Source organism: Rhodococcoides kyotonense, assembly GCF_900188125.1.
Classification (GTDB): Bacteria; Actinomycetota; Actinomycetes; order Mycobacteriales; family Mycobacteriaceae; genus Rhodococcoides; species Rhodococcoides kyotonense.
Genome location: NZ_FZOW01000007.1, coordinates 115,343 through 173,013 on the forward strand (window position 1 = coordinate 115,343; position 57,671 = coordinate 173,013).

A 57,671-nucleotide genomic window follows, 5' to 3' on the forward strand; every position below is an offset into this window, starting at 1 on the left:
ACCGGAGCGAGGGCGGCATTCAGTCACTCAGAGTGACCGAATGTGACATTCGCTCACCCGGGGACCCACCCAGCCCCCACCCGACGCCCGACGGCCGACCCCACCCCCGCGACCACGAAGAACTGGAGAACCGCCAACCCGGCGATGGTGGCGCCCGCAGCTGTGTTCGCGTGCCACGACACCAGCAGCCCTGTGACCACAGCCGACCACCCGAACAGCGTGGCGAGCACCATCGACGGCACGATCGAACGCCCGAACAGGTAGGCCGTCGCCGAGGGCGCGACCAGAAGCCCGAACACCAGCAACGTCCCGACTATCCGGAACGACGCCACCACCGCCAGCACCACCAGCGCCAACAGCACTACATGCGCAAGCCGAGGCCGGAAGCCGAACGTCTGCGCCTTCCGTTCGTCGAACACCAGCGCGACGAACGGCCGGTACGCGACGACGGACACCACCAGCGCCACCACTGCTGCAACCGCAAGAAACACCAGGTCCGCATACGTCGCCGACAGCACGTCACCGAAGAGGAACGACGTCAGATCCACCGCGAACGACCGCGCACGCGAGACGATCACGACCCCCAGCGCCAGCATGCCGACGAACAGCAATCCGATCCCGGTGTCCTCGGACAGCCGAGAGTTCCGCGACACCCACGCCACTCCCCCGATCATGACGACCGCACTGATGGCAGCGCCGATCAAGAGGTTCGCGCTCATCAAGTACGCGATCGCGACGCCGGGCAACATCCCGTGCGATACCGCATCGCTCAGAAATGCCATGCCGCGCAACACGACCCACGTTCCTACCAAGGCGCACAGAATCGACACGAGCATGCCAGCCCACAGGGCGCGCTGCACGAACGAGACAGCGAAAGGGTCGAGTAGCCAGTCCACGACCGAGAACCATATGCGACAATGGTTGTCATGAACGAATCGGTGTCCGTACGCGACCTGTCCGTCCGGTACGGCAACACCACCGCACTGGCGGGCGTCAGCGCCACCTTCCGGCCCGGCACCGTCACCGCACTCGTCGGACACAACGGCTCGGGCAAATCGACTCTGCTGCAATCACTTGCGGGCATCGTCAAGCCCACCGCGGGAACCGTCGAGACTCGCCGCATGCAGGTCACCTACGTCCCCCAGCGCTCCGACGTCAACGATCGCATGGCCATCACCGTCGGCGAGGTTGTTTCCATGGGAACTTGGCCGCGCCGCGGCATCCTCGGTCGCGCGAGCAGAAAAGACAGACAAGCGGTCGACGACGCCATCGCGCGCCTGAGGCTCACCGAGCTCCGGTCACGCAGGCTGTCGGCGTTGTCCGGCGGGCAGCGTCAGCGCGCTCTTCTCGCGCAGGCACTCGTCGAGCACGGCGGTCTCGTCCTCCTCGACGAACCGACGACCGGCCTCGACGCGGAAGCCCGCGAGATCATCAACAGTGTGGTCGACGACGAGGCTGCGCGCGGGGCCGTCGTCGTCATGGCGACTCACGACTCCGACGACGCCCAACGGGCCGATGCGGCGATCACTCTTGCACGAGGAGAGATACTTTCGGTGCGGTAGCCCGCGCTTCGACGCTTTCGATGGCCGCGACGAGTGTCTCGACGGTCACGACCGCGGCCGTGTTGCGAATGTGCGGCGCCGACATCGCCGCCACCGCCAGCTCGCGAATCTCGTCGGCCGACGCGTCGGGCATACCCATGTCAGCAAGTGACGTCGGGAGATGCACTGCGGTCAACAAATCCGTCACGTCCCGAACCACGTCCTCGTGATGATTCTCCAGCGCGAGCTGAACGAGCAGCCCGTACGCGACGTGGTACCCGTGCAGCATCGACTTGGTACCACGCCCAGCCATGAGACCCCTGGTCATACAGTGCGCGATGGAAAGTCCGCCGTTCTCGTACCCGATGCCCGATGACAGCACTACGGCCTCCACCACCGATTCGACCGCTGGGCTCAGTTCACCGTTCTCGACGGATTTCACGGCATCGACCGCGTGTCGGGCGAGAACGTCGTAGCACCCAGCCGCGACGATTCCACCGATGTCGAACGGCCGTGTTCCCTGCATGGTTACGCCAGTTCCAAGTCGGCATCCCTCGGCTTCGAATTTCTTGGCCAGTGCGTCGCCGATGCCGGAGATCAGGAACTGCACGGGAGCCCGAGAGATCAACTCAGTGTCGACGACGACGCAACTCGGATTGAAATCCAGGTGCTCCACCTCGCACAGCACGTGATTGTCGTTGTAGATGGCCAGGATTCGAGCCGTGGGGCCGTCGTTCGACGCGATGGTCGGGCAGGTGACCATCGCGGCGCCCAGATCGATGGCGATACCTTTGGCAAGGTCGAGCGCCTTTCCTCCACCGATTCCCACCACCACGTCATGCGTGCGATCTCGCACTCGCGCAGCATGTTCGGCGATGTTCGCTCGGGTCACATCGCCGGAACACGAAAGAACCTCGTACTCGAGGTCGGACGATGCGAATGACCCGGTGACCTCGGAACCGAGGGTACTGAGCACGAACTCGTCCACTACCACCAGCGGACGATGTCCGTGTTCGGCAACCACCCTCGCCAAGCTACCGATCACACCCGGACCTTGGATGTACCGACGAGGTGCGCCGAATTGCCGGTATTCTGCCGTCACGAGAAGGCCCAGTTGCCGGTCACAACGGCGTCGGTGATCGCGTCCTGATCCAGTCCGAAGACCTTCTCGTTGTATGCCTGTGAGCCGCATGGGTGGAACCTGTCGTGCAATCCGATGCGGGTAACGGGCACCGATAGTCCACGATCGTGGACTACCTCGACGACAGCCGTTCCCAATCCACCCGAACGCAATCCGTTTTCGACGACAATGACACGCCCGACCGACGAGGCGACATCCACAATTGCCTCCTCGTCCAACGGCTTGATCGTCGGCACGTGCAACACCGCGGCCGAAATGCCTAGGTCACGAGCGGTATCCGACGCCTTCATCGCTCGTTCCGTCATGAACCCGGTGCTGATGACCGCGACATCCGTTCCTTCGCGAACCAGCCGCGCCTTGCCGACGACGAACTCGAAGTCGGTCTCGTCGAACACGACTGGCACCTTGCCACGGAGGTTTCGAATGTAGAACGTGCCCGGGGTTGCTGCCGCAGCACGCACTGCGTGTCGAAGCTCGACGGCGTCGCACGGGTCGATGACCGTCAAGTCCGGAACACTGCGCATCACGACGAGGTCCTCCAGCGACTGATGAGTGGCCCCGTACGGATTGACCAGTCCCGGTGACCCCGCAACGATCTTGACGTTCGCCTTGCTGTGAGCGCAGGCAATCGCAATGAAGTCCAGTGCTCGCCTCGACAGAAACGCAGCGTACGTCGCGCAGAAGGCGGTCTTACCCACCTTCGCGAGTCCGGCGGCCATCATCACCGCACTCTGTTCTGCGACACCGGCATTGAAATACCGCTCTGGGTACGCGTTCATGAAGGGCACGATGTCGGAGTACTTGGACATGTCGGCGCTGAGGCCCACGATCGACGAATCGGTTTCGGCCAATCTCACCAGCTCGTTGCCGAACGGGGCAGACTCGTACGGCCCCTTGACCTCGGCGATCTCGCCCATACCTCCGGCACGGTTCAGCAGTTCAGGCATGGTTGTTCTCCAATTCTTCGATGAGCGAGGCCCATTCACCAGGTTCGACGCGTACGAAGTGCGCCCGTTCGCGAGCCACCAGCGTCGGCACTCCGTGACCGGGTGTGGTCCGCGCGATGATCGCTTTCGGTCTGTCGGTCACGGATTCGAGCCGGTCGAACGCGGCGCACAATGCATCGACGTCGTTGCCGTCCACTTCTTCCACGGCCCACCCGAACGATGCCCACTTGTCGGCGATCGACTCCATGTCCAACACCATCGGACCGTCCGCCTGAATACCGTTGCAGTCGACCACCGCGGTGAGGTTTCCGCACCGAAAGCTCGACGCGGACATCGCGGCTTCCCACGTGGAGCCCTCCTGGAGTTCACCGTCGGACAGTTCGACGATTACCTTGGACTCGCGTCCGTCCAGCCGCAGCCCCAGCGCCATCCCGACACCCTGGCCGAGGCCATGACCCAGCGATCCGCCGGTGATCTCGACGCCGGGCGTCTCGTCGAACGTGCTCATCGGTAAGTCGCTGCCATTGAGTCCGTATGTCGCGATGTCGTCCTCGTCGAGAATTCCCAACTCGGCCAGCACTGCATAGAGGGCGACGGAGTAGTGCCCAGTCGAGAGGACGAAACGGTCGCGGTCGACCCAATCGGGATCGGCCGGGTCGAACCGTAGCTGACGGAAGTAGACGACAGCCAGAACGTCGGCGATGCCGAGGCCCTGCGCGATGTATCCCTCGCCCTTGTCGGCTGCCATGTGCATCATTCGCCGCCGTAAAGCAAAGCTAGTGCGCCGCAATATCTCCGGCGAGTCGGTCGTCGTAAGTACGGACATATCAGTGAACCTCACTCTTGTAACTGTCATCGGCATGAAAAGTTCCGTCGATGGTGATTCCGCCGTCCACCTCGAGCACCACGCCGGTCACGAACGACGCATCGGCAGACACCAGAAAGGAGATCGCCGACGCCACCTCCTCGGGCCGGCCGAAGCGCATCAACGGCGTGCGCATCAGAATCCGGTCGCGGTCGAGCGTGCCGCTGACAATGCCCGACTGCATCATTCCGGTGTCCATGTATCCGGGGGCTACGGCGTTGACACGGATGCCTCGTCTGCCCCATTCCGCCGCGAGAGTCCGCGTCATCCCGACCACACCGGTCTTCGCCGTGCTGTATGCCAACCGGTGTGGCAGTCCGAACGTCGACCCTACCGACGCAAGGTTGACGATGGCCGGCGACGATGACTTCACCAATTGCCCGAAAGCCGCCCTACTGCAGCGCATTGCGCCGCCGAGATGAACCGAAAGCTCCCGTTCCCAACGGCCGGACTCGGTGTCCTCGGCGTTGGATCGCGAGATGATTCCCGCATTGTTGACCAGCACGTCGAGACCACCGGTCACGGAGTCGACGAGTTCCAGACACTCCTCGACCGAGGCGTCGTCCGTGACGTCGACGGTCGCCGCAGTCGCGGTGATCCCCTCCGCCGTGAGCTTGTCGACGGCGTCCCCGGCAAGCCCCGGAACGATATCTGCGACCACGACATGAAACCCGTCTTCTCCCAATCTCTTCGCCGTCGACAGCCCAAGTCCCTGCGCTCCTCCGGTGATCAGTGCTGTGCGTGTCATGAGGAACTCCTGTCGTCTGTGGTGTCGATCAGAAGCGATCGATCGTGGGCTTGCCGGACACCGATGTCGTGCAACTCGCGATCCGATTTGTCGCTCAGCGGTTCCCATTTGATGATCACGCACGCCAGCAGTCCGACGAGTGGCGCAGCCATCAGGATCAACAGTGTCGTCGGGGTACCGAATGCTTCACGCATGACAGGGAAGCAGAACAGTCCGACGACGCCCGCCGCGCTGCGCGAGATGGTAACCAACTGTGATCCTCTGGCGCGTAGTTCACTTCGGTATGCCAGCGGTCCCATGGTCAGACCCGCGGTGCCGGGTGCAGCCGCGTGGCAGAAGATGAAGAACGACGGCACGAGGAATCCGGCCAACAGCGGCATGTCCGACCACGTCGCGAGTACGAAGATGGCCAACGCCACGCCTGCGAATCCCCATGCCGAGCTGATACGCACACCGAACCTGCGGGCGAAATAGACGGCGAGCACACCGCCGACGATGCCGAACAGGTTGAACACCACCGATCCGGTGATCGCCATCGCGAATCCGGATCCGAACAGGTCCATCGAGATGATCGGCAGGTAGAACCCGATGGCGAAATACTGCAGCGCTTCGGTGAACCCGACGATGTTCGCGAGCACGGTGCGCGGCCGATATTCTCTGGCCCACAGCGCCGCCCACTTCACCTTGATTGCCGGTGCCGGCATTACTTCGGCCATCCGAGCGTGGTCGACGGTGACCTCGCGGCCGAGTATCCGGGTCAGTGACCGAGCGGCGCCATCGAGATCGCCACGTGCGGCCAGCCATTTCGGGCTCTCTGGCATGAACCAGATCCGGGCGAGCAGCAGAACGAATGCGATGGCACCTGCAACGGCGAGGCTCCATCGCCAGACGTCCAGTCCTGCACCCAACTCGTAAGCGGCGAGAGTCACAAGTAGGGCGAGGCTCGTCGAGACGTACCACTGTGCCTGCGAGAAACTCAGCCAACTTCGCTTGTTCTTGGGAAGCAGTTCTGCCAGATAAGCGAGAGCGATCCCGAGGTCGATGCCGTACGCGATTCCGCCGATCAGCCTGCCACTCAGCAACATTCCGTAGGACTGCGCCGACATCATCGTCAGCGCACCGACGACGGCCAACGCCTTTGCGATGACAAGAAAGCGCACGCGGCCGATCCGATCGCCCAGCTTGGCGCATGTCAGGGCCGCGAGAACACTTGCACTGTAGCCGACTGCACTGAGCGTCCCGACGTCATTCCCGCTCAATCCGAGCTGTTCGCTGATGGCGCTCATACCACCGCTGAGTGCTCCGGTGTAGAACGCTTCGAACCCCAACCCCGCCAAAGCGAGACAGAGAATGATCCAGTGCATCTTGCCCTTGACGCCACCCTCGTCGATGATGCGTTCGACGTCCTCAGTCGAGCAGATGACCGTAGCCACCTGCTGGCCGGTGATCGGCTGTGCACTCATGCGGACTGCCCTTCGAGCGGCTTACCGATCTTGGCGTCGGCTTCCAGCGCGACGGCGTCGCCCGCGTCGAACGGTTCCCACATGATCGCGCGACAGATGGCGGCACCGACGAGTGGGACGATCGCGAAGATCGTGATGGTGGTGGACAACCCGTAGGCGTCGACCATGTTCGGGAAAGCGTAGAGACCGACGATGCCTCCGAGACTCTGTGACACCGTGGCGATTTGACCACCCCGGCCGCGGAGATTGCTCGGGTATGCCATCGCTGCCATCGTCAGTCCCGATACGCCGGGGCCAGCGGAGTGGAAGAAGATGAACATGGCGGGCACCAGGAACATCAGGACCGTCGGCAGCGAGTCGAAAAAGATTCCGAGCACGAGGATCATGGCGGCCACTGCCAGAAATCCGTACATGGCCGCGCCGTGCGCCCCGAGTTTGCGTGCCACCCAGATGGACGCAATGCCACCGATGATGCCGAAGACGTTGAACACGACGGACCCGAAGATGGCTTCACCGAATCCGCCTCCGAACAGCGTCAGCGCGATGACCGGGAGGTAGAAGGCGACTGCGTAGTACTGGAGGGCCTGCATGGCGGTGACACCGTTCGCCAGGATCGTCCGCTTACGGTACGTCTTGCTGAACAAATCCGACCACTTGCCGGTGTCCGGTCGGTCCACGTCGGGCGCAAGCACTCCCGAGGCGGGGAACACCGGCTGGATCTCGTACACCTGGTTCAGGGATTTCTCCAGGCGACCGAGGTCGTTCTTCTCGGCAAGCCAGCGTGGGCTCTCGGGCATGAAGAACATCTGCCCCACCGTGACAATGACTGCGAATACCGCGGCGGCGGCCAATGACCATCGCCAGATGTTCAACCCCAGATCGAAGTTGTAGAGGCCCAGAACAACCAGCAGCGCGAACGAGCTCGAGATGTACCACTGGGCCTGCCAGAAGTTGAGCAGGTGGCGTCGTAGCTTCGGTAGGAATTCCGCCAGGTATGCCATGGCCACGCCGAGGTCGATGCCGTACGCGGCGCCGGCCAAGCAGCGGCCGAGGACCAAGATCAGAAAGTCCGGCGCCGCTGCCATGATGATCAACGCGATGACGGCGACAATCTTCGCTGCCACCATCAATTTGACGCGACCGAACCGGTCTGCCAGGAAGCCGCAGGTCAATGCTGCGATCAGTGTCGCGATGTAACCGTAGGAGCTGACCAGGCCCACTTCGTTGGCGCTGAGGCCGAGCTGTTCGGTCATGGGGCTGGTACCGGCACTGAGGACCGCGAGATAGAAGGCCTCGAACGCGATACCGCCCAGGCCCAGGATCAGGAGGAGTTTGTGGCGGCGAGTTCGAATGTCTTCGAGGTCGATCAGATCGTTGATGTCCCGAACCGAATTGATCGTCAAAGATCGCATATCGGATTCCGTTCTGTCACAACCTCATCGGTTGTGTCTGACTAGGAGTGAGGAAGGGATGAGGCGAGAATGCCCAGAGCTTCGAGAGGCGTGTCGAGCGAGCGATCAGGCCCGTGCGGAGACAGGAGTTCCGCGCCGTAATATCCGTAGTTCGCACCAGCAGTACCGAGGCCGGCGGCTCTTCCGGCCAGAATGTCCTGCGGGCCGTCGCCGACATACCAGGACCCCGCGGGATCGATGCCAGAGCGTTCGATCCCGATGTAGATCGGGGTGGGGTCGGGCTTGCGTTGGACCGAATCGTCCGCGGTAACGAGGCAACTGAGCAAAGCCGGGTCGATGCCCACCCAATCGAGATCGAGGAGCAATCGCTTCCGCGACTTGTTGGTTACTATACCGAATTTTGTTCCGCTGGAGGTCAATTCGGAGATCAGCTCGAAAGTCCCGTCGTACGGCCGGACATTCTCGTACGCACCACCGATGTAGTGACGCCCGTAAGCCTGGACCAGTTCGGCAGGATCTCCGTCCGACCATGTCGCGAACACCTCGATGGGACGCGGCGCCATGAGAACGTGAACATCCTCGAGTTCGGCGGGTAGAGGTACGCCGAGCTCCTCTTCGAACGTTCGCCGATAGGCCGCGAGAATCGCACCGCCGGAGTCGACCAACGTGCCGTCGAAGTCGAACAGGATGCCGCTGTCGTGAGCCATCAGTGAGCCTCGACCGGGTCGAATGCGAAGAACTGTGCAGGGTTGACGACGAACAACTGGTGGATCAGTTTGTCGTTCATTCGCGTCTGAACCCGACGAGTCAATCCCGCAAAACCCGGTGTGCCGCCGTAGCTCGGTTGGTAGCTGGGACGTCCCAGGTCGCCGGACACCATGATTTTCGTGAATCCGTCGTCGAAAAGCCTCTCCACGAACGCCATTCGAATATCGTCAGAAGGATACTTCGGCTTCGTCCAGTGATCGAATCCTATCCATACGCCCGTCGATGCCAATTCGCGAATGTAGTCGTAGTCGAGGTTACGATCGACATGGCCGATCAGGACGCGGTTCGGGTCGACACCGTGCTCCTCGAAGCCGGCAACCTGCACGGTGCCGAGCTTGCCTGCCTGACAGTGCGTCGAGATCGGCGCACCTGTCGCGAGATGTGCTCGCGCGACTGCGATCTGGACCTTCTTCTCATCGTCGCGAATGTGGTCGGTGCGGCACGTGCCGTATTTGATGACGCCTGCGCGCAATTGCGTACCGTCGACACCGACGGTGACGTCGTCGACGAAGCGTCGGGTCAGGTCGTCGATACTGTCGGCCTCGACCGAGTCGGGGTAGTAGATCCCCTTCTGGTAGCCGGACGCGGACACCACATGCACGCCACTACGGGAAGCAGCGGCGAGCATCTTGGCGGCGTTCCGTCCGTAGTCGGCGGTGGTCATCTCGATCAGTGCGCAACCACCGACCGCAAGAAAATCGTCGAGTTCCGACACCGCGTTGTCCACGTTGTCCAGCACCATGTCCGGGTCATCGTTCGTCGCCCACGCCGGCGGATTCGTGAACAGGTGTTCGTGACACAGTGTGACGCCGAGTTCGGCGGGATCGATATCTCCCAGAACAGTTCTGACGATCATTGGTTCTCCTTGCCGGAATGCGAGAAAGCGAACTGTCGGGCCCATGCAGGTGCAAGCGGTCCCAGCAGCGCGCGGTAGGTGGCGAACATGTCTTCGTACGTGGTTGAAGTCGTCGGATCCGGGTCATAGACAGCCCCGTCACGGACGAGTGTCGTCGTTGCGTGCGCAAGATCTCGATAGTGGTCGACGGCGACGCCTGCCAGCATCGCGGCACCGAGTGCGCCCGATTCGGCGACGTCGGGCACGACCATCTGCTTCTGCATCACGTTGGCGATCACCTGGCACCACGCTGCGCTGCGTGCGCCTCCACCGGTCAGCCGGATCTCGGTGATGTCCGTCGGCATCGCCTCGTAGCAATCGCGGATCGCCAGTGCAGTGCCTTCGAGCACCGCCCGGATCAGCTGATCACCGCTTGTGTCGGGGCCGAATCCCACGAAGCTCCCGCGCGCCTGCACGTTCACGAACGGGGCTGTCGCGCCTGCGGTGTTGAGATAGGGATGAAAAATCAGGCCGCTATTTCCCGGCTGCGTCGTCGCGGCCGCATGCTCGACGACCGAACCGAAAGTCGTTCGGCCGTCGGCTATGTCGGATGCGGTGTCACCACAGAAGGTCTGCACCACCCAGTCCAGACACAGGGTTCCCCCACCAGAATTGGTGATCTGCCGCTGCCAGCGGCCGTCCGGCATGAGGAAGCTGAACCCGACGCCAGGCGGGTCGAACAGTGGTTCTGCGCTCGACGTGCCGTTCATCAGACTGGTACCGAGCGTCGTCGTCGCCTGTCCGTCGCCCTGCGCACCGATTCCGATCATGTTCGCCGTCGCGTCCCCACACCCCGCAGCTACGACGGTCCCGACCGGCAGTCCAGTCAGCTCTGAAGCCTCGGCGGTCACCTGACCCAGCACGGCTGCACTGGAACGGACGGGAGGAACGAAGCGGACAGCCTCGGGAATTCCGAAAGCGTCGAAGATGGTGTCCGATGTTGTGCGCGCTGCAAGATCACACGGCCAGAAGGACAGGTCGGATTCCTCGGTGGCGATCACTCCAGTGAGGCGGTAATTGACGTAATCCTTCGCCATGAACACGGTGGAGATGCGCGCGTACCGTTCCGGATCGTGCACTTTCGTCCACGCGAGCAGCGGGTATGGCATGCCGGGGATCATCGCGTTACCGCCGAGGGAGTAGAGCGTGCCTTCGGCGTCGCGGCCGATCACGTCGTCGAGCACGTCCGTTGCCCGCGCATCCGGCCAACAGATGGCGTTGCCGACCGGCAATCCGTCGTCGTCGAGGGCCCAGAGTCCGCCCATATGCCCGGTGACTCCGAGCGCTAGATAGGCCGTACCTGCCGGTAATTGTGCGACGACGTCGGAAATCGTGCGAGCTGTTGTCTTCCAGGTCTTTTCGCAGTCCTCCTCGTGACGGTCACTGCCGGTTCGGATTGACGGCGTCGGGCATCCCGATTCGGCGAGAAGCTCGCCGGTGAACGCGTCGACCGCGATCGTCTTGATCGAACTGGTTCCTTTGTCGACTCCGATGAGCACCGTGCGTCCGGACAGCTCACCCACGACGCACGACCTGTGCGACATCGTCGAGTGCGGGACGCATAGATTCCACGAAAAGCTTCCTTTCGCCTGCGCCGAAGAACTGCTCAACCGATTCGGCCGTCACGTGATTGCAGTGCACGACGAACTGGTCGATCTCCGCTCGCATCGCTTCACGAATCACTGCACTGCAGCATGCTTCCCACACCGCGCCGAGCACCTCGTCGATCGTCGTCTTGTACGACGCTCCGACGAGGATCCCAAGATTCGCGCGGTCCGGAACTCGGTAAGACAGAGGCGACCTTCCACCAAGGTGGTCCGCGATCAGGCTGCGGATCGCCGCATCGTCATAACTGGACGGCGCGAACCGGTGGACAAAGGAATCGAACTCCGCCAGCCCGGGTCCAGTGATGGACCGGATCGTCGATCCGTTTTCGACACGGTCGAAACGGGCGTTCTCGCCCAGGCTCACGTGCCAGCCATCGACCTGGTCGGTCATGGAGCGCGGCACTTCTGAAACGGCTGTCATGGTGCTCCTCGGTGAGCGTCGACCACCGGAGTGGGCGAAGGACCTTGCATGTTGTCCGGATTCCGGATAGCCTGTCCGGAATCCGAGAGAACAGTCTCACAGGGTCGTCACAGTGTCAACGGTCACACCGAGGAAAGCTGATGCCTGCTATCACCGAGCTTGAAATCGATCCGAAGAACCACATCGCTTCGGTCGTCAAAGCAACACGCATACTCGAGGCATTCGATCGCGAGTCACCCGAGCTTTCCATTGGCGAGCTGGTGAAGCGGTGCGGTTACACGCGGACGACGACCCATCGAATCCTCGCGACACTGGAGTTGGCGGGCTGGCTCGAACGGACGTCGACCGGTGACTACAAGATGACTCTGCGCGTCTTCGAGCTCGCATCGAGCGTTCTCGGCAGCTTCGACCTACGTACCGAAGCAAGTCACGTCATGTCCGACTTGGCTGCGCGGTTCGATGAGAACGTGTACCTCGTCGTTCCCGACGGTACGAGAGCGGTGTGCCTCGACCTGATCGAGAGCAGCCGTCCCGTCCGCGTCATGTCGTTGTCCGTCGGCAGGTCTCTCCCGTTGTTCATTGGCGGCGCACCCCTGGCACTGCTCGCCGAGCTCGAAGACACGTTCCTTCCCCGACTACTTTCAGCAGGCCCGCTGACAACCCCGCTGGGCCATGACGTCGACGAGTCGACGCTTCGAGAGATGCTCGCCGACACACGTGCTCGCGGCTATGCCATCAGTCTCGAAGATGTCACCCCGGGCGTGGCCGCTCTGGGCGCCTGCATCTTCGATCGTGCGCGACGGCCGGTCGCAGCGTTGAGCTTCGGCGGGTTCCTCGCCAATTTCGAGCAGCCTCGCAGGACCGAGTTGGCCGAAGCCTTGGTCGACGGAGCACTGACAATTTCCCGGCGGCTCGGATTTCAAGACCGCGCGTAACCCCCGCGATCTAGCTCACTGCACTACTCAACGAGTTGTCCGGTTCCGATACCACCGCAGGCTCCCGACCCGACAGAAGGTCGAGCGCAACCTTGGGGCGCGCCAACAGCTCTCGCGCGTAGTTGCGCCACTTCGGCAACCATCCGCATTCGCAGCCGGCGGTGACTCCGTCGGCATCGATGCCGACGTCCCGGCACAGCGCGACGGCCCGCGACACGTGCAGTGGCTGGCTGACGACCAATGCTTTGGTGACACCGAACGTCGTCGCGGCCCGGACGCACGAGTCGTACGTGTCGATTCCGTAGTCGTCTTGGGCGATCGCGTCGCGGTCGATCCCGGCGTCGACGAGATACTCGGTCATCGCGTCGATTTCGTTGCCCGACGTGCCGTCGGCGTTCCCGCTCACCAAAATAGCCTCGGCCTTGCCCGACTCCACCAACGCGATCGCCGCGTCGAGCCGTCCGGACAGAAATCCGCCGGGTTTGCCGCCATGAACCACCGCTCCGAGCACGATGACGACGGGAGCCTCGGGTGCGTCGTCGACGTCGTGCACGTGACCGGATGCCGCGTGCGCTACCCATGCCGTCGAGGCCGCGATGATGGCGATCACAGCCATGACGGCCGCTGCCAGGACTCGAACCACCGTGCGCCGAAAGCTCTTCACTTCGTCAGAGTACCGACTCCTGCTTCGTGACAGCCAAGGCCAGTGTCGATTCGATCCCCTCGATGTCGTCGGCGCGGGTGACGGTTGCGATGTATCCGTCGGGTCGGATGAGAACGATTCCGTTCATGCCGTAACGCTTCGCGATCTCGTCGTCCCAGACCGATATGGCCGTCGTCCCCGGTATCGAAATCGGTTGTGCATCAGCCTGTACGACGAGCAGAACATGGTCCGACGGATGTATCCGGCGCGCGTTGATCAGATACGACCACAGTTCGGTCCCTTCCACCGCCCGCGCGGATTCGCCTGCCGTCACGTGCGCGTGGAGGCCCTTCCGCACGATCGGACTGTCGGAGTAGGAAACCGAGTACTCCTCCATCTCGTCGGCGATGCGGTGTTGCACCAACTCCCGACCCCCGACGACGTGAAGAATCCGATTCCGCACGCCGCGAGCAACTTTCGACTCGATCGTCGCTGCACGCGTCAACGCGGTCGTTTCCGTGATGACGTGCGCGGCGACCGGATGGCGTTCGAGATGGTAACTGTCGAGCAGTGTTTCCGATGCTGTCCCCGCTACCGCCGACCCCAGCTTCCAGCCGAGATTGAACGCATCCTGCATTCCGGTGTTCATGCCCTGCCCACCGGCCGGGCTGTGGACGTGCGCGGCGTCGCCGGCGAGGAACACTCGTCCCGTCCTGTACCGGGGTACCTGTGCGTGGTGGATTTCGAACGTCGTCAGCCAACGCGGCGAACGGATCTGCGCGCCGAGTCCCCGCTCGTTGCACACCTGTTGGAGCCACTCCATCGAGGCAGGACGATCCGACTCGTCCTCACTGATTTCTGCGATCACACGAACCCGTTCGCCGACCATCGGAAAGATCAGCGCAGGCCCACCTCCTGTCGACGCGAAGATGTGCATGGCTCGTCGGTCCAGGTCGTAAGTGGCGTCGACGTCGCCCATCAGGAAGCGTTCACCCTTGAACGAGCCTTCGAGCTTCTGGCCCAGGTGATGACGAACGGTGCTCGACGCGCCGTCGGTGCCCGCCAGGTAGCGGCAGGTGATCGTGCCTGTGGAAGTGAATGCCTGCACCGACGCACCGTCCTGCGCCAAGTCGATCAGCTCGACTCCGCGTTCGATCTCGACGCCGAGGGTGCGCAGCCGGTCGGTGAGAATGCGCTCGGTTTCGGTCTGAGCCGTCGTCACCGAGAACGGGTAGGGGCTGTCGACGGTGTCGAGCGGGATGTTCGCGAGCACCTTCCCGTCGGCGTGGAACTGGACTCCGATCGTCGTGCGCCCGGAATCGATGATCCGTTCGACGACTCCGAGTGCGTCCAGCATCTCGAGGCTGCGCGCATGTACGACGACCGCGCGCGACTCGTCGGTGGGCTCGGTGCGGCGATCGATGATCCTGGTCGCGACCCCTCGACGCGCCAGGTCGACCGCGAGCACCAATCCCACCGGGCCTGCGCCCACCACCAGCACATCCGTGTCGAATGACCTCATGTTCGGATGGTGGCCGACGCGCGTGCGACCAGCCAGGGATGCGCCGAAAAATCACCCTCCGGTGATGGACAGAATCACCCTCTCGGTCCGTCCGCCGGAAATTACCCGCCACCTCACCGCGAGTACGTAGTGTGCGTTATGTGATGCGCACCACACGGCACTGAGCACGGAGGAACACGAAGTACATGAAGAGCACCATGCAGGACACACCGCTCTCGATCGGCCAGTTGGTCCGGTTCGGGACCTCGATTCACGCCAAGGCAGAAGTCACCACGTGGGGCGACGACGGCCCGACCACGGTCACGTTCGGCGAATTGGGCCGACGCGCAGCGCAACTCGCGCACGGGCTTCGGTCCATCGGCATCGACGACGACCAACGTGTCGCCACGTTCATGTGGAACAACGCAGCGCACATGGAGACCTACATGGCCGTGCCTGCGATGGGCGCGGTGCTGCACACCCTCAACATTCGACTGTTCCCCGAGCAGCTCACCTACATCGCAGAGCACGCAGAAGACAGAGTAATCATCGCCGACGCCAGTCTCCTTCCCCTCCTGACGCCGTTGCTTCCGAAGATGCCGACGGTGCGGCATCTGGTCGTCGTCGGGGCCGACCCGTCGGACGTGCAGGCGCCGCCCGGCATCGAGGTACTGAACTACGAGAACCTGCTCGCCGGACAGCCCGAGGAGTTCGACTGGCCCGAACTCGACGAGCGATCCGCCGCCGCAATGTGTTACACGTCCGGCACCACCGGCGACCCGAAAGGCGTCGTCTATTCGCATCGCTCGATCTGGCTGCATTCGATGCAGGCGTGCATGTCGGACACGATGGCATTGGCGCAATCGGACAAGGTTCTCGCGATCGTTCCCATGTTTCACGCGATGTCGTGGGGCCTGCCGTATGCAGCATTGATGGTCGGCGCGTCGCTCATCATGCCCGACAAATTCCTGCAGCCCGCACCTCTCGCCGAGATGATCGCGACGCTGCGTCCGACGGCGGCCGCGGCGGTCCCGACCATCTGGCAGGCCCTGTACGCGCATCTGGTCGAGCACCCGGTGGACATGTCGTGTCTGCGCGACGTCCTCGTCGGCGGCAGCGCATGTCCGCCGTCGTTGATGCGGGCGTTTCACGAGGAACACGGAGTGCACATCACCCAGGCCTGGGGCATGACCGAGACGTCGCCCGTCGGCACCTCGGGTAAGCCGGATGCCGGACTGTCTCCGGAAGAAGAATTCGACTTGCGGTGCACGCAAGGGCGATTCATCGCCGCCGTTCGAGCACGACTCGTCGACGACGCGGGCACTGTGTTGCCTTGGGACGGAACGAGCGTCGGCGAGCTCGAGGTCCGAGGCCCGTGGATCACCGGCAGTTACTACCGGAACGACGCGTCGGACAAATTCGACGACGGGTGGCTCCGGACCGGTGACGTCGGCGCCATCTCCCCCGGCGGCTACTTGACGCTCACCGACCGCGCCAAGGACATCATCAAGTCCGGCGGCGAATGGATCTCGTCGGTCGAGCTCGAGAACCATGTCATGGAGCACCCGGCAGTGCGGGAGGCGGCAGTCATCGGCGTTCCCGACGAGAAGTGGGACGAACGTCCTTTGGTAACAGTCGTTCTCAGAGATGGCGCCACGGTGACGGCCGACGAGCTGAAGACGTTCCTCGACGGTCGCGTCGCACATTGGCAGTTGCCCGAGCGATGGGCGTTCATCGACGAGGTCCCGAAGACGAGTGTCGGGAAATACGACAAGAAGCGGCTGCGCAGTACGCATTCCGAGGGAGGGCTCGCCGTCGTCGAAGTTTGATGCGCCTGCGGCACCCGTGCGTGCAAAGTTGGTCCCCGGCCCAACTTTCCACGCACGGGGCCGTCAGGCCAACCCCGGCGTCGACGTGCCCAAACGGTCTCGCAATGTCGTGAAGGTCTCGTCACCTTCTTCCCGGAAGATCCCCCGCTCCCGCAGCAACGGAACGAGGTCGCGACTGATCCGTTCGAAACTCGAACCGCCCAAGAGAATGAAGCCGTCCGACGCCTCCTCCTCGATCCACGTCTCGATGATGCGCGCCGCGTACTCGGCGGTCCCGACGATCTGGAAATGCCCGTACGACGTCGCATATCGCAGCAGGAAGTCACGGACCGTCGCGTATTCACCGGAGGTGACCCACTCGCGGTAGATCAACGCGCGGCTGACGCGTCGGCCGGTTTTCTCGATGTCGGCTTGGGTCGGGAAGCGGCTCGGCGGAATACGGTCGTCGAGGCCGAGATCCGACAGATCCAGGTCGGGCACCTCATAGCGAATTGCCTCGCGGGCACGATCCAGGTCCAGATCGGTCAGCTCGTTGCGGTACTCCTGCCACGCGTGTTCGTCGGTGTGACCGAGGTAAATACGAATGCCAGGAAGCACTTTGAGGTCCTCGGCCCGACGGCCATTTGCGACGACGGCTGCTTTCAGCTGCTTGTAATAGGAACGTCCCGCATCGATGTCGGGGGTGGCAACGAACACGACCTCAGCCGCTTTCGCGGCAAAAGCAATACCGATGTCCGACGCGCCGGCCTGCGCCAGGACCGGGAACGTCTGCGGCGCGGGCGGTAGATCGAGAGCTTGCTGCACCGAGAAGAATTCGCCGTGCCAGTCGATGTCCACGACCTTGTCGATGTCGACATGCACTTCGACTTCGCGATCCCGGACGACGGCATTCGGTTTCCACGAATGCCAGAGTGCCCGAGTGACATTCAAGAACTCACGCGCACGACGGTAGCGATCCTCGGGGCTAGGGATGGTCTCGTAGCCGTAGTTGGTCTCCCCGTTGAACGACGTCACGACGTTCCATCCCGCCCGGCCGTCGGAGATGCGGTCCAGCGACGTCAGTTCCCTTGCCACCGTGTAGGGTTCGCTGAACTGCGTCGACAGCGTGATGACGAGGCCGATCCGGTCGGTGTGCGCAGCCAAGTACGCAGCGTGGGTCAGCGGCTCGAACGAGCGTGCACCCCGGTACTTGATCTGGGTCCGGTTCAGTCCGGCGAAGTCGGCGATGAAAATGGCGTCGAATCCGATGTCTTCGAGCTCGCGCGCGAATGCGGCCTTGGCTCTGCGCTGTTCCGCGGTGTCGGAGGTGTAGCCGTCCTGCTTCCAGCGCGGGAAACGATCCGCGAAGTAGAACTCGGAGGACACGAAAAAGACGGACGGGTTGCGGCGGGCCATTCGTCACACGGTAGAACGCCGCCGCACCAACGCGAAGATTTGCGATCAGCGTGATGCGAACGCAGTCCTAACGCTTCTGCGCTTTCCAGAACGATGAGCCGTCGTCCAACCCCAGTGCCGCACGAAGCCGGCTGGGACTCATCGTGCCGGGCTGCCCGGTGTCGGGGAACGAGGCGAGCAGACGAATCAGATCGTCGCGACGCGTCGGATCCGCGGCGGCTTGCGTGGGCGTGTAGCCGTCGAGCGCGGGTATCGACTCGTGAATCCAACTCGCTTCGTGCTGCCGGATCCGCTCGTCGAGAATCGCCAGAATCTCGGGGTCGGGCTCGACAGGTTTCGACGGTTCGCGAGGTTCTGCGAGCTTGTCGGCAGCATCGGTGCGCGACTCGCTGAGGATCTTCGCCTGCGGGGCCATCTCGCGGACGGCGTCGACCATCTCGTCGAATCGAGGTTCGGACATCGCATTGATCCGCAGAGTCGTGCCGTCGAGTTCCAGCACGCCGAACAGACTGCCGTCGACAGTCCAGTGCCATGTTCCGCTGCGGGATGCGCCATAGCGACGGCTGAGCTTGCGTTTGATGTTCCCGACTTCGCCCAACTCGAATGTCGCCTCGCACACCACCATCGGGTCGCCCTGCTTTGTCACCACACGCGGAGGCGCAAAACGGGCACTGAGAAACTCGACGAGCTCTTCGGGTGGTACAGGGTTGCGGTCCAGCAACGCGATCAAGTCCGTGCGCTGCGTCGGATACACGAGTTCGACGCCGCCATAGAATTCCAGTTCCTCGCCTATGGGAACCACTCGCGTGCAGACGAATTGACCGGGCTGCAGCTGCAAGCTTGCCGTCTTCTCGGCCACGGACAGTCGGTCACCGGTTCTGATGTCTCGTATCGACACACCTACGCCAGGATCGACGGACTCGATGTCGTACACGGACCGCTCGTTGAGCAACCACTGTTGCGCAAGGTTCAATTCGTCTGCAGGAAGGAAGTTTCCGTACGTCTCGAGAAAGTCCGCGAAGTATCCTCCTTCGAACAGCAGGACGTCCATGGCGAACGGATCGGCGAAGCCTTCCGACAACGGGTCGTCGCTATCGGGGTATCTGAGACGTGCTAGCTCCTCCAACTCCGCGAGCCCACGACCGTCGATGATGTATCCGCCGGCCTTGTGGTAAAGCCAGAGTGCCCGTTGATGAAGGGTCGCTTCACTTTTCCCGAGATGGCAGACCTTGTACTTTCGACCCGATCCGCACCAGCATCGGTCGTTGCGACCGAGCTCGGGGTGCTCCTGCGGCACGAAGTTCTGCACGACGTCCCGTAGCTCGTCGCCGAGTTCGGTCTCCATTCGGTCGAGGAAACTGATGGCACCTTCCGCGTCGCCGCGCAGTGACTTGAATGTGGCCAGTTCGAGGATCGCGGGCTCGAACCACGGATCGTGGTCGATTGCCTTCTCGAAGCTTCGTTCCGCTTCTGCGGGATCTTCCAATATCTCCAACGCTTTTCCGCGCAGCCAATAGGCAGCTCCGACGGCCAAGCCGAGGTCCGCCTGCACCAGTGCTTCCGCTATTGCCGCCAACGCTTCGGCGCCGCCGTCCATTCGAATGATGAGGTGCAGTGCCACACTGGCGGCGGCAGGCTCCACGAGGGCGTTCCACGCGTCGGGAGTCTCTGTGATGGCGTCGTGAATGAGAGTCGTGCGGCGTTCTTCGTCGGACGAGGCGACCTCTTCGGCGAGCATCACCAATCGAGCCGCGACGGCAGCCTCGTCGGAGTCGTAGTCGTCGACGGCAGAGCCCAGGAAGTTCACTGTTCCTTCGCGCGCGACGTGGTCGACAGCGGCCTCCAGCCCTGCATGAGAGAACAATTCGCGGAGCGGGAGGGTCGCAGTCCTGAAAGCCGTTGGGTTTTCGTACATCAGCTGCCACACGACCGAATCGACGTATTGTGGTGTGCCATCCGGAACCTGAGCTCGGAGCCGGTCGACCACGACTGCGTCGACCGTTGCTTCGGTCACGCGGCGTAGTCGCACCGAGCCGCGCTCGACGTACAGACCGATCAGTTCGCCCTCGATATACCCGTCGAGAGTCCCGCGTGGCAACAACAAGCCGACCTCCAGCGCTTCGGGGTCATCGAAGCCTCGGTCGTCGAATACTTTCTGTGGGGTGAATGGCGCCGCCAGAATGATTTCAAAACCGGTGGTGTCGCCTTCGGCCTGAACCAGCCCTGCGATCGCAGTCAGTTCGACGGTCGCCTCGACGATGTCCGACGCGATCTCTCGCTGGGTCAGCCGGTGCGTCAGGATTCGACCCTCGAGCATGCCGGTCACCACGAGGTTACGATCGTCGGTGAAGAACCCGATTTCGTCTGACTCGAACCCTTCTACCAGGTCGAACATCTCTCGGAATGTGCCATGGCCCTGTGCGACCAACAGCTCAGCCCAGGAATCATCAGTCAGTGGGCCGTGTTCGCGAAGGATCGCTAGGGCAGCGGCTTCGATTTCCTCGTAGTCGTCCATCGTGGACAAGGGTAACCGGCTGTTACGTCGAGGTGGATAGCGACGGACACGTCATTCGCCGGGAGCCCTGAGTCTCGTTCACCGCTTCGGCTCGTACCTCAGAGACACCGCGCCCGACGCGAAGTCCTGACGCCCGACGAGCTCGAGATCCAAAGGCTCCCGCAGTCCTCCGAACAACGTCCGCCCGTGACCGACAATCCTGGGATGCACGATGAACTCGTACTCGTCGATCAGACCCATTTCGGCCAACGCCGTCGGTAGGGTCACGCCACCGACGTACAGGCCGTCGCCCGGTTGTTGTTTGAGTTGCTGCACAGTCTCTTTCAAATCCCCGCGCATAAGCTCGGAGTTCCAGTCGACGTCCGCGAGGGTGCTCGACACGACGTACTTTCTCTTCGCGCCGATAGCCTGAGCGAACGGCTGTGTCCATTCCGGCATCTCGGGTCCGGGGTTCCGCCATGCCCCTTCCATCATCTGGTACGTCACGCGACCGAGGATGAGTGCGTCGCCGCGCGCGATGATGTCCGCCGAATGCTGATGCATCTCCGGGTCCGGCGTCACCGCCGTGTGGTCGATACACCCGTCCAGCGTGACGTTGATGGAATAGCGCAGTGGTCGCATGTCGGGAAAATACCGGACTCGACGCCTGCGCGAAGTCAGTTGGTCAGAGCTCGTAGGTCGCGAAACAAGCCGTCGGCGATGTCCTCGAAGGATCGCTCTTCGTCGGCGGCAATCCACTGCCGGAATGCGACGCCGAACACCGACACCCCGACCTCGGCAGCGAGCGTGGCCTGCGGTTCGGACACGCCGCGGGTGATTAGTCCCGACGCGACCGCGCGCGACAGCGTCGCCATCTTCAGCAACTCTCGTTCCTGCAGGCCGGGATTCGCGTCGATCACGGTCTGACGCGCTCGCGAGTACGGCCGGTGGTCGTCGTCGAAGAACGTTCCAGCCGACGAAACAGCCTGCGCGACGACGTCCATAGCCGATGCGTCGTCCGGCGCTTGGGCGACGGCCTCGACGAAGACGTTCTTCAGCTGGTCTTGGCCGTCGAACAGCACTTCTCTCTTGTCGGCGAAATGCCGGAAGAACGTGCGTTCCGTGACGCCGGCCGCCCGGGCGATATCCGTCGCCGTCGTTTGCTCGAATCCGCGCTCGGCATACAGATCGAGCGCGGCTACACGCAGGCGGTCTTTCGCGCCTGGCTCCCATCGGACCATGTCGATCATCCTAGTGATGACAGCGACTGACATGTAGGCGTACGCTGATGTCAGTCAATGACATCAGTTGCTCGCCCATCGGACGAGCCCTGAACAAGGAGCACCTCATGCGCGTTTTCGTCACCGGAGCATCCGGTTGGATCGGCTCGGCCACCGTCGACGAGCTGCTCGCCCACGGTTACGACGTCACCGGACTCGCTCGGAGCGATGCGTCGGCCGACTCACTGCAGGCCAAGGGAGCGACCGTTCTGCGCGGCGATCTCGATGACCTCGACAGCCTGCAAAAGGGCTCGTCCGACGCCGATGCCGTCATCCACCTCGCGAACAAGCACGACTGGGCGAACATGGCCGAGTCGAATCGCGCCGAACGCGCAGCCGTCCAGACCATCGGAGACGCGCTGGCCGGGTCCGGTCGACCGTTCCTCGTTGCATCCGGTGTGGCCGGACTCGCGCAGGGTCGGCCTAGCACCGAGGACGACGCGTCACCCGCCGTCGGCCCGGACTCGCCGCGCGGCGGTACCGAGAATCTGGCCTTCGAGTACGCGTCGAAGGGAGTGAAGCCGGTTGCGTTGCGATTCTCACCAACGGTGCACGGCGACGGCGACCACGGCTTCATCTCCTACCTCGTCACAGCGGCTCGAGCGACGGGCGTGTCCGGATATGTGGGCGACGGGTCGACCGGGTGGGCTGCGGTTCATCGCTCCGATGCGGCGCGGATGATTCGCCTGGGGCTCGAGAAGGCGCCGTCCGGTGCGCGGCTCCACGCCGTCGGCGCGAGCAGTGTGTCGTCGAAGGAGATCGCCGAGGCTATCGGGCGTGGGCTCGGGCTGCCTGTCGAATCGATTGCGCCGGAGAAGGCGATGGAGCACTTCGGGTTCATCGGCATGTTCTTCGGGATGGATCTCTCGTCGTCGAGCGAGATCACGCAGAAGATACTCGATTGGGAGCCGGCGGGACCGACTCTGGCGGACGATCTTTCGTCGGGTTCGTACTTCCGGTAGATCGGATCGCAGGACTCCCTACTTCGGCCCGTGCTGCTCGAGTGCGGCGGCGTTCATTTCGTCTTGCTGGTTGGTCGCGTCGAAGAACTTGTCGAAGTCGATTCGCATCCTCCCCACGACGTCGATGTGGCTCTGCAGGACATCGACCAGGCTGTTGTCGCCGCCGAACGCTTTCTTGGAGAACTTGTCTCGCAAGTCCTTGCCTGACTCGAACTCGCCAAGCCCGTTGACCTCAACTAGTTCCATAGCACTCGCTTTGTGCTGTTCGAGCTTTGCAATGTAGGTCGTGCATGCCTCACTGCAAGTTGCTGCAGCCTCTGCATTCAGAAACAAGTGGCCGGTTTCGGCAGCGGCGGCGAGGGATTGCCAATTGGTGAGCTGATCGCCTGGAGCACTCATCTATATCTCCTACTTGACTGCGACGGGGAGGGCTGACTGCAGATCGGTTGCGTGCGTGAGAGCGATTGCGCAGGGGTCTGATTCGTCTTCCTTCACGTAGTTGACGGTGAAGACCACGACTCCTGGCGGTAGATCGACAGCTATATTGCAGGCAACCGCAGACCTGCCCATCACTCTTCGATACGTGAACGCATCACGGCCACCTAACGCGACATCGCGAGGTTCGAACTCGAGCGAGTCCCGCCTAACGTCTGCGAACGTTTGAGTCACAGAGGATTTGACAGCAAGAAAGTACGGAACGCTGACACCCAGGGGTTTGAACGTACAAATTTCCCAGTCCTCAACAATGATCCCCTCTCCCCATCCTTCATCCCTGTACGTCGGGTCCAACCCGGTTGCCGCGATGGCTTCCGGTGTGATGCTGCACGGATCCCACGACGTCGGGCCGGCCGTGGCCTCAGGTTGGACGTCTCGCCCACATGCGCCGACCAGTACGGCCGCAGTCAGCGGCACCACCACCCACTTCCTCACGCATACCTCCTCCACAGCACTCGTCAGGTTCGACGCAGCAGAGGCGCGTTCGGTTCCAAGATCGAAGAATCTCTTGGGCCGTTCGCGACGACCAGCACGTCCGAGCCACCTGTCAGCGCCTGCGTCGAGCCGGCCACTTGCCGGTCGCCGGCGCTGTGTAACGGGCGCCAAGCGAAAACCGACCACCTGTGTCGTACCCGTATGGCACAGTGCTGTGCACACCTCGCCCGCTGCACCTGAGAAGAGATCCCCGTGAACAATCAGTTCCACAACAGCCCGAACTACGGCACCATCAACATCCACCAGACCACGAACGTCGGATACGTCGTGCCACAACGGTCTTGGCCGCGTCGCCACCCGATTCTGACGGCGTTCCTCGTACTGTTTCTCATCGGCTTCATCGGAGCGAATCCGTGGATTCTTCTCGTCGTCGCGGTTATCTGGATCGGCGTGAAGATGTACCGCTCGCATGAGGCGAAGCAACTGGCTGCCCGGCAGGAGCAGCAGCGCCTGATCGACAGCGCGAATGCCCAGAACCAGGCATACCTCAACGGTCACCAGTTCGGAACGTTCGGGCACTTCCCCACCCAGCCCCATCAACCAGGGCAGTACCCCAACCCTCAGCCACCCTTCCAGGGCTGACGGATTGCGTGGCATTCGGAACGGCGGCCACGTTGCCACCGAATGTCAACCGCAACAGCGCTTTCATGACATCCTCACTTTGTGACGTCGTTCGCTTCGTTGGATGACGTAGGCGGACGTGGCAGGATCGCCAAGATGGAGTTGTTGATCGCCAAGAACCCCGACGAGGGTTCGTCGCTGCCCTACCTACTCCGCATCCCCTTGGCCGGTGTCCCGATCCTGCGAGCCCGCGATGTCTGGCCACGCACCAACGCCGTCTACTGCCACCCGGTCGCCGACGAGGAATGGCCTGCCAACCCCGAGATCGTCGAGCGCATCGAACTCCGAGTCTGTGAGCGCCGCGGTGCTGCCATCGACATCGTCGCCACCCGCAGTCGAGAGAACCGATCGCAGATCGTATTCACAAAGGCGCGTGGCCGGGACATGGTCTTCTGGCAGTCACCGCGGACGCGCACACAATCTCGGCCGAAGACGGCACCGTCGCGGTCCAAGGCGTCGGGCATCACAGAGCTCGAGATCGTCGTCGACGCACACGAGCGCTATGCCTATAACTTCAGTCAACAGCGCGCACGGACCACGAAGCAGGCTCTACCGTGCGGTGACTACGCCGTGGTGGCCGACGGCAAGATCGTCGCTTCGGTAGAACGAAAGTCAGCAGCCGACTTGTTGTCGAGCATGACGTCGGGTCGGTTGCGTTATGCCATGGCCGATCTCGCGTCGCTGCCGAGGTCCGCGGTCGTCATCGAGGATCAGTATTCGACCATGCTGTCGTCGAAGTTCGTCTCCGCAAGAGATGCCGCCGACGGCTTGGCCGAGTTGCAGGTAAGGTATCCGTCGGTGCCGATCGTGTTCGCACAGACTCGAAAGCTCGCCGAGGAGTGGACCTTTCGCTATCTTGCAGCTGCGATGACATGGATCTCGAGCGACAGTGATGCGATGGCGTCGGCGACCGAGCTACCCACCAAGAAGCCAGCCGTGACGGGGCCGTCGAACTCCGTGATCCGCGAGTGGGCTCGGGAACGCGGGTATGTCGTGGCCGACCGAGGCGCGATCAGCCGCGAGATACGAGAGAAGTTCGCCGCCGACACGACAATCTGACAACTTCACGAGCAAAGTCCACGCTTAAGGGCTACTGCGTCGCACAACGTCGGGTCCGTTCGGCGAACCGGTCGAGCGCCTCCAGGATCTCGTCGGCCTGCCAAACACGGTGACGTCGACCTTTCGACGTTTGGTGCAGAATTTCTGCGTCGACGAGTCGGTCGATCGCACGTTGCGCGGCCATGCCACTGACCCCAAAAGCCTTGCGGACGAATGCATTGTCGATGACTGGCTGCGCGACAATCGCATCGACCAGCCTCCAGACGACCGAGTCTCGACGCGCAACAAGACCGTCGAGGAAGCGCTCGCGCGCAGCTGCAAGGTCGTCGACCAGTGTCCGCCCGTTCGCTACTGCGGTAAAGGTGGCGGCATTCAACCTGCTGATTATCGGCTCCATGTTCCCTGAACGGTATTCGCCAAGGCTCGAGAAGTAGGACGCTGTGTCTGTGAGCAGTCCCGCGGACAGAGGGACCGTGACGCGTTCGACCACGTCAGCTCGACGCATCATCGTATGGAGCAATGCTCGACCGGTCCTTCCGTTTCCATCGGTGAACGGGTGAATCGTCTCGAATTGGGCGTGCGCAATCGCGATGTGGGGCAGGACGGGGATATCCGTTCTCGACGCGAACACGAAGAAATCTTCCAGCACAGAGTCGAGCCGATCATGATGCGGTGGAACGAATTCGGCGCGATGCGGACCGAAGCCCGAACCTCCGATCCAGACCTGTTGTGTACGCCAACGGCCCGCATCGACATCACCCGCGGATTCCATCAGAGCCCGATGCATTGCCAACACCGACTCTGCAGACACAGTTGCACTCGCCGCGAGGGCTGCCTCCATCGCGCGGACGTTGCCGCTGACGATCGATGCATTACGACTGCTAGGCGAACCCAGCTCGGCCAACGCAAGAGCCCGCGCCCCGACGGTGAGGTTCTCGATCTGCGACGAAGCGGCACTCTCGGAGCGAAGCAGAATCGACATCATCGGCGCCAGCTCTGTGGACGGACCGAGTTTTTGCGACGCGTATTCGTCGAACCGGACGATTTCACGCAGGGCGTCTTCGGATTCCGCGGAAAGTTCAGCGGAAAGCCGAACCTCGGCATCACCGATCGAGGCGGGAATTGCGGCGTCGTAGTCTCCGCCGTGCAGCCGACGCTGGGTTCTGGATGCGTGCGCCGACGGGTGCCACGGCCGAGTCTCGAATTCAACGGCGGGCACACCCTGCGTTGGACCATTCGACATACCCACACCATACCAAACTTTATTCCGCTAAAGTTTGGTATGCGGTTCGAAAGCCAACGCTTGCGTTGGCCACGGCCCGGCCTTGTCATCGACCTCCACGACATATCGGACTGCAAGTTTCGCGAGACCGTCGTCGTACACCTGCGCGGGCGCAGCACTTACCTCGGTGACTTGCACCGTCTGCCCAGCTCTATCGGCGCGAATGGTCAACGCGGAAGTGAAAACAGTCGCCGGCGGGGAGAATTCATCTGTTGGAATGAATATCCCTGGCTGCGACGGCACAGTTGCCCCGAGCCACTCACCTATCGCTCGACAGCCCGTCTGCGACCGGCCGTTTCTGTCGTACCCCCAGCGCACACTACTTTCCACACGCTCCACCGACTATCCCACCCCCTTGCCTCATCGCATGACTTCATTCGACATCGAGGCGCATCGAGAACGGAACCCTCATGTCCGACGAACCGCACGCAGCACAGCCCGGCTGGTACCCGACCCCCGATGGTGGCCAACGGTATTGGAATGGATCCGCATGGCTGGATCTGCCGAACCCGGCCACGCCGACCGCGACCCGTCGGCGGCGTCCGTCGAAGAAGGTCGTCTGGATTGCAGCAGTGCTGTTGGCGGTACTCGGAATTGCCGGTATCACAAGCAAACTCGTCCACGATTCGAACGTTCGAGCCGAGCAACAGGCGGCTGAAACTGCAGCGAACGACGCTGCCCAGCGAGAGGCCGACCGCATCGCTGCTGCTGCCGCCAAGCAGGAGCAAGAGGATCAAGCCGAACGATTGACCAGAACGCTGTCGGTATCCGGGATCGAGGGCAGTGTCAAGACGATGGCGGAAGAACACGTGACGAAGGGCATCGTCGACGGTCCTGTCATCTCGGTGACATGCTCGCCAGTGAGCGGCGGTTCTACCGATGACCTGACCGAAACCACCACAGTGTTCCAGTGCTTCGCAGCCACAGAGGACATCGGCGACGGCCGCATGCGCGGATACAACTACCACGCAACCATGAACTGGTCGACGGGCAACTACACGTACGGATTCGGAGCGCCCTAGCCTGCGGTAACCGTCGACACCGTCACCCGCCCGCGGCTACGGAGAGTAAATCCGATCGCGAACTCTCCGAACCTGTGAAAGGCTGAGCGGCTCTCCTACTGTGGGTGGGCGGAAGTGAGATGAAGTAATGAAAGACTGGCGCGACCACTACCCCGACCCCATCGGGCCTGCCGAAGCATTCGCTCGATTCGAAGAGCTGTCGGCACGAATCCTGAAGGACGAGAACCCCGTCGTGATCGCGGCGGAGTCGGGCGACGTCGTACTGATGTCGGCCGCCGAATACCGCTCGACCATGGAGACTTTGTACCTCTTTTCGACTCCTGCCAACGCCAAGTGGTTGATCAAGGGACTAGAGGAGGCGAAGCGCGGCGAGGCCGAGCCGTTCGCCTTCGAACGACGCCAAGGACAGGCAGAGGACAACTCGTAGCCGATCGAGACGATCACTGCGGGACGCCCGAGCACCCTCGACCTTTCGGGCATCCCACGTGAGAGTTGTTACGACAGTGCGATTTCGGCGCTGCCGGAGAACATGGAGTCGTGAACCTCGAACGCGGTCGGCCGCGGGGTAAACTGAATTTTCCTATTTCGGCCCCTGGGAACTCATTTCAATGGACGTACTATCGTCGACAGCAGCAGTCGCAGCTAACAGCTTGTCGAACACGATTCGCATCCTCTCCACGACGTCGATGTGACTTTGCAGAACGTCGACCAAATTGTTCTTTCCGCCTGCAGCTTTTTCGGCAAATTTGCCCCGCAGTTCCTTTCCTGATTCGAACCCATCCATCCATGCGAGAGCGTCGACGTCCGCCAGTTCGACCGCCCTTGCCCTGTGTTCGGCGAGTTGGGCAAGGTATGCCTCACAAGCGTTTCTGCATACTTCCGCCGCCTCGGGCTTCAAAGACAGGCGGCCTTGATCGGCCGCGATGGCAAGCGACTCCCACCCCGTGATCGGATCGCCAGGATTACTCACCTACTACCTCCTATTTCGCGGCGGCAGGGAGGGCATATACGAGGTCTGATGCATGCGCGAACACGATCGCGCAAGGATCCGTTTCGGCAGTCATGTCACCCATGAAGTTGGCCATGAACACGACGACGCCAGGCGGTAGGTCAACACCAACATTGCACGTGACTGCCGACTCGGCGACTTTCGTTCGGTACTGGTATGCCTCACGGTCGCCGAGTACGACGTCATGATCCTCGAAATTGCGTGGGTCCTGACGGAGGTCGTCGAGCGAGTATTCAAGCGACGACTTCACGCTGAAAACATAGAGGACATCGGAGCCAGGTGGCCTGAACGCGCATCGCTCCCAATCCTCGACCACGATTCCCTCACCCCAGCCCTCGTCTCTGTAGGCCGGGTCCAGCCCCGTCGCCGCGATTGCTTCAGGCGTGATGCTGCACGGATCCCATCTGGTCTGCTCGGCGACAGCCTCTGGCTCCACGTTGCGACTGCATCCTCCGACCAGCACTATCGCCGCACTCAGCACGGCAAACCACTTCCGCATGCAGAACCCTCCCCGAACCCGTCGTTGGGTTAGACGCAGCGGAGCGCCATGCGGTTCCAGATCCGGTCAGCTTGGAAACAATCACGACGTCGACGTCATGTTCGATCCAGCGCCCATCCGGCAATAGTCGATAGAGATCGGTGCCCTCGATAGTCGATTCGATCTCGCCGCGCCAGTCGTGGACGGTTCCTGTCGTTCGCCATCGGCCCAGGATCGGTTCGAGCTCGCGCAGTCCACTCCGCGTCGTATCCATTCGTCCTCCTCGTATTGCTTACTGTGACCGAGTAGGTCCTCGAAATTCATCGCACGACGGCGGTTCACGCAAGGCATTCGGACACTCCGGTGAAGGCCCGATCGCCAACTAGCATGATGGCGTGATGCATCCAAGTCCTGCGGGGCGCTCGATGGAACGAAACGACGCAGCTACAGGAGCTGAACTGGAGGGACATGTCTTCGTAGTCCGCGGCCGACTCGAATCCGTGGCATCGGATGTCGTCATCGTTCCGACGGATGGGACCTTCGTACCCAGAGAAACCTGGTGGCCGGTACTCGAGATCAGCAAAGCTTCCCCACCACCGCGGGACCCCAGCCACATTGCTCGTCGATTTCGATCACACAGTGGCGAGAACCGGTCCGCCTGGCTGCTGCAAGTCGCACACGGGGGACATCCTTCGGTCACCCGGCTGGTCGAAGGCCTCGAAGAACTTCTACAGCGAATCGAAAGTGATCGACCGAAGTTCCCGAGCGACGGTCGAGTAAGGCCGCTTATCGCACTTCCTACGCTGGGTGTCGGCCTCGGAGGGTACGAGGGAGTACGCGGCAAAGTGATCGAGGCGCTCCATGCGGCGACAATGAAGTTCGTCAGCGGTTCGGACTTCGACATTGTCTTCGTCGTCGAGAACGCTGCGGATTACGCTGCATTCCAGTCGATTCGGCGCGAACATTCGTCGTCGACGCCTCAACGTGAGGCCGGAGCGAACCTGGCTTCCAAGATTCGAGGCGGCGACGCGGCTCTCCTGCTCGGCGCCGGAGTCAGCATCTCAGCGGGCCTCCCGACCTGGGATCAGCTCCTTGAAACTATCAAGCGGGATACTCTGCCCGACTTGGACTCCGGGCAATTTGCAACATTGGGCGTCCTCGACAGGGCCCAACTGCTGTCGAAGTCCGGTCAAGGGCCGACCCTCGGACAGCGCGCCGCCGAGGCCACAGGAGCGGATTCGACAAAGATCCCCACCCTAGCGCACTGTCTGCTCGCATCGTTGTCGGTCGAGAAAGCTGTTACCACCAACTACGACTCCCTGTACGAGGACGCGTTCAAGGCCGCGAACGGCTTTGATTCGATCTCGATTCTGCCGCGTGAGAACGCTATTGGCGATCGCGCATGGCTGCTCAAGATGCACGGTGACATCGCGACGCCCGAAAGTATCGTCTTGAGTCGCCGCGATTTCGTCCGTTACGACGCCGAGCGACGACCGCTCGGGTCGATCGTGCAATCCCTCATGGCTACAGGCCATCTCATTGTAATCGGCGCTTCGATGACCGACGACAACGTTTTGCGGCTTGCGCACGAAGTCCTTGCGATGAATGCGACCAACAATCAAACCCGCCCATTGGGCACAGTAGTTACGTTGCAACAAGATCCATTGCGAAGCGCGCTGTGGGAAGGCGACTTCGACTATCTCGCAGCATCGGACTCGCACAACACGAAAGTCGCTGCGCGAGATCTGGAGATATTGCTCGACGCCGTGGCCATGTACTCCAGCGATCGTTCCCCGTATCTGCTCGACGAGCGGTATGCAGAACTGCTCAGCGAGGAGGAGGCTCGGATCGCAGATGAACTGCGCAAGGTTGCGCGGCGCATCCGCTCACTCACGCCCACCCAACGTGACAGATGGAAGGCGCTCGATACCGTTCTGGCAACGATGGGAAATGGTTGAAGGTTCCTACCGTGGATCGCAGGTCCTGTGGTCGCCTACGCAGCGCACGTCAGCCCGTACCTCGAGTAGACGTGTCGCTTTGACTGACACCCTATGTTCGACCAGGCCCCGAAGACCGGCGGACACTACTACGACTGAATGCGGCTCCGGCAACCGTGAGTGCGTGGTGGGGCCAGAGACCAACTACTCACGCACGGGCGGCGAAGCCGCACTCTCTAAGCTGTGGCAGTGACCGCCGACAAGAACCGCAGAACAGGTGCCAACGTCATCCCGCTTTTCGATGCAGCGGTCAGCCCCCTCGACGGATTCGACAAGTGGCTCGCGGAGACCGGGTACGACAAGGACCCGGCGAGGGTCATTTCGATCATCGAGTCACTTCTGTCCGTGATCGGCGAGACGAATACAGACTTCGCGCCGACCGCGTGGCTCCCCCACGACGCACACACGCTTCTGGCGTCCGTCGGCGAGATAGCCGGTGACTCCGACATCGCTTCCACGATGGTGTCGATGTCCTTGGATTACCTAGCGTTCCTGGACCAGACCGGTCGCTGGACCGGCAGCGCCGACAACTACGCACATTGCGTCGAGGACCTGGCCCGCTATCTGGACAGCGTTGTGCCACAAATACTCACACCCGACGACATTGAACTCACTCCAGTGTCACCCGAGCACGAGCTCGAGGCCTTGTCTGCACTGAAACCGGTTCGACAACTGCAGCTCCTCCTCGCCTGGGTCGGCGACGGCAAGCCCGTTACGAGCACGGGAGTGCCTCGCCCCGCGCTCATCGACGAGTTCGCGCACGCTGACGGCGTCGAACTCGCCGAAGGAGAACGTACGGTCCGGACCGTACGTCACGTCCACGCTCTGGCCACGCTGTGGGACACAGCGGTCAGCGCCGGCCTCATCAAGTTGACGTCGACCCGTGCCGTTCGCGTCGGCCAGACGACGTCACTGCCCGCCGTCCGTGCTGCCGTCGTTCATCTCGTTCGCAGCTACTTCGAGGTCGACGACCCCATGGGCCCGTTCCACGTCGCGAATATTGTTGCCGCTCGGATTGTTCTGGGAGCGATGACCGACAGCCCACCGAGCGAACCATCACAGACGGCTTTCACGAATCCCGATGAGGAGGCCGCACATTCGATCCTGGTCGGAATGCTTCGGCAATTCGAGGTCGACGGCTGGCTCACTCTCGACGGCGCTTACGACGTACCAATGGGGGTTCGTCCAGCTGTGTTGGAGGCACTGAAATCTGTCGATCTTTCCGGCTCGATTCCGTTGGAGGACATCGAGCGACTGGTTGTGACCGTCCGACTGCTGGAGACGTCGCCTCCGGTCTGGCGCAGATTGGAACTCGATCCCGAACTCACGCTCGGCGAGGTGCATATCGTTCTTCAGCGTGCGTTCGGCTGGGAGGACACCCATCTTCATCAGTTCCTGTCGGGCTCACAGGGTCACGGTCAGACGATCTACGGTCCCGCTGAGTGGGTGGACGAGTTGGACGGTGACGCGCGCGTCGAGCAGGACATTCCGATCGGGGCGCTCCTCCGCACACCCGGTGACACTCTGACGTACGAATACGATTTCGGCGACGGCTGGGAGCACACGATCACGCTCGATGCGATCGCGCCGCCCGATCCGGAGTTCGTCGGAGCGCGGTGCACCGACGGCGCGAACATGACACCTTTCGAAGACTCGGGTGGGCCGTGGGGTTGGAACGAGCACTTAGCTGCTGCCGCCGACCCCGGACACGAGCAGCACGCCGAGTCGCGCCGGTGGCTCGGGCTGCGCAAGAACGCCACGATCGATCCGACGGAATTCGATCTGGAGCTAGCAGCCGATACGGTGGCAGGCTTGTTCGACGTCCGCTGACGCGGCTAGCAGCCCCGCCGGACTCCGCATCGGCGCCACAGCCGACAAGAGCTACGGCACAACCATTTTCGACGACCCACTCGCCGTCGCCTGTTTTGCAGCGACCCACCTGTCTGAGTTCGAGTGACGTGGTCACCGAGATACCGTCATCCTCGGCGAGTGCCGGTGCGCGGCTCTAGACTGGTGATGCCGCACTGCAACTTTCCCATAGTTTGCGTTGGGGAGCAGCCGTGCGGCCGTTCACCACGCTCGCTACTGGACCTCGGGAATCAGTGCCCCATCGAACAGAAGTCGATGGTTCGAATACTTTCTGCACACCCACATAAACGCTCCCGGGGCCTCAGCTGCGTCATTCGGCATTCGTATCACTGTCATCGTCGACGACCGCAAACCCCGCGCGCATCTAGGGCATATTGCGTAAGCGCTCGAGGCTTCGATCCCTCGTCCCGGCGTACGTTCCCATAAAATCCCGGGGGCGATTCGACTCGGGATTGGTACGTCAGCCGGCATCAGGAACCGAAACCAGACGGAGACTCCGAAAATCGCAAGGAAGAGAATACACAAAGCAAGCATGGTGAGAACTACGATCGGCAGCCTCGACACTGGATCGAAACGTGTCAAGGCAAATGCGAGAACGGTGCAGACAGCTGACAGCGTCGTCACCCAACTATCCGCAAAGAACGGCCGTCGAACGCGAGTCCGAACAATCTCGGTTTCGACGATGTTGTCGAAGTGGCGGCCGATCGTCAGATCACCACCAACCGAGATGCTCCCTCCCGCAGCAACTCCATCGTTCGCAGTTACATCGCCATGAGGAGGTGGATCGTTCGGCACCGCTGACTCTGCACGACCGCCGCACTGCGAACAGAACGGGCTCGTCGAAACGGTGCGCGGCGCGCAGCTGCATTCGTAATCGGACATGGTTCCCCCCATGAGTCGTTTGATCACCTGAGAAACAAATACACGACGGGTCCGACAAAGGTCGCCTCAGCCACCTTCCATCCTCCTCCCCGCTCGGGTAACACACCCCTCACAAGAGAGGCGAAAACCAGTAATGGTCTACCCCTACCGTCGGGAACACGGACAACGAACGGGAGGTGACCGACATTGTGGATCAATCGCATCGCCGCAGCTCTCGCGGTGTTGTCGGCGTACCTCCACCTCACGATGGACGGCGCCGGAATCGTGATTGTTGCGATGGCAGTACTGTGCCTGTTCTGTGCCGTCGACCTGTGGAGGTCACCGGGTAACCGCGCATGGGTGATGATTGCCGTGTCGAGCGCCGGGATGCTCCTCGCCCACGCGTCGTTCCCGGCCGGCCACCACCACGTCGACCACGTCGCGAGCCACCCTGGCATGACCGCCGCGTCGGCCATCGCTGCAGCGGAACTCGTACTGGCCGCAGCCGTTGTCTTCTTCCGTACCCGCAGGATCCCGCCTGAATTTCATCCGTACCGATTGCAGGAGCTTCGATGACCGACACGTTCGCGCCCGTCGCCACCCACCCGCTCGAACCGCTGAGCCCGCAGGAGATTTCGCAGGCGTCGGCGATCGTGATTCGCGAGCAGAACCTGACGTCGTCGGCGCGCTTCGTGTATATCGAACTGCACGAGCCCTCCAAGACGCAGCTCGCCGATAACTCTTGCGACCGTCAGGCATTCATCGTCCTCCGCGACCGCCACGCGCATGCAACCTTCGAAGCCGTCGTCTCCCTCACGACCGACCAGGTCGTCTCCTACGAAGAAATCGCCGACGCCCAACCGCCCATCACGCTCGAAGAATTCCTGCAGTGCGAGGACGTCATCAAGGCCGATCCGCGCTGGCAGGAAGCGATGATCAAGCGCGGGGTCACCGACTTCAGCCTCGCCATGGTCGACAAGTGGGCCAGCGGCCACACGATGGACGACGACAACCCCGGTGGTCGACGCCTCGCCCGTCCCCTGACGTTCGTACGCAGCGAGGCGCAGGAGAACGGCTATGCGCGGCCCGTCGAAAACCTCGTCGTGACAGTCGATATGGACACGATGGAGGTCGTCGAGGTTGCAGATACCGGTGTAGTGCCGATCCCCCAGGCACCTGGCAACTACCTGCCCGGGTTCTACGAGCGGCCCGGCAACGTGCCGAAATTCACCGAGCAACGTGCACCGATGAAGACGATCGACATCAGGCAACCGGACGGTCCGTCGTTCACCGTCGACGGCCACTACGTCGAATGGGCGAATTGGCGCCTGCGCGTGGGGCTCACGCCGCGTGAAGGGCTCGTTCTGCACGACGTCAACTACGTCGACCGCGGTACTGTGCGACCGGTGATCCATCGTGCGTCGCTGTCCGAGATGTACGTCCCGTACGGCGATCCGGGCGACAGTCAGTGGAACAAGAACGTCTTCGACGAGGGCGAGTACGGACTCGGTGTGCTCGCGAATTCGCTTCAGCTGGGCTGTGATTGCCTCGGCGAGATCCACTACTTCGACGCGTATGTCAACGATCAGGACGGGCAGCCGATCGAGCTTCCGAATGCGATCTGCATGCACGAGGAGGACTACAGCATTGGGTGGAAGCACACCGACTTCCGCGACAATCTCGGGCAAGTACGACGCAACCGTCGACTCGTCGTCTCGTTCTTCGCGACGGTCGGCAACTACGACTACGGCTTCTACTGGCACCTGTACCTCGACGGCTCGATCGAGTTCGAGATCAAGCTGACCGGCATCATCTCGACCGGAGCTATCGAACAAGGTCAGATTCCGGAGTTCGGCACACTCGTCGCACCGGGCCTGTACGGGCCGCATCACCAGCACTTCTTCAGCGTGCGACTGGACATGAAGGTCGACGGCGAGCGCAACAACCTGTACGAACTGGAAGCGGAAGCTGTCCCCGTCGGACCGGAGAACCCGCACGGCAACGCGTGGCGTCAGACCAAGCGACAGCTGACTTCCGAGTCCGAGGCACAACGCGTCGCCGATCCGCTGAAGGCGCGCACGTGGCTGATTGCCAACGCCGACAAGACGAACAAGCTGGGCGGGCACATCGGGTACAAGATCGAACCGTCAGGAGCAGTCGCTTTGCCTCTGGCGCAACCGGGTTCGCAACAGGCGAGGCGTGGGGGATTCGCGACCAAGCACATGTGGGCGACGCCGTACGCCGAGCGTGAGCGGTACGCGGCCGGCGAATACGTCGCACAGAACCCCGGGCACGACGGTCTCGTCGCATACACCGCACAGGATCGATCGTTGGAGAACGCCGACCTGGTCATCTGGCCGACCATCGCCGCGCACCACGTCGTGCGCCCGGAAGATTGGCCGGTCATGCCGGTCAGTCACGTCAGCCTGCACCTGAAGCCAACGGGCTTCTTCGACGGCAACCCGATGCTCGATCTGGCGCCGGAGACCCCGAAGACCGGCGGACACTGCTGTTAGGCGACTTCGTCGCATGTGCGCGGAAATACATAGCCCGCTATGTATTTCCGCTCACATGCGCGCAGCGCTTATCACGTTCAGCCGCGTCCGATCCGCGCGAAACAGGTCCACCGAATACTCGACGGGCCGCTCGGACTGGTCGTACCCGATGCGCTCGAGCTTGAGGATCGGCGTCCCCTCCGGCTGACCCAGCAGCGATCCGACCGGCGCGGTGACCATGGCCAGTTCGATCGACTCGTCGGCCATACACACCGAAATCCCCAGCAGAGAGCGCAGCGCCTCGTACACCGAATTCAGGGGCGTCTCCAGCACCCGAGCGCACATCGAACCACTGAGGTACATCTGCTCCAGCGACAAGGTGTCGCCGTCCGCAAATCGTAAGCGCAGCAACGACACAACGGGCCCGTCGCCCAACACCCTTGCAGCGTCCACCGAAGGACTGGCCATCCGCGCCGAGATCACCTTGGTGCCGTCGCGAAAACCCTGCTCGTGCAACATCTGTGGCACACCTTTGACGGTGTTCAAGCTTCGCAGCAATCTGCGGCTTTGACAGACCGACCACGCACTTTCCGGTGACGGTGATCCGGGCGCGACCGATGTCAGATAAGCACCGCCGGCACGCCCCTTCAGACGCCGGATGACACCGTCGCGTTCGAGCAGGTCGAGGGCCTTGCGGACCGTCGTACGGGACGTCCCGAGCCGCTCGGCCAGCTCACGCTCCGGCGGAAGCCGAGCAACCGACCGTTGCTCGAGCTCCTCGACGAGGCGCAACAACGCGGCATGGGTCTGCTCCATCAACAGCACCGGCCAACCTCCTTGGATAACGTCAGGACAATCTAACCTGGCTCGGTCTCCTAAATGACCATCTACCTGCAGATTTACGCACGATTAACAACGCTGGTGTCCTATGTCATTCCAACCAGGCCACGCGTTACACGCAGTTCACACACGACGAACAAAACCAGAAATGGTCTACGCGGATCGTTACCCGTGTTCGGAAAGTGCCAGCCCATTGTCACTACCCACTCACGGGCGGCGAAGCCGCATGAAGGAGCACACCACTGTGGAAGATTCCCGGTCGGCCCGAGCCTCGCTCGGCGTCGAGCTGGCCCGCTCGGCGGGTGAGATCGCTCGCCGCTGGTTCGACACCTCGGCCCTGACCGTCGAGGCGAAACAGGACGGTTCCCCTGTTACGCAAGCGGATCGGGAGATCGAGCAGCACATCAGAGCACAGGTTGCCGAGCAATATCCGAACGACGCATTCCTCGGCGAAGAATTCGGCGAAACAGAAGGAACTACCGGATACCGCTGGATCGTCGACCCCATCGACGGCACCAAGTCCTTCGTCCACGGAGTTCCGCTATACGCCAACCTGATTGCACTGGAGGAGAACGGCACCATCGTCGCCGGTGTCATCAACCTCCCCAGCGCGGATGTCCTGATGCACGCCGAGCGCGGCAAGGGATGCTGGAAAAACGGCAAGCAGGTTCACGTTTCGGACAAAACGGAACTCGATGGCGCCTACGTCATGGCGACGTGGCTCGAGGACTGGCATCCCGATTCCATCGTCGACCTTCAGTCCGCGGGCGCCGTCATCAGAACCTGGGGCGACGCCTATGGCTACATGATGGTCGCGAGCGGCCAGGCCGAGGCGATCGTCGACTACACCACGCAGGCATACGATCTTGCCCCCATGCCGGTCATCATCGAAGAGGCCGGGGGCACGTTCACCTCGCTCGACGGAGCGCGAGAGTTCGACGGAGGCAACGGCATTGCGTCCAACGGCGCAGTTCATGACTCGGTTCTCAAAATAGTCAACCAAGGATGACGCACATGAAAGAGTACATTCGCGGCCTCGAACGACGGACGATCACCACGTTCTTCGGCGGCATCTACGCACTCGCTCTGCTCTTCGCTCTGTTCCCGCCGCTCTACATGTGGGGCAGCGGAATTCGCTTCGAGATCCTCGGCATTCCGTTCGCCATCATGTACTGGCTGATCAACGGACTGGTCCTCGGATTCACCCTCTGGGGCCTCTACATCGTCGAGGACATCCGCGGCGAACTCGACGAGGACCTCCTCCCCGCTACCGCACCCCTGTCTGGAGAATGACATGTTGATCATGCTGGGAATGCTGGCGATCTTCTACGCCATCGTCATCTTCATCCTCTACACCACGCAGCAGAAGTCCTCCCCCACGTTCGACGAGTACTCCGTCGGCGGCCGCTCCTACGGTCCCTGGTACGTCGCGATGAGTTACGTCAACTCGTGGTGGCCTGGATCGGTGTTCATCGCGTTCTTCGGACTCGCCAGCGGCGCAGGAGTATTCGGCCTCTACGGTCTCGCGTACTCCAGCCTCGGCGTCGCGATGATGTACTTCATGGCCACCCGCGCCTGGCGTTGGGGAGCGAAGTACAACCTCCGCTCACAGCCCGACCTCCTCGGTCTGCGCTTCAACTCGCGCGGCACCAAGATCGTCTCCAGCGTCATCGGCATCGTCTCGCTGTTCCCGTGGGTCGTCCTCGGCATGCAGGCACTCGGTGAGGTATTCCAGATCGCCAGCGCCGGAGCATGGTCCGTCACCACGTGCTTGTTCGTCGGACTCGCGGTCATCGTCATCCGCCAGTACTGGACCGTCAAGATGGGCATGCGCGGCCTGATCATGACCGACATGTTCCAGGGCATCGTCGCCTACGTCTTCTCTGCGGCCCTGTGCCTGATCCTGCTGTCCGGTATCGCCGGCGGTCCGATCAGCTTCGCCACCTTGGGAGATGTCGCCGACGAGTACCTGCGCGTCCCCGGTGACGGCGACTCCTACGGTCCGTTCTACCTGTTCGCCCTCATCTTCACCGGTGTCGTCGGATCGCTCTGCTGGCCGACGAGCTTCCAGCGTATCTACACTGCGGCCAGCGTCCGGGCGGTCAAGTCGGGCACCATCCGCACCGTCCTGATCTCGGGTGTCTTCTACTCGCTTCTCATGCTCGTCGGCATCGCCGGAACGGTCATGACCGGCGTCGTGGATTCACCCCAGACCGGCTGGTTCACCATCGCGGAAAGCTACGGCGGAACCTGGCTCCTCGGACTCGCCGCCACCATGGTGTTCGCCGCATCCATGGGCCACATCGACGGCAGCGTTCAGGTCTGTGGCCTGCAGATCGCCAACGACCTCGTCAACTCCGAGAAGCGCCCGCTCACCGACAGCCAGCTCACCAAGGTGGCCAAGGGAAGCATGCTCGCGTTCATGGCAGCCGCGGCCGTCGTCGCCTACGCCACCTTCAACATGACGCGTCTGCAGCTCCTCGCGCAAATCTCGTACCAGGGCGTCGTGCAGCTCGCGATCCCGCTGTTCCTCGGCGTCTTCTGGCGCGGCGGCAACGGCAAGGGCGCGGTCGCAGGCATGATCTCCGGCTTCACCGCCGCGCTCGTCCTCACCGCGATCTTCCCTGATGACATCCCCGGACTCGGCAGCCTCACCGGCGGCGTCGTCGGCATGGCGATCAACCTCGCGGTCTTCCTCATCGTCTCCAAGGTCACCGGCACGACGGCCGAGGAGAAGGCCCGCGTCGACGCGATGTTCGAGGTCGGCAAGCGTCCCACCCGCACCGCTCCCGCCGATCTGTCCCTCGAAGGCCAGATCCAGGAAATCGCCTCACCGGAGAAGATCTAGTGCAATTTATCGACGACTTCAACGCCATGTCCCAGTTCGGCGCCACCGCAGCAGGTGGCGTCGACCGGGAGGCAGCGACGGCTGACGACGGTCGAACCAGGCGGTTCCTCGCCGACTGGTTCGATCGGCACGGCCTCACCACCATCGTCGACGCCGTCGGCAACATGTACGGCACAGTCGAATTCGTCCCCGGCGCGCCGTATGTCCTCGTCGGCTCGCATCTCGACAGCCAGCCGACGGCCGGTAAGTACGACGGCGCCTACGGTGTCCTCGCCGCCGCCCACGCCGTGCAGGCCATCAAGGAGAAAGTCGCCGACGGCTCTCTCACGCCGCGATTCAACGTCGCAGCCGTGAACTGGTTCAACGAGGAAGGCTCCCGCTTCTCCCCGAGTCTGATGGGCAGCGGGGTCTACATCGGCAAGTTCGACGCCGAGAACATCCTGAAGGTCACCGACCGCGCCGGCATCAGCGTTCGAGACGCATTGTCCGACATCGGCTTCCACGGCACTGGCACACAGCCCGAAGCCGTCTCCTACGCAGAGATCCACATCGAGCAGGGTCCGATCCTCGAGCACGAGGGCACGACCATCGGTATCGTAACCGCCAACTGGGCCGCACGGAAGTACTCGATCACCGTGCACGGCGAGCAATCGCACACCGGCGCAACGCATATGGCACTGCGTCACGACGCGCTCGTCGGTGCCAGCAAGATCGTCGTCGCAGCCAGGGAACTGACAAAGAAATTTCCCGACGGCCTGCTGCTGGCCTCCGTCGGGCAGTTCGACGTGGAGCCCAACTCCCCCATCGTCGTTCCGTCGAAGGTCACGATGGCCATCGACATCCGGTCGTCCGATCCCGAGGTGCTCGAGCAGGCCCACGCGATGCTGCTCGACGCCATCGCCGAGGAGACCGAGGTGCAGATCAGCATCGACACCTCGGCGCTGCGGCCGTCGACCAGCTATCAGACCGAGGGCGTCGAACTCGCCGAGAAGGCCGCCACCGATCTGGGCCTGTCGTATCGCACGATGCTGACGATGGCCGGTCACGACTCGGTGAACATGAAGGACATCGTCCCGACGGTCATGCTGTTCGTCCCCAGCGTCGACGGCATCTCCCACAGCGAGAAGGAGCTGACCCACGACGCCGACCTGCTCGACGGCGTCACCATGCTCACCGAAACCGTCGCTCGCCTGGTTCGCGGCGATCTCGAGACCAGTTCGTAGAAGGAACATCACGTGACCGATCCCCTGCTGACCAAGTCCACTGCGGAGCTTCGTGCGAGCTTCGCCAGTGGTGAATCGACGCCGAACGACGTCCTCGACGCCACGCTCGACCACATCGCCACCACGAATCCACTGATCAACGCGATGGCGTTCGTCGACGAGGCAGGCGCCCGCCGAGCTGCGCAGGGTGCGACCGAGCGCATCGAGGCAGGTCGTCCGTTGTCGGATCTCGATGGCATTCCCGTGACGATCAAGGACAGCATCAATGCCGTCGGAATGCCCTGGCGACATGGGGTATTGGCGAACAAAGATCTGCCGATGTCGACCGTCGACGCTCCCCCGGCCGCGCGGCTGAAGGAGGCAGGCGCGGTCATTCTCGGCAAGACCACAATGCCCGACATGGGCATGATGGCCGCCGGCGTCAGCTCCCTCTACGGAATCACCCGCAACCCATGGGATCTCACCCGCAACACCGGCGGATCGAGTTCCGGTGCGGGAGCGTCGCTGGCGTCGGGCATCGGATTCGTTTCTGTCGGTTCGGATATCGCCGGCTCCGTCAGGCTCCCCGCCGGGCACTGCGGGCTCGTCGCACTGAAGCCGACGCAGGGACGCATCCCGCATCTGGCCCCGTCGACGATGCGGTCCGCCGGACCCATGGCCCGCACCGTCGACGATCTGATCGACCTGTACCGCATCATCACCCGCCCCGATCCGCGCGACACCTGGGGCCTGCCGCACGAGGACACCGCCGACATACTCGCGCCTCTCGCCCCTGCCGGACTCCGCATCGGCGTCATGCTCGACATGGGCTACGGCACAACCATGTCCGACGACGTGCTCCACGTCGTCCGTTCTGCAGCCAGCCAGCTGCAAGCAGCGGGTGCCGTCGTCACCGAGATGCCCCCGATCTTCGGCGAGGACCCGTACCCGGCTCTCGACCGATTGTTCCAGGTTCGCGCTCGAACGGAGTGGGAGTCGATTCCGGAATCTCGGCGATCGGAAGTATTGCCCGCCGTCGCCGACTGGGCCTCCGGTGCAGCGAATTACACTGCAGCTCAGTTCTCTCGGGACACCGACGCGGTGATGCGTGCGCAGGAGATCATGCGGGCGAAGACGAGCGAATTCGACTTTGTGATCAGTCCAGTGATTCCGACGGTCGGGTTCGGCGCCGAGGAAGTCGGGTTGAATTCAGCACAACCGTTGGCGCACTGCAGCTTCACTGCGTGGTTCAACCAGACCGCTCAGCCTGCGTCCGCGTTGTGCTTCGGATTCGCCGAGCACATGCCGGTCGGGATTCAGGTCGCCGGGCCGCGGTTCGCAGACCAGGCGGTGCTCCGGCTGACGAAGTGGCTCGAAGGTGCACGCGAGTTCGACATAGTTTGGCCGACCGATGTTGCAGCACAGAAGATCGGAGCAACCGCATGACAGTGCGAGAGACATTGAGCCAGTTAGGAATCTGGTCTTCCGCCGAATTGGCTCTCGATCCCGCCACGACAATGGCGAGCCCGAGTTGGTGGGGTGCGGACTCAGAACGGTACTCGGCTCGATCCACTGAGCCCGACGCCTCCGCCGGTTCTGCGGCGTTCGTGAAGGTGATGGAACCGCATGCGCGGGACTACGTCGACGTCGGAGCGGCGTTCGCTGCGGCAACCGCTGCTGGTGAGGCTGGCATCGGGCCGAAGATATTCATCTCCGACGCCGAGACTGGTGTGCTGGTGATGGAGGACTTCACCGGGGTTGCGTCGACCGCGACGCTCGATCTGTTCGACGATGATTCGGTCGTCGAGAAGCTCATGACGCTGCGGAAGTCGGTGCACGGGTTGAGTGGTGTGACGCGTCGGGCATCGGTGTTCGACGACCTGGCTACGGTGCGCGCTTTGATTGCCAAGGTCGGTGGCGCGTTGCCTGCCGACTTCGATTGGATCACGCGCACTCTCGCACCCGCCCAGGCGCGGATCGAGTCCGCGGGCTTCGACCTTGTTCCCTGCCACGGCGACGGCAACGTCTCGAACGTCCTGATGCTCGACGACGGCAGCATGCGCCTCGTCGATTGGGATGTCGCGGCGTTGATGGATCCGTTGCAGGACGTCGGTGCGTTGTTGGCCGAGCTGCGGCCGTTCGACTCGGATGCGCGTGAGGTGTTCGAGATGGCGTGGGGGTCGTTCGACAGTGCGCTGTTCGATCGGGCACGGATCTATGGCATCGCGGACTCGCTGCGCTGGGCGTTGATCGGGCTGTATGCCGATGCTGTCCGTCCCGGCACCCATGAGTATTCGAAGTTCTCTGACTGGCAGTTCTTGCGCGCGCGAGCAGGTTTGCGCGACCCGCATTTCGACGACCGCATCCGAAACATCTGAGGTGACCATGAACGACATCGTGATCGGATCCGCCCGCACCGAAGCCGAGCGGCAGGTCGAGAAGGCACTCGCGTCCATCCCGGAGTGGGAGGGGCTAGGAATGACCTACTCCCCTGTGCCCGGTGGGTTGATGAACAGTAATTGGCGCATCACCGTCCAGGGCAAGTCGAAGCGCTACTTCATGAAGCTGCCCGGATCGGGCACTGACGCGTTCATCGACCGCTCGCTCGCCAACGAGGCTGCGCGGCGTGCCGGCGCGTTGGGGATCGGGCCGGAGGTGGTGTTGTTCGATCCGGTGACCGGGGTCGAGGTGATCGAGTTCTTGGAGGGCTATCGGGCGTGCACGAACGGGGACTTGAAGCGTCCGGAGATTCCGCTGGGGATGATCGATGTGTATCGGACGCTGCATTCAGGCAGCACGCTCAGTGTCACGAAGACGATCTTCGACATGATCGACGAGCACCTCGACCAGGTCGCCGAGTTGGGTGTGCGGCTGCCGCGCGACGCTGAGGTGATCCTCACCGAGTACCGGCAGGTCAAGGCCGCGATGCTGGCGTCGGGCTTGGATCTGGTTGCGTGCCATAACGACCCGATGCCGGGCAACATTCTCATCGGTGACGGCATCCCAATGAAGTTGGTGGATTACGAGTTCGCGTCGAACAACGATCGGGCCTACGAACTGGCCGTCCTGGTCACCGAAATGTTCTACGGCGAGCAGCAGATCATGGAGCTGATCGAGGAGTTCTTCGGCCGGGCGGAGTGGTCCATGGTCTCCCGAGTGCAGGTCTGCAGTTTCCTCGCCGACGTCAAATGGGGGTTGTGGGGATGCGTGAACCACAAGCTCTCGGAAGCCTGGGACTTCGACTACCACAAATACGGGTCGTGGAAGTTGGCACGGGCGCGGATCAAAATGTCGGACCCGAGATGGGCACATTGGGTGGAAGGTTCGTGATAGTCCGCGCCATAATTAATCCTGGCCATTTGTCTCTTTCAGCAATCATCTGTCTCAATTATACGGACGTTCTCTTTACTCCCCAGCGAGTCCGCCGACTACTGCACGCAGCTGCATCAATACTCTCAAGGTAATCCTAGTATCGGGAACTTATGGTTGCAGCAGTGCAAGCTATCAGATGTTGAAGATGGACGGTTCTTCAGTAGAAACCGTGACCCGGTGTTAAGTTAAGTTAGATAGATAGAACCCTATGTTTGATGACGGACTGAGCCTCTTTGAGGCCGTTCGCACTGCAATTTTAAGCTAAAACGCACGTCACCAATCGGCGGTGCAATCGCAAGGAGGCGCCACCATACGCCGACGACAAAACTGAAATCGAACGCCCTCGAAGCGTTCACGTTTTCAGCAAATCACAGTACTCCAATCTTTCGAGGAAACCGGCGGGAACCCCTACCTGCCATGCCGGTACCGATGAAGCTGACGCTGGCCTCATACCGCTCGGTTGTTGCGCGACCCGTAAAACATTCCCAAACGCAGGAAACTTCGCTACGCTCTTCTAGTGACTGAAGACGCTAATCCCGCAGACTCGCCCGTAACAGACGCGACGCTGGAGCTCGTGCCTGACACACCTCATCCCAGCGATGGGCTTGAGGAGACGGACGAAATCTCAGAGCAGGAATCAAATAAAAGCCACCGGCTAATGCAGATCCTTTGCGAAAATGGCTACAAATGCACCGCGGAGGAGACTGATCTCAACTACACACTCAATACGAGAATCCAGGTACTGCTGCCAGGAGCAAATCAGTCTCGGCGTATCGGAATCGCCGTTCCCAAAGATTTTGATACAGAATTTGACTCTGCAGAATTGCCCGGTTGGGAATCTCTGCAAAGATACAACGGAATCTGGTCTCGCGTACGAGGAACTGCCGAAGTATTACTGAGAAGCGATCGAGGCCTTCCACCGCGGTGGCTAATGAGAAGAATGCTCGGACGAATTGCCGCAACACCCGGCGATGCACCGAACGAAATAGTCCTATCATCCCCATCTGGCAGCGAGACGATACGGATTGGGCCTCCATCGCTTCCCGGCATTCTATTTCTTGCCGAGGGACTACGCCTAAGAAACAACTTTCTTACGCTGACGTTATCCGGCTTAGATGTAGCCGCAACACACGAACAGGTTGAAGACCTTGTCGAGATAATCTGCGACTCGCTGATGTTTGATTCCGATCTTCTGTATGGGTCGTCACTAACTCCGGCCAGACTAGAGCTCATTCCTACCAACCGCGAGCCGGGATCGAGGAGGCGCCACCAAAGCATGCCCATCCAGTTTCCGCAAAACCGCTATCCGCACGCTGTAACGGTTCTTTACAAAAGCGGGCGGGATCGAACAACAGCTCCCACTATTCGATACTGGGCATTTTATCAAGTGCTCGAATACTTCTTTCCGACCTACGCTATGGTCGACGCGAGAAGAAAGTTGTCGCGAGCGCTTCGTGATCCCCGTTTCGATATATACAACGAAGACGATGTAACTAAAGCGACTCAGCTATTATTGTCCTCGGGAAGAGGCGGAGGGGGGAGCGAACGAGATCAGCTTTTTACGGTAATCCAAGAGATTGCGCCGGAAGCCGAGATTCGTGAATTCCTACAAGAGCTGCCATCCCTTATCGACAGCATGGCGGATAAAGAGTCCATTATCTCACAAGAGAAAGTATCCATAAAAGGGGGAAACGACCTCAGACGGATGATAGCCAATCGAATATACGATATCCGATGCAAAATCGTTCACTCAAAGGGTGATGGAAGCGCTGAGCGAGCGGGACTAATACCTGGATCACATCATGACGACGCCGTCCGCATTGAACTCCCATTGATTGAATTCTTAGCACAGAAGGCTATTCTTGCATCCGCAAGCAAGCTCGAACTTTGAGCCGGGAGGGTTCTACCGACGTCCCGACTAACAATTATCGCTCGGTTGCCCCTTGGCCAAACTTGACATACCGAATTTCGTAGAAATCGCGCAAGCCGTTGTTGATACGGACCACGTACTGTCAGCCATTTAAGTGAAGGCGGAGGATAATGTTGCGCTACAAATCGTGTGAACAACACTCAGCATATACTTCTGCATCGCCGAACGGGGCTGCCCCGATTTTCTTGCTAAGTGGACCTCTCGGACGCCGATGTAGCGCCACCTGACCATGAACTAGTGGCCGCCCCCATCTCCGCGATTACGCACAATGCGTATCGTTCAGCCGAAGTCCCGAAAGGAAACCGATTCTGAACATTAATCTCACACGGTCTTGTAGCCCCGTAGCCTGGATTGCTCGGCGACATCGTCTCGAAATCGAGACAAGCTAGAGAGGGTGTAGAGGCCGTCGATCTCATCGTTGTCCCACAACGTGTAAAGCCGCTTTAGGTCAGCCTGCCGCGAATGCCAGCCGATGCCATCTACCACAGCACAGATAAACTGTTTGGGGAGCCGGACCTCGGCCATCTCCTGAATCTCGCGTACCGCATCTCGTAGTTTCGACCCCGTCGAATCAAAACCTTTTGCGGCTACCGCGATGACCGCATCATTCCTTGTCGGAATTACCAAATCTGCTGGCGCGGTCTTCTGACCCTTACCGGCAAAAGTAGTTCCAGTTTCGTATGGCAATCCAAGACCATGGACAATTGCCTCGATCTCCTTTTCGACATTCCTTCCCGATTTAGTCGCGTCCACTCCTCGAGAACGAGCCCGCGCTCTGGCGACAAGTACGTCTCCGAAAGTATATTCGCGCATCAGCTGTTTAGATAGAATACGGACCAGATCGAATTCTGTGTCAAGCCGACGTACCAGGCCAGTCGGGTCCCGCTTGGCCTGTAGAGCGATAGAAGTTGTCCCAAAGAGCTCACGGCAAATATTTTTTAGTCGCTCACGCCCCATGCCCAGGCTAAGCCCAAGAACATACGCAATATTTTCGTTACCTACGACCCAGTGAGCAATGGTCGCACGGTTGATTTCGGATAGATTCGCCAGTTCCTGAGCCGCCTGTAGTACTTCGACTGTGTCAGCTGTTTCAATCGTCGGATCAGTGTCTGCGCTCAGCTTTGAAAGTGACGCTTTGTACTCCTCGTAGGAGACTGCTGCGCTCATCGCGCTACGAACAGGTATTCAGACGCCCCACGCCGGGCCGCTGTCGGGTGCGTACCAAAAGAATACGTGTGAGCAATTGGTATGACAGTCACGTCGCTTTTTACCTCCTTAAGAAGCCCGACAATTGTATCTTTGTCCGGCACGGCATTGCTACTGTAGGACAACACGATTGCTGAGTCCGCAAATTTCTCGAAAAGTCTTCGCATAGCGTCCACTACGGTCCTCTTGTACGCAAATGGAGTGTACTTCTTCTCTATCTTCTTAGTTGACGTGTTTTGCATTATAACTTGGTCGAGCCAATACACCGACAGGCCCTCAAGGAAGTGATATCTCTTCATATAATCAGCGTCATCTCTCGGTGGCGCATACGGAGGATCTAGGTACACTACGTCGTATCCTGTCGGAAGATCAAAGACGTCGCCGGTGATGGCTTGGTGCCGCAGTCCAGTCGAGAAGACTGCCCGATTGTACGAAATTGCGTGTTCACGGAAGTGATCTTGTAGAGAAAGCGTAAGATCACGGCGCCCATCATCATATTTCGATGCATCTGTGAACGTAAACACCCCCCGGGGCTGTCTACGTGCAGCCGAAAGAATCAACGCCGAGATTGCTATGGATCTCTTGTAGCCCACCATTGAATCGATGTGAGACCACGCGCTATCCAGGAATCGACGATCGGATTCATTAAAGTATAGACCTTCAAATGTCTCCTGAATGAAGTGTCGATCATCGACTGCGGGGCCACAAATCCGATCGACATCTCCCGCTGTCAGCCTTTGCGAGTTATTCACCGTTGTTGCCGTGGCGATCACAGTCGGGAAATTCAAGAAGTCGTTAGACGTGACCTCGTAGTCCATGCTTTTCAGCAGGTAGGAGACAACGCCGGAACCAGAAAAGGCGTCCAGGGCGGTTCGACCGCCCAAATCGCCGAAGACAGACGCGAGGTGGGGCACTAACCGGTACTTTGACCCCATGTATCGAAGACGAGGATACACACTGGTGCGTGCTAGCGCGTCAGCGGTCGATGGGGCACTCGCTTCAAGGGTCACCCCGCTAGTATGAGGTGCTTACTCCCGCGGAGCACAAGCACACGGCGCGTCGCAGTGGGCGTGTTGCACGGGCCCCGTGGCACGCTGGTGAGCAGTAAGCACGACAACTAGGAGATACACGCACGTGGGCGTAGTTCAAATCAATCAAATTCGTCGGCGTCTACATGAAACCACACATCCGCATGTGGACGTGTCTGACGTCTCGTCACAGTCCGACGATAACGTCGAGCAGATGCGACTCAGCCGCTCGCTTGCCGCGTTCGTTCTGACAAAGGTTACCGGTCTGGCGGCCACAGACGCTGCGGCTGCGATTACCGACGGTTCAGGGGACAACGGGATCGACGCGATCGCGATCGTCGGGACCGAGCGGCCTAGGTTGATCGTCGTCCAGTCTAAATGGTCGGACTCTGGCAAGAACGGCGCCAGCTTGACGGACATGATGAAGTTTCAGCGAGGCCTTGATGACCTAGTTTCGTTTCGATGGTCGCGTTTTAACGATAAAGTAACCAGCCGAAGTGCCGAGATCGACGAAGCTGTCAACGATCCAAACGTACGTATCGAAGCAATTTTTGCATCTATGGGCGCTCCACCACTGTCCGAGGATGTCAGCACGCACATGACGGACTACCTTGCCGAGTTGAATGACACGAGTGAAATTGCATCTTTCAACTACCTAAGTCAGACGGATTTGCACCGTCTATTGATCGAGGAGACGCTGTCTAAAGATATAGATCTAACCGTTGATGTTTCCGATTGGGGAAAGCTTGAGGGTCCCCCTGCCGCAATTTATGGACACGTTAGTGGAGCCGCCGTTGCTTCGTGGCTTGCCGACAATGGCGAAGGCCTCCTGGCGCGAAATGTACGTGTTGTTCTCGGCGATACCGAAGTGAATAATTCGGTAGTCGAGACAGTTATCGAGAGCCCCAAAAATTTCTGGTACTTCAATAACGGCATAACCGTGCTATGCGACTCGGTGGGCAAAGCCCCCGTTGGCGGAACGGAGCGTCGGCAGGGAACCTTCGAGTTCCGAGGGGTCAGCGTGGTTAATGGCGCCCAAACCGTCGGAAGTCTTCACCGCGCCGCGAAGCTCGGAAAAGCCTCAGAGCTAGACAATGTCCGAGTTATGGTGCGCTTTATCTCCTTGGAAGCGTCAGATGATGAGTTTGCAAAGCGCGTGACGCGGGCAACAAACACGCAAAATCTCATAGGCGGACGAGATTTTGTAGGTCTAGACCCGACACAAAAACGGCTCGCTGACGAGTTCTCTGTCGAGGGACTGAAGTACGTCGTACGAAACGGTGAAACACGACCGAGTCCCGAGGAGGGGTGTGAGTTCACCGAGGCTGCCATAGCGCTTGCGTGCGCGCAATCCGCGTCGCTCGCCGCGCAGGCCAAGAGAGAGGTCAGTCGCCTCTGGGACGACACATCGAAGGCACCCTATAAGATTCTCTTTAATCCGACGGTGTCCTACCTCAGGATATGGCGAGCCGTCCAGATCTTGCGTGTTGTCGACACAGAACTCGCACCGACTCGAGCCTCGTCCAACACACGGAAGAAGGGCTATGCGATTCACGGGAACCGCCTGCTCACTCACATTGTCTTCAAACGCATCCCTGCTTCAAAACTTGAAGACCACGACTACGACTGGACACAAGCCGTGAATCTCGCCCGATCGGTTGTGAAGAGCACGTTTGAGTCACTGTTCAAAATCGGAGAGGAGCAGTACGGCGGGTACACGGCAATTCTATTCAAGAATGTAGCTAAGACGGAACACCTCACCAAGCTCGTGCTCATCGACATTGCAACTCCGGCAGTTCACAAGAATTGAGAGACGATTGGTGGTTGGCGTGAATCAACATCCGAGTCTTCCAAAAAATGCGCCCAACGCTGATGCAAGGCAGTCGCAACATCCGTGACTTCCGCTACGTGACGCCTTAACCTCGATTTTGTCTCCTCGGTGATATGTGGGCCCGAACGGGTCGAGATGGGCTCAGAACACTTTGGTGACCGCAGCACAAACCGAGGGGTTGATCCTCGGTCCGACCTACACGGCTCGCACGCTCGCCGGTCCGAGCGCTGTGGAGAATCAGTCTTGGGGACACGACCGTGTTGCTCGCCGGAGGCGGCGTTCCCGGACTGTTTGGTCGCCGCAGGTCCAGCGCATCTCGAGCTGCGCCTGGGAGTCTGCCGTCCGGACGTGTCGGTGCGGGATGCCAGGATGGTCGCATGTCATTTCTCGACGAAGGTTTCACGCCGCCGGAGGCCTGTGTGCAGTGGTGCCAGCTGCGCAGCTATGACCTGCACGTGCTCGACGACGGCGTCCTCGTCGACCTCGACTGGTGGAACACCCACCTCGAGCGTGCAGGGCATGACATACGGCTGCGTGGACGCAACCTCGATGGCGCGATCGTGTCGCACGGCGCAGCGACGGTGCAGCGCAACGATCTTCGTATCGACACCGAACTCGCCGAGGGTGAGCACAAGTCGCTGGGCCTGCTGTTCCTCTGTGCCGCATGGCAGGGCAGCCACAAGAACCGCAAGGCGATGCGACGCTTCCCCGACGTCAAGGACCCCCACCTGGCCCGCCCAGAACTGAACCCCGTCGCGAAGACGCTGGCGGTTCTCGACCGATGCATCAAGGACCGCGTCGTACCTGAGCTGCCGAACGGGTCGTGGTCCGGCTGGCCCGATACTCCGGGTGTCGGAATGTCGTTGATGGCAACGTTCTTGTGGGCGGCCAAGGCGTCGGTCGCTGGTGGCCGGGCCCAGCTGATCGATCAGTTCGGCGTCTCCACGCTCATCCACGAAGGCTGGCTGGAGGATCCGGCGGTCACGGGATTCACACGACGCCGCTACGACCGGTACGTCGAACTGCTCTCGTCATGGGCCACCGATATCGGGACCAGTCCCGAACTCGTCGAGATGTGGCTCGTGCAGCGGTGGAGCGCCCGCGTCCGCGAAGCGCGGGATGGGCGTCTCGCCGAGCCGACGTTGTTCTGAGAGCTCGTCCGCAGCTTCCAACAGCGGACGAGCTGCCGTCACTCAAGTCCACACGGTGAGAATGCCGGCCGAAACGACCGTGCAGACAATGAAGTACGGCGCGTTGATCAGCGTGTACAGCAGTGGGCGAGGGAAGTTCGGATTGATCGCGATGTTCAGAGTCTGGGCAACGAGATAGCCGACGCTGACGATCAGTCCGAAGACGATTCCGTCGCCGAGAGCTTGCACGTCGAGTGCACGCAGGAGAACTGCAGTGGTGACGACGACTACGAGGCTCGAAATCAGCGGTCCCACAATGAAAATCGGGCCAGGCTTGGGTAATTCGGTGGTCTCGTTGCCGAGGGCGACCTTGTATGGTTTCGCAACGATCGCGGTGAAGTAGAGGCCACCGAGGACCGCGAACACGAGGGTCGAGACGATGACGGCGAACCAGTTGATGTCGGACAAGACGTCGAACATGAAGAGTGCTCCTTGTGTGAAGTACGCGGCCTGAAGATCTCCGCCTACGACAACCCTCGCACCCGTGTAGGTCAGGTTCGGTCCTATACAGAAACTAGTGTCGAGACATGACGACCACATCTCGGTTACTGAGTCTGCTGTCGCTGTTGCAGACCCGCCGCGACTGGCCGGGTTCGGTACTGGCGGAGAGACTCGAGATCAGTCCCCGCACGGTGCGCCGCGACGTCGATCGCCTCCGCGAGATGGGCTACAGCATCCACGCGACGATGGGACCGGAAGGCGGGTACCGCCTCGACGCCGGGAGCGAACTTCCGCCACTGCTCTTCGACGACGACCAGGTCATCGCCCTCGCCGTATCCCTGCAAGCCGCGACAGTCACCGGCGTCGGTATCGAAGAGGCCGCGATGCGCGCTCTCACCACCGTTCGACAAGTCATGCCGTCGCGACTCCGTCACCGTTTGGACGCGCTCGAATTCACGACGATGCCCAGCCGGTCCGGTGACGCCCCGTCCGACACCGTAGCCCCGGAAGTACTGATTGCCCTGTCGACTGCAGCTCGCGCCCGGGAAGTGCTGCGCTTCGACTACGCACCCCATCGCGACGACGGTTCGAACGACTCCATACCCCCACGCAGGGTCGAACCGCACCACCTGGTGACCTCCCACGGACGCTGGTACCTCGTCGGTTGGGACCTCGACCGCAACGACTGGCGTCTGTTCCGCGCCGACCGCATCACTCCCCGAACCCCGACCGGACCGCGCTTCGTTCCCCGAGAAATCCCCGGCGGCGATGTCGCAGAATATGTTTCGGCCCGATTCAAAGGCTCCCCACAGGCCAACCAGTGGCCGTGCACCGGGAAAGTGATACTCCACCGACCGGCCGACTACGTCCGCCCCTTCGCCGACGACGGCATCGTCGAAGACCTCGGGCAGGACCGGTGCAGCCTACAAGCCGGCTCCTGGTCCTGGGTGGCCCTCGCCGCATCACTCAACCGCTTCGACACCGACATCGAAGTGCTCTACCCACAGGAACTCAAGAACGCATTCGGTCAACTCGCCGCCCGCAATTCGGCAACGGGTAGGTCATCGTCGAAGTCGCGCGGTTCGCATGAGTGAGCGATAGCATCCAATTGCCGTCGACGAGTGCACTATCCGACCCCGAGGGGAACCCGTGACACTGACTCACTCCGCACAGCACAGGGAGCGGGTGCCTGCCGAACACCGGGTGCTCGGCCTCGACCGTCGAACATTGCCACCCGCACTGTTCGTCATCGCGGTGTTCTTCGTCTTCACCGTCATCGTGCCGCGGGTCGACGCGGCAATCAGATGGGACGACCCGGTGATCGCGGGCGAACAGCTCGCGCTCACCGACACCATCGTCGTCACCCCCACATCGGGCTGGGACGTCGAGACCGGATTCCGCGTCGGGGAAGATCAGAAAGCCGGGGAGGCAACCATCGCGGGCGACGGCGTCACCTTCCACGTAACGCCCGACTCCTTCGACGGCACGCCGACCGAACTACTCGACCAGACCGAGAAAGTCACCTCCCGCACCACCGACCCCACGTTCCGGGTCGACGGAGACCGAACCACTCTGACCACCACGAGCGGCGAGACGGGTGTCGTTCAGCCGTACAGCAGCGTTCGTAGCGACGGCATCGTCGCAGCCTTCGTCATCGACGGCACGGGACTGAAAGTCACCGCATACGGTGGGCCGACGCAGATGAGCGCGGCCGCCGACGACATTCGAGACATGATCCTCAGTATCCAGACCGTCGACGGGAATGCCTCATGAGCGACACCGACATTGACACTGACACGGGTGCCGCACAGCGTCGCGCCGAGGCAATCGAGGTTTCAGGGTGGGGTGAGAGATTCGAATTCGTTAAGCCCCACAATCTGTCGTTCTGGGTCTTCATCGCCCTCACCGCTGTCGGGGCGTTCCAAGCCTGGGCGTTCTTCGCACCGGGAGCCGGGTTCTACGCCGGTGGGTTCGCCGTAGCGGCGGTGCTCTGCGGCTTGTGCGGACTGGCCTGGTTCGCGTGGTTCCGGCACATCGACCGGTGGGAACGTCAGCCCGGCCGACTCGTTCTCGCCGCACTGCTATGGGGAGCCATCCCCGCGACGTTCGCCTTCGCGATGACGGTCAACACGGCGATGCTCGGCATCTATCCGAAACTCTTCGGGCAGGTGTGGAGTGCCAACTGGGCTGCGGGCTTCACCGCTCCGATCACCGAGGAAGCGGCGAAGCTCTGCGGCTTCATCCTGCTGATGAGCCTTGCCCCGCGGTTGATTCGGACAGCCAACGACGGTCTCATCATCGGCGCGTTCATCGGTCTGGGATTCGCGGTCTTCGAGGACTTCCTCTACGCGGCCAACGCGACTGCAGGACAGTTCGGGACGGACCCTGTCGGCAACGCCGTCCAGATGTCGTTCACGCGCATCGCCGTCAGCTTCGTCTCCCACCCACTCTTCAGCGCACTGGTCTGCGCCGGCGCCCTGTACCTCATCGGGACCAAAGCCCAGCCTCGACGAGTCGGACTCGGACTTGCCTTCGTGGCAACCGGGATGTTCCTACACTTCACGTGGGATGACGCCGGCGGTATCGGCGGCGGGAACGGACTCGCAACATTCGGTGCGATGTTCGGGTCGATCGTCCTCGGATTCACGGTGTTGACCATCGCTTTTCGTCGAGCAGCGCCGCGAGAGCATCAATTCGTGCGCGACATCCTCGCGCCCGAGGTCGAAGCGGGACACCTGACCGCCGTGGAAGTCGACGGCGTGCTGGCCAAGAAGGCGCGTAAGGCATTCAGGAAAGCCGCCCCCGACCGACGGGCCCGCCGTGCGCGAAAGCACCTTCGTCGCGCGGTACTCGACCTCGCACATGACGTCGCACGGGACAAAGGTGCGGATACCGACGCAGTCCGCCACTCCCGCGCGGAAGTGGAGCGGCTGCGTGAGAAGAGCGGGCTCAGAACATGATCGCCGCCTAGCCGCGCTCGTCTCCGACCGGGGTCGAGACGGAGTACGGCCTCGATACGTTGTCGACTTTCGATGCCCCTGGTTCCCAATGCGAGATCCATGGGCCGGTGCCCTCACTCTGGTCGAGTACACCTCCCTCCATCCAGGTGTAGGTGCCGTCGAGCAGACCGGACGCGATGTGGTGGTCGGTGTCGTCGGTGTTCTGCCACAGAGCATCGAACAGTTTCTCCACACGGAGTGTGGATTGCTCGCAGAATGCCGCTGCCAGCGCGTAGGACGCTTCGCCTTGTACGGCGTCGTCGACTCGCTGGCTTTCTGCGCGGACGATCACCGCGGACATCGCGAACAACTCGGCGCCGATATCCACGATGCGGCCGAGGAACCCTTGCCGATACTCCAGCTTGGCCTGCCACCGTGCCATGCCGTACAGCATCGAGCGGGCCAGTTTGCGCGAACTGCGTTCGACGAATCTGAGATGTGTTGCCAGGGAACAGAACTCGCTGTACGACGTCGGAAGCTGCCCCTTGCCCGCGACGAGCTGCGGCATCCACTTGGCGTAGAACTTGCCGGCCTTGCCCGCGGCCTTCGCCTTCGTATTCAGATCTGCCTTCGGGTTCACCAGATCGCCTGCCGCAACGAGGTGCGCGTCGGACGCCTCACGTGCGACGAGCAACCGCATGATTTCGCTCGATCCCTCGAAGATTCGGTTGATCCGCATGTCGCGGAGCAACTGCTCGGCGCCGAAAGCTCGCTCGCCGCGAGCTTTGAGCGAATCGGCTGTCTCGTATCCGCGTCCGCCTCGGATCTGCACCAACTCGTCGGCGACGAGCCATGCCATCTCGCTGGACCACAGCTTCGCGAGCGCCGCCTCGATCCTGATGTCGTTACGACCCTCGTCGGCCATCTGCCCGGACAGATCGAGGACAGCTTCGAGCGCGTAGTTGGTTGCCGCGATGAACGACAATTTGCTTTCGACTGCCGCGTGCTTGCCCACCGGTCGGCCCCACTGCACGCGCTCTGCTGACCATTCACGTGCGATCTTCTGGCTGAGCTTGCCTGCTGCCGAGCACATCGCGGGAATCGCGAGTCGGCCGGCGTTCAGCGTGGTCAGCGCGATCTTCAGGCCGTCACCTTCACGTCCGATCAAGTTCTCCTTCGGCACGCGGACCTTGTGCATTCGGGTGACGCCGTTTTCGATTCCGCGGAGGCCCATGAACCTGTTGCGCCGTTCGACAGTGATGCCAGGCGAGGTGGCCTCGACGACGAATGCCGAGATACCGCCGCGATGGCCCTCGCTCTTGGGTACACGTGCCATCACGACCAGCAACTCCGCGACGACCCCATTAGTGGTCCACAGCTTCACACCGTCCAGTTCGTAGGCGTCGCCGTCCTCGATCGGGACCGCGGCGCTCGCCATGCGAGCGGGATCGGATCCGACGTCCGGTTCCGTCAGCAGGAATGCCGAGATCGCGCCCTTCGCGCACCGCGGCAAGAACCGCGCCTTCTGCTCCGGCGTGCCGGCGAGCTTCAGCGGCTCGGGTACACCGATCGACTGATGGGCCGACATGAGCGCGCCGAGGGATGCGTGCACCGAGCTGATCAGCATCAATGCCCTGTTGTAGGCGACCTGGGAGAGACCGACTCCGCCGTATTCCTCGGAGATCTTCAGACCGAAGCACCCGAGTTCTGCGAACCCTCGCACGTACTCGTCGGGGATCCGTTCCTCACGTTCGATCACCGAGCCATCCAGCGCGGCGCAGTAGGCGGCGAGTTTCTCCAGGAAGAGTTCGCCCTTCGCTGCGTCCTCCGGCGTCGGTTTCGGATAGGGATGCACCAAGTCGAGTTGGAATCTGCCGAGGAACAGTTCTTTGCAGAACGAAGGTTTGTCCCACCCTTCGGTTCGCGACTCCTCAGCGAGAGCTCTCGACTGTTCTTCGGTTACGTTCGACTTCTGAGTGGCCACCATCTCGACTCCTCCTAAGCGATCGGCTGTGAAGTCGAGTGTTCTCCTTTCCGAGCAGCTGCGGACCGAAACGGGAGGTGGTGTTACCGATCGGTAGCGATCGGCCGATTGAACACTACTAGTGCAAACAGAAGGTACGGGCCGCTAACCATTCCCAAAGCGTCATGCCAAGCCCGAGGAGTCAATGGCTTGTTCCCCTTCCCATGGCTGCACTTCGCCTCAAGTATCTAAAAGTCGCAACGACATTCGCCAGCGTAGGAACGAGAAACCATCGTTGCCTGTCGCTGGCAGACGGCCATAGACGTTTTCGAACGCTGCGATGTGATTTTC

At 61.5% G+C, this 57,671-nt stretch carries 52 protein-coding genes; 25 read left to right on the top strand and 27 right to left on the bottom strand.

What is annotated here, in order from left to right:
• Positions 1–53 precede the first annotated feature (53 nt).
• Positions 54–896, bottom strand: coding sequence for a zinc ABC transporter permease AztB (gene aztB, locus CHB96_RS13475; protein ID WP_089246967.1), 843 nt, complete (start codon positions 894–896; stop codon positions 54–56).
• A gap of 21 nt (positions 897–917) precedes the next feature.
• Between aztB and aztA the strand changes: the two genes are divergently transcribed.
• Positions 918–1,562: a zinc ABC transporter ATP-binding protein AztA gene (aztA, locus tag CHB96_RS13480; protein ID WP_089246969.1), complete on the top strand. Its 645-nt coding sequence runs from the start codon at positions 918–920 to the stop codon at positions 1,560–1,562.
• On the opposite strand, the gene CHB96_RS13485 is transcribed toward aztA, so the two are convergent.
• Genes CHB96_RS13485 through CHB96_RS13530 form a run of 10 tightly spaced genes read right to left on the bottom strand, consistent with a single transcriptional unit; the run spans position 1,525 to position 11,808 of the window.
• Positions 1,525–2,643 carry a glycerol dehydrogenase gene (locus tag CHB96_RS13485; protein WP_245865633.1) on the bottom strand — a complete coding sequence of 373 codons (1,119 nt, stop codon included), beginning with the start codon at positions 2,641–2,643 and terminating at the stop codon, positions 1,525–1,527. The genes aztA and CHB96_RS13485 overlap by 38 nt on opposite strands.
• The gene (locus CHB96_RS13490; protein ID WP_089246973.1) at positions 2,640–3,629 is read right to left on the bottom strand and encodes a transketolase family protein; all 990 of its coding nucleotides are present in this window, start codon (positions 3,627–3,629) and stop codon (positions 2,640–2,642) included. The genes CHB96_RS13485 and CHB96_RS13490 overlap by 4 nt, the downstream gene beginning before the upstream one ends.
• Positions 3,622–4,485, bottom strand: a complete 864-nt coding sequence (locus tag CHB96_RS13495; protein ID WP_089247318.1) for a transketolase — start codon at positions 4,483–4,485, stop codon at positions 3,622–3,624. The genes CHB96_RS13490 and CHB96_RS13495 overlap by 8 nt, the downstream gene beginning before the upstream one ends.
• Complete coding sequence (locus tag CHB96_RS13500; protein WP_089246975.1) at positions 4,457–5,242, bottom strand: SDR family NAD(P)-dependent oxidoreductase; 786 nt, start codon at positions 5,240–5,242, stop codon at positions 4,457–4,459. Before CHB96_RS13500 ends, CHB96_RS13495 begins: the two co-directional genes overlap by 29 nt.
• A complete protein-coding gene (locus CHB96_RS13505) occupies positions 5,239–6,705 on the bottom strand; it encodes an MFS transporter (RefSeq protein ID WP_089246977.1) in 1,467 nt (488 codons plus the stop codon). The genes CHB96_RS13500 and CHB96_RS13505 overlap by 4 nt, the downstream gene beginning before the upstream one ends.
• On the bottom strand, positions 6,702–8,117 hold the full coding sequence (locus CHB96_RS13510) for an MFS transporter (RefSeq protein WP_089246979.1): 1,416 nt from the start codon (positions 8,115–8,117) through the stop codon (positions 6,702–6,704). The genes CHB96_RS13505 and CHB96_RS13510 overlap by 4 nt, the downstream gene beginning before the upstream one ends.
• Positions 8,118–8,158: 41 nt before the next feature.
• A complete protein-coding gene (locus tag CHB96_RS13515; RefSeq protein ID WP_089246981.1) occupies positions 8,159–8,824 on the bottom strand; it encodes an HAD family hydrolase in 666 nt (221 codons plus the stop codon).
• A complete protein-coding gene (locus CHB96_RS13520) occupies positions 8,824–9,741 on the bottom strand; it encodes a phosphotriesterase family protein (protein ID WP_089246983.1) in 918 nt (305 codons plus the stop codon). Before CHB96_RS13520 ends, CHB96_RS13515 begins: the two co-directional genes overlap by 1 nt.
• On the bottom strand, positions 9,738–11,303 hold the full coding sequence (locus CHB96_RS13525; protein ID WP_245865636.1) for an FGGY-family carbohydrate kinase: 1,566 nt from the start codon (positions 11,301–11,303) through the stop codon (positions 9,738–9,740). The genes CHB96_RS13520 and CHB96_RS13525 overlap by 4 nt, the downstream gene beginning before the upstream one ends.
• Entirely contained in the window at positions 11,296–11,808 is a 513-nt protein-coding gene (locus CHB96_RS13530; protein ID WP_089246987.1) for a hypothetical protein, read from the bottom strand. Before CHB96_RS13530 ends, CHB96_RS13525 begins: the two co-directional genes overlap by 8 nt.
• A 140-nt stretch (positions 11,809–11,948) precedes the next feature.
• Between CHB96_RS13530 and CHB96_RS13535 the strand changes: the two genes are divergently transcribed.
• The gene (locus CHB96_RS13535) at positions 11,949–12,743 is read left to right on the top strand and encodes an IclR family transcriptional regulator (RefSeq protein ID WP_089246989.1); all 795 of its coding nucleotides are present in this window, start codon (positions 11,949–11,951) and stop codon (positions 12,741–12,743) included.
• 10 nt (positions 12,744–12,753) lie between these two features.
• Here CHB96_RS13535 and CHB96_RS13540 read toward each other — a convergent pair whose 3' ends face one another.
• Positions 12,754–13,359, bottom strand: a complete 606-nt coding sequence (locus CHB96_RS13540) for a SanA/YdcF family protein (RefSeq protein ID WP_089247320.1) — start codon at positions 13,357–13,359, stop codon at positions 12,754–12,756.
• A 52-nt stretch (positions 13,360–13,411) separates the two neighbouring features.
• Positions 13,412–14,908: an FAD-dependent monooxygenase gene (locus CHB96_RS13545; RefSeq protein ID WP_089246991.1), complete on the bottom strand. Its 1,497-nt coding sequence runs from the start codon at positions 14,906–14,908 to the stop codon at positions 13,412–13,414.
• Between the two features lie 185 nt (positions 14,909–15,093).
• Between CHB96_RS13545 and CHB96_RS13550 the strand changes: the two genes are divergently transcribed.
• A complete protein-coding gene (locus tag CHB96_RS13550) occupies positions 15,094–16,716 on the top strand; it encodes a long-chain fatty acid--CoA ligase (protein WP_089246993.1) in 1,623 nt (540 codons plus the stop codon).
• Between the two features lie 63 nt (positions 16,717–16,779).
• Here CHB96_RS13550 and CHB96_RS13555 read toward each other — a convergent pair whose 3' ends face one another.
• The 4 genes from CHB96_RS13555 to CHB96_RS13570 all read right to left on the bottom strand — a co-directional run bounded on the left by CHB96_RS13555 (position 16,780) and on the right by CHB96_RS13570 (position 21,855).
• On the bottom strand, positions 16,780–18,111 hold the full coding sequence (locus CHB96_RS13555) for an NtaA/DmoA family FMN-dependent monooxygenase (protein WP_089246995.1): 1,332 nt from the start codon (positions 18,109–18,111) through the stop codon (positions 16,780–16,782).
• 67 nt (positions 18,112–18,178) lie between these two features.
• Positions 18,179–20,626: an SEC-C domain-containing protein gene (locus tag CHB96_RS13560; RefSeq protein ID WP_089246997.1), complete on the bottom strand. Its 2,448-nt coding sequence runs from the start codon at positions 20,624–20,626 to the stop codon at positions 18,179–18,181.
• A gap of 78 nt (positions 20,627–20,704) precedes the next feature.
• Positions 20,705–21,247, bottom strand: coding sequence for a dihydrofolate reductase family protein (locus CHB96_RS13565; protein WP_089246999.1), 543 nt, complete (start codon positions 21,245–21,247; stop codon positions 20,705–20,707).
• 35 nt (positions 21,248–21,282) lie between these two features.
• Positions 21,283–21,855 carry a TetR family transcriptional regulator gene (locus CHB96_RS13570; RefSeq protein WP_245865639.1) on the bottom strand — a complete coding sequence of 191 codons (573 nt, stop codon included), beginning with the start codon at positions 21,853–21,855 and terminating at the stop codon, positions 21,283–21,285.
• A 98-nt stretch (positions 21,856–21,953) separates the two neighbouring features.
• Between CHB96_RS13570 and CHB96_RS13575 the strand changes: the two genes are divergently transcribed.
• A complete protein-coding gene (locus CHB96_RS13575; RefSeq protein ID WP_089247001.1) occupies positions 21,954–22,847 on the top strand; it encodes an SDR family oxidoreductase in 894 nt (297 codons plus the stop codon).
• Positions 22,848–22,865: 18 nt separating this feature from the next.
• On the opposite strand, the gene CHB96_RS13580 is transcribed toward CHB96_RS13575, so the two are convergent.
• Positions 22,866–23,246, bottom strand: a complete 381-nt coding sequence (locus CHB96_RS13580; RefSeq protein ID WP_089247003.1) for a hypothetical protein — start codon at positions 23,244–23,246, stop codon at positions 22,866–22,868.
• Positions 23,247–23,255: 9 nt separating this feature from the next.
• Positions 23,256–23,777, bottom strand: coding sequence for a DUF3558 family protein (locus CHB96_RS29690; protein WP_176444286.1), 522 nt, complete (start codon positions 23,775–23,777; stop codon positions 23,256–23,258).
• Positions 23,778–24,029: 252 nt separating this feature from the next.
• On the opposite strand from CHB96_RS29690, the gene CHB96_RS13590 reads away from it, so the two are divergent.
• A complete protein-coding gene (locus CHB96_RS13590) occupies positions 24,030–24,419 on the top strand; it encodes a hypothetical protein (RefSeq protein WP_089247005.1) in 390 nt (129 codons plus the stop codon).
• A 135-nt stretch (positions 24,420–24,554) separates the two neighbouring features.
• The gene (locus CHB96_RS13595; RefSeq protein ID WP_089247326.1) at positions 24,555–25,517 is read left to right on the top strand and encodes an ERCC4 domain-containing protein; all 963 of its coding nucleotides are present in this window, start codon (positions 24,555–24,557) and stop codon (positions 25,515–25,517) included.
• A gap of 31 nt (positions 25,518–25,548) precedes the next feature.
• Here the strand turns inward: CHB96_RS13595 and CHB96_RS13600 are convergent, their stop codons facing one another.
• Positions 25,549–26,760 carry a Fic family protein gene (locus CHB96_RS13600; RefSeq protein WP_089247007.1) on the bottom strand — a complete coding sequence of 404 codons (1,212 nt, stop codon included), beginning with the start codon at positions 26,758–26,760 and terminating at the stop codon, positions 25,549–25,551.
• Between the two features lie 449 nt (positions 26,761–27,209).
• Between CHB96_RS13600 and CHB96_RS13610 the strand changes: the two genes are divergently transcribed.
• Together CHB96_RS13610 and CHB96_RS13615 are read left to right on the top strand one after the other, a co-directional pair.
• A complete protein-coding gene (locus CHB96_RS13610; RefSeq protein ID WP_089247011.1) occupies positions 27,210–27,821 on the top strand; it encodes a DUF2510 domain-containing protein in 612 nt (203 codons plus the stop codon).
• 127 nt (positions 27,822–27,948) lie between these two features.
• The gene (locus CHB96_RS13615; RefSeq protein ID WP_089247013.1) at positions 27,949–28,248 is read left to right on the top strand and encodes a type II toxin-antitoxin system Phd/YefM family antitoxin; all 300 of its coding nucleotides are present in this window, start codon (positions 27,949–27,951) and stop codon (positions 28,246–28,248) included.
• Between the two features lie 153 nt (positions 28,249–28,401).
• Here CHB96_RS13615 and CHB96_RS13620 read toward each other — a convergent pair whose 3' ends face one another.
• Positions 28,402–28,791: a hypothetical protein gene (locus tag CHB96_RS13620; RefSeq protein WP_089247015.1), complete on the bottom strand. Its 390-nt coding sequence runs from the start codon at positions 28,789–28,791 to the stop codon at positions 28,402–28,404.
• Between the two features lie 10 nt (positions 28,792–28,801).
• The gene (locus tag CHB96_RS13625; protein ID WP_089247017.1) at positions 28,802–29,329 is read right to left on the bottom strand and encodes a DUF3558 family protein; all 528 of its coding nucleotides are present in this window, start codon (positions 29,327–29,329) and stop codon (positions 28,802–28,804) included.
• A gap of 1,103 nt (positions 29,330–30,432) precedes the next feature.
• Between CHB96_RS13625 and CHB96_RS13635 the strand changes: the two genes are divergently transcribed.
• From CHB96_RS13635 to CHB96_RS13650, 4 genes are all read left to right on the top strand, one after another.
• A complete protein-coding gene (locus CHB96_RS13635; protein WP_217899951.1) occupies positions 30,433–31,266 on the top strand; it encodes an SIR2 family NAD-dependent protein deacylase in 834 nt (277 codons plus the stop codon).
• A 228-nt stretch (positions 31,267–31,494) separates the two neighbouring features.
• Positions 31,495–33,135 carry a plasmid pRiA4b ORF-3 family protein gene (locus tag CHB96_RS13640; protein WP_141136479.1) on the top strand — a complete coding sequence of 547 codons (1,641 nt, stop codon included), beginning with the start codon at positions 31,495–31,497 and terminating at the stop codon, positions 33,133–33,135.
• A gap of 1,107 nt (positions 33,136–34,242) precedes the next feature.
• Complete coding sequence (locus tag CHB96_RS13645; protein WP_089247025.1) at positions 34,243–34,611, top strand: hypothetical protein; 369 nt, start codon at positions 34,243–34,245, stop codon at positions 34,609–34,611.
• The gene (locus CHB96_RS13650; RefSeq protein WP_089247027.1) at positions 34,608–36,551 is read left to right on the top strand and encodes a primary-amine oxidase; all 1,944 of its coding nucleotides are present in this window, start codon (positions 34,608–34,610) and stop codon (positions 36,549–36,551) included. Before CHB96_RS13645 ends, CHB96_RS13650 begins: the two co-directional genes overlap by 4 nt.
• 51 nt (positions 36,552–36,602) lie before the next feature.
• Here the strand turns inward: CHB96_RS13650 and CHB96_RS13655 are convergent, their stop codons facing one another.
• On the bottom strand, positions 36,603–37,346 hold the full coding sequence (locus CHB96_RS13655; protein WP_245865681.1) for a GntR family transcriptional regulator: 744 nt from the start codon (positions 37,344–37,346) through the stop codon (positions 36,603–36,605).
• 268 nt (positions 37,347–37,614) lie between these two features.
• Between CHB96_RS13655 and CHB96_RS13660 the strand changes: the two genes are divergently transcribed.
• The 8 genes from CHB96_RS13660 (at position 37,615) to CHB96_RS29385 (ending at position 46,683) form a co-directional block, all read left to right on the top strand.
• Positions 37,615–38,379 (top strand): inositol monophosphatase family protein, encoded by a 765-nt coding sequence (locus tag CHB96_RS13660; protein ID WP_176444288.1) that lies wholly within the window; start codon positions 37,615–37,617, stop codon positions 38,377–38,379.
• A 5-nt stretch (positions 38,380–38,384) separates the two neighbouring features.
• Positions 38,385–38,663 (top strand): hypothetical protein, encoded by a 279-nt coding sequence (locus tag CHB96_RS13665; RefSeq protein WP_089247328.1) that lies wholly within the window; start codon positions 38,385–38,387, stop codon positions 38,661–38,663.
• 1 nt (position 38,664) lies between these two features.
• Positions 38,665–40,218 (top strand): sodium:solute symporter family protein, encoded by a 1,554-nt coding sequence (locus CHB96_RS13670; RefSeq protein ID WP_089247033.1) that lies wholly within the window; start codon positions 38,665–38,667, stop codon positions 40,216–40,218.
• Positions 40,218–41,441, top strand: coding sequence for a M20 family metallo-hydrolase (locus CHB96_RS13675; protein WP_281254419.1), 1,224 nt, complete (start codon positions 40,218–40,220; stop codon positions 41,439–41,441). The genes CHB96_RS13670 and CHB96_RS13675 overlap by 1 nt, the downstream gene beginning before the upstream one ends.
• Positions 41,442–41,453: 12 nt before the next feature.
• Positions 41,454–42,866: an amidase gene (locus CHB96_RS13680; RefSeq protein ID WP_089247037.1), complete on the top strand. Its 1,413-nt coding sequence runs from the start codon at positions 41,454–41,456 to the stop codon at positions 42,864–42,866.
• On the top strand, positions 42,863–43,798 hold the full coding sequence (locus CHB96_RS13685) for a phosphotransferase family protein (RefSeq protein ID WP_141136480.1): 936 nt from the start codon (positions 42,863–42,865) through the stop codon (positions 43,796–43,798). The genes CHB96_RS13680 and CHB96_RS13685 overlap by 4 nt, the downstream gene beginning before the upstream one ends.
• Positions 43,799–43,805: 7 nt before the next feature.
• Positions 43,806–44,750 (top strand): choline kinase family protein, encoded by a 945-nt coding sequence (locus CHB96_RS13690; RefSeq protein ID WP_089247330.1) that lies wholly within the window; start codon positions 43,806–43,808, stop codon positions 44,748–44,750.
• 559 nt (positions 44,751–45,309) lie between these two features.
• On the top strand, positions 45,310–46,683 hold the full coding sequence (locus CHB96_RS29385) for a hypothetical protein (RefSeq protein WP_141136481.1): 1,374 nt from the start codon (positions 45,310–45,312) through the stop codon (positions 46,681–46,683).
• Positions 46,684–47,043: 360 nt separating this feature from the next.
• On the opposite strand, the gene CHB96_RS13700 is transcribed toward CHB96_RS29385, so the two are convergent.
• Together CHB96_RS13700 and CHB96_RS13705 are read right to left on the bottom strand one after the other, a co-directional pair.
• A complete protein-coding gene (locus CHB96_RS13700) occupies positions 47,044–47,889 on the bottom strand; it encodes a DpnII family type II restriction endonuclease (protein WP_089247043.1) in 846 nt (281 codons plus the stop codon).
• Positions 47,886–48,863, bottom strand: coding sequence for a DNA adenine methylase (locus tag CHB96_RS13705; protein ID WP_089247044.1), 978 nt, complete (start codon positions 48,861–48,863; stop codon positions 47,886–47,888). The genes CHB96_RS13700 and CHB96_RS13705 overlap by 4 nt, the downstream gene beginning before the upstream one ends.
• A gap of 199 nt (positions 48,864–49,062) precedes the next feature.
• Between CHB96_RS13705 and CHB96_RS13710 the strand changes: the two genes are divergently transcribed.
• Both CHB96_RS13710 and CHB96_RS13715 read left to right on the top strand, forming a co-directional pair.
• Positions 49,063–50,766 carry an AIPR family protein gene (locus CHB96_RS13710; RefSeq protein WP_141136482.1) on the top strand — a complete coding sequence of 568 codons (1,704 nt, stop codon included), beginning with the start codon at positions 49,063–49,065 and terminating at the stop codon, positions 50,764–50,766.
• Positions 50,767–51,164: 398 nt separating this feature from the next.
• Positions 51,165–51,938, top strand: coding sequence for an 8-oxoguanine DNA glycosylase OGG fold protein (locus CHB96_RS13715; protein ID WP_089247048.1), 774 nt, complete (start codon positions 51,165–51,167; stop codon positions 51,936–51,938).
• Positions 51,939–51,980: 42 nt separating this feature from the next.
• On the opposite strand, the gene CHB96_RS13720 is transcribed toward CHB96_RS13715, so the two are convergent.
• Positions 51,981–52,397 carry a DUF1761 domain-containing protein gene (locus CHB96_RS13720; RefSeq protein ID WP_089247050.1) on the bottom strand — a complete coding sequence of 139 codons (417 nt, stop codon included), beginning with the start codon at positions 52,395–52,397 and terminating at the stop codon, positions 51,981–51,983.
• A gap of 107 nt (positions 52,398–52,504) precedes the next feature.
• Here CHB96_RS13720 and CHB96_RS13725 point away from each other — a divergent pair, with 107 nt between their 5' ends.
• Genes CHB96_RS13725 through CHB96_RS13735 form a run of 3 tightly spaced genes read left to right on the top strand, consistent with a single transcriptional unit; the run spans position 52,505 to position 55,378 of the window.
• Positions 52,505–53,512 (top strand): helix-turn-helix transcriptional regulator, encoded by a 1,008-nt coding sequence (locus tag CHB96_RS13725; RefSeq protein WP_089247052.1) that lies wholly within the window; start codon positions 52,505–52,507, stop codon positions 53,510–53,512.
• A gap of 55 nt (positions 53,513–53,567) precedes the next feature.
• Positions 53,568–54,191: a hypothetical protein gene (locus CHB96_RS13730; RefSeq protein WP_089247054.1), complete on the top strand. Its 624-nt coding sequence runs from the start codon at positions 53,568–53,570 to the stop codon at positions 54,189–54,191.
• Positions 54,188–55,378, top strand: a complete 1,191-nt coding sequence (locus tag CHB96_RS13735) for a PrsW family intramembrane metalloprotease (protein WP_089247056.1) — start codon at positions 54,188–54,190, stop codon at positions 55,376–55,378. Before CHB96_RS13730 ends, CHB96_RS13735 begins: the two co-directional genes overlap by 4 nt.
• Positions 55,379–55,385: 7 nt before the next feature.
• On the opposite strand, the gene CHB96_RS13740 is transcribed toward CHB96_RS13735, so the two are convergent.
• Positions 55,386–57,344, bottom strand: a complete 1,959-nt coding sequence (locus CHB96_RS13740; RefSeq protein WP_089247058.1) for an acyl-CoA dehydrogenase family protein — start codon at positions 57,342–57,344, stop codon at positions 55,386–55,388.
• Positions 57,345–57,671 lie beyond the last annotated feature (327 nt).

Excerpts from the sequence above, each read along its gene's own strand:
- aztA (WP_089246969.1), top strand. The coding sequence starts at position 918 with ATGGTTGTCATGAACGAATCGGTGTCCGTACGCGACCTGTCCGTCCGG.
- CHB96_RS13490 (WP_089246973.1), bottom strand. The coding sequence starts at position 3,629 with ATGCCTGAACTGCTGAACCGTGCCGGAGGTATGGGCGAGATCGCCGAG.
- CHB96_RS13495 (WP_089247318.1), bottom strand. The coding sequence starts at position 4,485 with ATGACAGTTACAAGAGTGAGGTTCACTGATATGTCCGTACTTACGACG.
- CHB96_RS13500 (WP_089246975.1), bottom strand. The coding sequence starts at position 5,242 with ATGACACGCACAGCACTGATCACCGGAGGAGCGCAGGGACTTGGGCTG.
- CHB96_RS13505 (WP_089246977.1), bottom strand. The coding sequence starts at position 6,705 with ATGAGTGCACAGCCGATCACCGGCCAGCAGGTGGCTACGGTCATCTGC.
- CHB96_RS13510 (WP_089246979.1), bottom strand. The coding sequence starts at position 8,117 with ATGCGATCTTTGACGATCAATTCGGTTCGGGACATCAACGATCTGATC.
- CHB96_RS13515 (WP_089246981.1), bottom strand. The coding sequence starts at position 8,824 with ATGGCTCACGACAGCGGCATCCTGTTCGACTTCGACGGCACGTTGGTC.
- CHB96_RS13520 (WP_089246983.1), bottom strand. The coding sequence starts at position 9,741 with ATGATCGTCAGAACTGTTCTGGGAGATATCGATCCCGCCGAACTCGGC.
- CHB96_RS13530 (WP_089246987.1), bottom strand. The coding sequence starts at position 11,808 with ATGACAGCCGTTTCAGAAGTGCCGCGCTCCATGACCGACCAGGTCGAT.
- CHB96_RS13535 (WP_089246989.1), top strand. The coding sequence starts at position 11,949 with ATGCCTGCTATCACCGAGCTTGAAATCGATCCGAAGAACCACATCGCT.
- CHB96_RS13540 (WP_089247320.1), bottom strand. The coding sequence starts at position 13,359 with ATGGCTGTGATCGCCATCATCGCGGCCTCGACGGCATGGGTAGCGCAC.
- CHB96_RS13545 (WP_089246991.1), bottom strand. The coding sequence starts at position 14,908 with ATGAGGTCATTCGACACGGATGTGCTGGTGGTGGGCGCAGGCCCGGTG.
- CHB96_RS13550 (WP_089246993.1), top strand. The coding sequence starts at position 15,094 with ATGAAGAGCACCATGCAGGACACACCGCTCTCGATCGGCCAGTTGGTC.
- CHB96_RS13555 (WP_089246995.1), bottom strand. The coding sequence starts at position 18,111 with ATGGCCCGCCGCAACCCGTCCGTCTTTTTCGTGTCCTCCGAGTTCTAC.
- CHB96_RS13560 (WP_089246997.1), bottom strand. The coding sequence starts at position 20,626 with ATGGACGACTACGAGGAAATCGAAGCCGCTGCCCTAGCGATCCTTCGC.
- CHB96_RS13565 (WP_089246999.1), bottom strand. The coding sequence starts at position 21,247 with ATGCGACCACTGCGCTATTCCATCAACGTCACGCTGGACGGGTGTATC.
- CHB96_RS13570 (WP_245865639.1), bottom strand. The coding sequence starts at position 21,855 with ATGATCGACATGGTCCGATGGGAGCCAGGCGCGAAAGACCGCCTGCGT.
- CHB96_RS13575 (WP_089247001.1), top strand. The coding sequence starts at position 21,954 with ATGCGCGTTTTCGTCACCGGAGCATCCGGTTGGATCGGCTCGGCCACC.
- CHB96_RS13580 (WP_089247003.1), bottom strand. The coding sequence starts at position 23,246 with ATGAGTGCTCCAGGCGATCAGCTCACCAATTGGCAATCCCTCGCCGCC.
- CHB96_RS13595 (WP_089247326.1), top strand. The coding sequence starts at position 24,555 with ATGGAGTTGTTGATCGCCAAGAACCCCGACGAGGGTTCGTCGCTGCCC.
- CHB96_RS13600 (WP_089247007.1), bottom strand. The coding sequence starts at position 26,760 with ATGTCGAATGGTCCAACGCAGGGTGTGCCCGCCGTTGAATTCGAGACT.
- CHB96_RS13610 (WP_089247011.1), top strand. The coding sequence starts at position 27,210 with ATGTCCGACGAACCGCACGCAGCACAGCCCGGCTGGTACCCGACCCCC.
- CHB96_RS13615 (WP_089247013.1), top strand. The coding sequence starts at position 27,949 with ATGAAAGACTGGCGCGACCACTACCCCGACCCCATCGGGCCTGCCGAA.
- CHB96_RS13625 (WP_089247017.1), bottom strand. The coding sequence starts at position 29,329 with ATGCGGAAGTGGTTTGCCGTGCTGAGTGCGGCGATAGTGCTGGTCGGA.
- CHB96_RS13650 (WP_089247027.1), top strand. The coding sequence starts at position 34,608 with ATGACCGACACGTTCGCGCCCGTCGCCACCCACCCGCTCGAACCGCTG.
- CHB96_RS13655 (WP_245865681.1), bottom strand. The coding sequence starts at position 37,346 with ATGGAGCAGACCCATGCCGCGTTGTTGCGCCTCGTCGAGGAGCTCGAG.
- CHB96_RS13665 (WP_089247328.1), top strand. The coding sequence starts at position 38,385 with ATGAAAGAGTACATTCGCGGCCTCGAACGACGGACGATCACCACGTTC.
- CHB96_RS13670 (WP_089247033.1), top strand. The coding sequence starts at position 38,665 with ATGTTGATCATGCTGGGAATGCTGGCGATCTTCTACGCCATCGTCATC.
- CHB96_RS13685 (WP_141136480.1), top strand. The coding sequence starts at position 42,863 with ATGACAGTGCGAGAGACATTGAGCCAGTTAGGAATCTGGTCTTCCGCC.
- CHB96_RS13690 (WP_089247330.1), top strand. The coding sequence starts at position 43,806 with ATGAACGACATCGTGATCGGATCCGCCCGCACCGAAGCCGAGCGGCAG.
- CHB96_RS13700 (WP_089247043.1), bottom strand. The coding sequence starts at position 47,889 with ATGAGCGCAGCAGTCTCCTACGAGGAGTACAAAGCGTCACTTTCAAAG.
- CHB96_RS13705 (WP_089247044.1), bottom strand. The coding sequence starts at position 48,863 with ATGGGGTCAAAGTACCGGTTAGTGCCCCACCTCGCGTCTGTCTTCGGC.
- CHB96_RS13715 (WP_089247048.1), top strand. The coding sequence starts at position 51,165 with ATGTCATTTCTCGACGAAGGTTTCACGCCGCCGGAGGCCTGTGTGCAG.
- CHB96_RS13720 (WP_089247050.1), bottom strand. The coding sequence starts at position 52,397 with ATGTTCGACGTCTTGTCCGACATCAACTGGTTCGCCGTCATCGTCTCG.
- CHB96_RS13725 (WP_089247052.1), top strand. The coding sequence starts at position 52,505 with ATGACGACCACATCTCGGTTACTGAGTCTGCTGTCGCTGTTGCAGACC.
- CHB96_RS13735 (WP_089247056.1), top strand. The coding sequence starts at position 54,188 with ATGAGCGACACCGACATTGACACTGACACGGGTGCCGCACAGCGTCGC.
- CHB96_RS13740 (WP_089247058.1), bottom strand. The coding sequence starts at position 57,344 with ATGGTGGCCACTCAGAAGTCGAACGTAACCGAAGAACAGTCGAGAGCT.